Here is a 57671-nt window from a genome sequence, read left to right as displayed (position 1 = left end):
ATCTTAGAAAATTTTTTCCTTTTATCACCTTAACAACAAAATAAAGCTTTCATATGTATAATGTTTCAACTTTTTGAAGGCTAAATTAAACGTTTTCATATTTTATACAGCAAAAAAGCATCTCCAAAATGGTAGATGCTTGAAAAGCGTGTTTCGCCTATTGCATATACAAAACTTTCACAACTCAAATGTTCATGAACCAACTCAAAAATTATAAATTAAAGTCTTAACAACTACTTTTTCTAATTTTTCTAACAATCGTTCATTTTCTTTGCCCAATATTCTTAATTCAAACGCATTCACAAAAAATTGGCTAAAAGGAGGCTATACAAAAGCTCTTCGAATTCATTCGAATGTATAAGAATGGTTAATCAACACACCTGGCATTTTAACTTTGTTTTTCTGTAATGAAGGATTTTGCTATGGCTTTTCCTATTATGGCAATTGTACGATTCAATTCTTCTTCTGTATTATCAATTCCACCTAGTTCGATTAAAATCATTTCTTTTGTTAAATCCTGATTATAGCGTCCATCTACATTGTCACCACTTTTAGATATAACTCCTCTAGAAATCTTTGGAACAATTTCATTCATAGAAGCAGATAGACTTTCTGCATAAGCAGTATTCCATCTATAATTTTTATGCTCTGCGCCAACGACAATTGCAATACGTGCATATGATTCATTGTTATGTGTGATCGTTGTCGCATTTCTCTTAGCAGAATCACGATGCAAATCAATGACTAAATCATAAGATTGCTCTTCTAAACGTTTTGTTAAATAAGGACGAACGACGTTGTAAGCATCTGGAAAAAGTTTTTTCTGAAGTTTTAATTCCTTCATCACATCAACATCTAAAACGTCCGTTTGTATACCGTTCATACTAAAATGCTTAGAAATCGTATCTTTTAAATTAAAAATATTTGTTTTTTCATCATAAACGGCCGCTTTCCCGCTAACAACTTTCACCATTGGTTGATATGCTTCCTGTGAATGCGTAAATACTAACAATACTTTAAATGGATCTTTTGTCTGCTCGTTTGTTTGCTCTTGCTCTTTTGTCTGCTCCAGTGCACTTTGTTCGGGTAAATTAGTAGCGGCAAACACGACTTGTTTATCCTCTGGTTCTTTAATCGGAGTCGATGCTTGCTTGTTGAACGGAAGTTGCCCAGCAATGACAGGTAATACGAAGAAGAACAATAATAAACCAAATGACCACTGTAGTTTTTTTAGCAAAGTCACACCCTCCTCCCCTTATCGTATGGAGGGGAGGTGTCTTTTAGAACGAAAAAAATTATAGATTATTTGCCCATTTCATAAGCATAGATGACACGAGTTTTGCATAATTATCTATCCAATAATCAGCTTCCTTTGGCGTAACCATCAGCTGTGTATGTGAGCCTGCAAAAGTCTCTGCAAACAATTGCTGACGCTCTTCTTTGGACCATGTAGCCCATTCACCAAAAATCGGTTTTACTAAAGACATATCAAGTTCTTTATTTATATCTGGTTGCCAAGACGACAATGACAATTTTGATGAAGGTTTACTCCGTTCTGCCACTCTTGCAGCTATAGAACGTAGCATTAACTCTACAGCATCTGCAATTAATACAGGTGCATCAACTACCGTTGGGATTCCAATTGCGGTAACAGGAATGCCAAGCATCTCATATGAAATTTCCTTACGCTTATTTCCTACGCCTGAACCCGGATGTATTCCTGTATTCGTTAATTGAATTGTTTTACATAAGCGATCACTAGCTCTTGTTGCTAATGCATCTACGACAATAATTAATTTCGGCTGTAGTCGCTCTGCCAATGCCGCTACAAATTCACCAGTTTCATATCCTGTTTGTCCTGTTACACCAGGCGCATACATGACGAATTTTTCATCAATTACATCTAAACTATGCAAATGATCAATGAGATATGGTCCTATAGCATCTGGTGTAATGGTACGATTTCCTAGACCAATAATTAAAATTTTGTCATCTTCTTCCCATGACATGGATTCATGCATTTTTTTAAAATTCACAAGTAATTCTTTTTCAAGCTGTTCAAACCCATCTTTATCATCAAGCGTCAACGTAGGTACGGAAAGTGTAATGTACTGCCCTTCCTTCTTACCAATTTGCTTCTCACCTTCTGCATTAACGAGCACATCAGTGATTTTTATCCGACCAGCACTCCAATCTTCAATTTGAATACCACTCGATTCTTTAAGTGTATCTTTTTGCTCTTTTGTTTGATGTAAAACAACTTCTTCAGACTCATCAATTAAATCCGTACGTTGCCAATTTAAATTTTGCATACAGTTCACCTCAACAATAGTTTGTTCAAACTGTCAAGTAAATATTCTTTGCATTTATCTATTGCAATTTGGTCAAGCGTTTGTTAAAATGATTTTTGTTGTATTGACACAAGAAATCAATGAGAAGTTATCATCTCGTACCTAATTTAGGAGGTGAAAGATATGCCAAACATTAAATCTGCGATTAAACGCGTAAAAGTTAACGAAAAAGCTAACGCTGCTAACTCTCAAGCTAAATCTGCAATGCGTTCTACAGTGAAAAAAGCTGAAAACGCTGTTGCTGCTAATGCTGAAAACGCACAAGACCTTTTACAAGCAGCTTACAAATCTTTAGATAAAGCAGCTTCAAAAGGACTTATCCACAAAAACGCGGCGGCTCGTAAAAAGTCTCGCCTTGCTAAAAAAGCGTAATTGTTATAAAGGATCAGTATACTCTATTCGGAGTAGCTGGTCTTTTTTATTTTTATAGATAAACATTGTTGCTGTCGCTTCACTTTCGCACAGATAAACATTGTTGCTGTCGCTTCACTTTCGCACAGATAAACATTGCTGCTGTCGCTTCGTTAGCACTTCGCTTTCTTACATATTGCATTCCGGTTTTGAATTGTGCTTGCCAAATGATGACGATAAAGAGCTGCCCATATTGCTTTGGACAGCTCCACCAATGGATCTTTTATAGTCTTAAAGTTGACGCAGTAAAAAGAGTTCTAAATAACGCTCACGATTGCCCCCTGCTGTTTTCAGCTGTAAATCGACCTCTGCTAGCCGATACAATGCCTTCAATAAGCTTTCCTCTGATGGACGATTACGCTGCTCTACCATCAGCTTGACACGATAAGGATGTATTTTTAAATTTTTTGCAATTTGCTGTGGGTGATAGCCCTTTTTTAATAGATAAAATACATTGGACATCGTACGTACATTTGATGCAAGCAATCCAACAAGCATGATGGGCTCTTGCTTTTGACGTAGTAAATCGTGATAAATAGACAATGCCCCTACTGAGTCATTCGCAAAGTAAGCATTTAACATTTTAAAGGCATCCTGCTCTAACGTTTTTGCCACTAAATCCTCGACTAACGTAGCAGTAATTTCTCCGCCATCTCCTAAATAAAGAGTTAGCTTCTCAATTTCCATTTGCAACTGTAACATATTCGGGCCAACCATTGCGACAAGCTGCTCAATCGCATGTTGCGTTATGCTGTTACCTTCTACTTTGACTAGACTTTGAATCCACACAGCTAAGTCCTGCTCCTTTGGTGTTTCGGTTTGGACTAATAACGCATGTTCCTTCATCATCTTTGTCACTTTTTTACGTTCATCCAATTTCTCATAAGGTGCGATAAAAACTGTTACTGAAAAATCGGAAGGGTTTGCAAGCCATGTCTCTAAGCGCTTTACATCATGGTCAATTTTTTCTTTTCCCTTTTCAGTTGCCTTTAAAAAGGATGCGTTTTTGGCAATGATAAGCTTTCGCTCAGAGAAAAAAGGAATTGTATCTGCTTCATCCATAACGACATCTACTGGCATTTCATCTAAATCAAATGTTGTCATTTCTATCTCTTCTTCAGGCCCTATTGCCTCTTTTAAACGTTTTACTGTTTCATCTATAAAATAGCTTTCCTCACCAACGAGTATATAAACTGGTGAGAGCTCCCCCTTTTTGATTTTGTTCCAAACCGTTGAAATCATAATTTTCCCTCCATCTAGCAATACTACTAGTATACATGATTTGAATTCCTTTGTGACTTTGACCGAATTGTGTCGATTCTTTGCCACACGACGAATTCTCCTTTTCGATATAGCTTTTATGAAAATGATGTCTTATAATAAATAACAGAACTGGAGGGATAGCAATGAATCCATTTGAAGGAAAAAACATACAATGCAGACGTAATGACGCAATCGACTCTGCAGTTGGCTTCATTATACCATTTAGTGTGTTTACACTTATGTTTATCATCGCAATGATAGTAGAATTCGTAGCTAGATAATTGATCGTAATGTACGAAGGAAAAGACCTTGCTCATTTTTGGACAAGGTCTTTTTCCTTTTGTACAGACCAACTATTTCCGCGAATTCGCACTTCAATAGTCCCATCTACTCCAGTTGTTAAAGTAGATAAATTTCGACTCGTAAAACGCTCGACTACTTCATCATGTGGATGATGATAGCGATTATTGAACCCAGCGCTAAAAATGGTTAATTCAGGCCGTAACAGCTCTACAAATGGCTCAATACTAGATGTTTTACTGCCATGATGTCCAGCCTTCAACAACGTCATACCCGCTAATTGCGTGTTGTAAAGATGGATAAGCTCCTGTTCACCATGCTCCTCTAAGTCACCAGTTAACAATGCTCGAAATGCCCCCTGTTGCATATATAAAACAATTGAATCATCATTCCCCTCATAATCGGTGTCACGGGGCCATAAATAATGAAAGCTAGTATTTCCTATACGCCAAGTCGTCCCATGCATCTTTTCTTTTACTGGAACCTTTTGCTTTTTGGCTTCCATCAGTAAATCCCGCATTGCAGGCTTTTCCATTGAACCAGGAGTGAGATGAATTTCATGCATGTTAATCTCTTGCAAAACCTCTTCAGCTCCCTCTACGTGATCGGCATCCGCATGAGTGGCGATAAAGATGTCAATGTCTCGTATCCCTTTTCCCTTTAAAAACGGTACAACAACTTGTTTCCCAACCTCATATGGGCTTTCTGACGTCTTCCAAATATCCTGCTCAAAGCGCAGTAAGCCGCCTGAATCAATAACATATACAGCCCTTCTAAACGGTAATTCAATAACGGTACAATCACCCTGTCCAACGTTTAAAAATGTAAGTTTTGTTTCATTAAAAAGCATCGGTGAAAGATGAATACATAATGCAGGAATGACAATCACAACTGCAAATTTACCATAATGCTTTATCTCGATAAAATAGAAGCCTGCTAATACACTTATCAACGCCACACAAACGAGCCATATAGCAGGTTTTCCTGGCGACCACAGTTGAAACGGCAATTCCTGGAGATATAAAATGAATTTCGTAAGCCAAACACGGAGCGGCTCGTACACTACAAATAAAATTTTTGCTACCGGCATCGATAAAAACGTTACAACAAGCATTACAATATTTGTAGGTAAAATAACAAAGGAAAACAGTGGCACGAAAATAATATTTGCTAAAAATGAAGAAATAGAAATTTCATAAAAATGATGGAGTAATAATGGATAAACAAGAAGCTGGCACACAAATGTAATGAAAAATGAACGGATCAACCAGTTCGTGGATAGGCTTAAAATGATACCTGAATAGACAAGACTAACCGTCGCTAAATATGACAATTGAAAGCCAATCTGATAAATGACACCTGGTTCAAGTAGGACAAAGCAAAGAAAGCTAATTGCTAGGGCATCATCAATCGATATTTGCCACCTAGCGTAACGCATTAGCATGATTAATTCTACGACAGATACTGCACGCCATACGGAAGGAGCACCACCAGCTATCACCCCATAGATAGGTAAAATGATGAGTAAAACTAAGGTCGCCATTTCCTTTCGTACGCCTATACGTAGAAGACCTTCAAAAAACAACCATGAGACAAGCGCCACATGCAGACCAGAGATAGCAAATAGATGTGTGATGCCAAGCTTTTGATAGGCTCGTTGAAGCTCCTGATCGACCTGATCCTGTGATCCTATTAGAAGTGCTTGTGCCTCAGCAACTAGTGACTCCGGGAATGTTGTTTCAATATGTTTTTTCATAGAGTGTCTCTGTTTAGCAAGAAACGAAAGAATGGATTTTTTCTCTTCTATAAAGGTCCAGCTTGAAACTTCAAATATTCCTCTAGCACCTTTACTTATCAAATATTTTTCCATAGAGAACGCATACGTATGTGCAGGTGGAGGTGGTGCTATAAGTTCTCCTTGAACTAGATAGGTCCTGCCTGTTAATGAAGTAGTTTCATAAAAGCTTTTCTCTTCTTCTGATGAAAATGTATAGACAACATACAGCTTCTCACCTGTTTCAGTTTTTACAAAGCCTCTAAGCTTTTGACCATTTATTTTATATTCACTCGACCAAGTTATTTGGAATGTTGACGGTAGAGGGGAAGGTTCCGTCAATTGAAATGTAACGATGAAGAAATAGGAAAGAAATCCACTAACGATAACAAGAGCTGAAATTAATCGTGTTTCACCTTTCAAATTAAGCCATAATGCGAAAAGCAGAAGAATAGCGAGTAGCCAAGCTGACTTGTGTGCCGCTATTGCAGCAACAAGTACAGCTAGTGCTACGTAAATCCATTTATGCTTTAAAGCTTTTTGCCAAATAATGCGCTCACCTTCTGTTCATATGGGCGCAATTTTTCTGCAGGCATACCACTCTCACGAAGCTCGTTTAGCATGTCTATGTACAAGGCTAATTTTTCGTCGCTTAAAAAGTCGATTTTACGTTCATCAAACGGAACGTGTACAACCTCTACACCTGCTTTTTCAAATAATTCTTGGGCATAAGGGTTATTTTTATAATCGGTAGCGTAATACACGCGTTCAATACCTGCTTGAATAATAGATTTCGTACATGGCAGACACGGGAAATGTGTAACATATAAGTCTGCACCTTTTGTAGGCGTACCATATTTAGCACATTGTAGCAGTGCATTCATCTCAGCATGCACTGTACGCACACAATGGTTATCAACAACATAGCAGCCTTTTTCAATACAATGTTCATCACCTGTAATTGAACCGTTATAGCCACCTGCAATAATTCGCTTATCTCTAACGACAGTTGCTCCTACTGCCAGTCTTGTACATGTGCTACGTAATGCGAGTAAATGGCTTTGCGCCATGAAAAATTGATCCCAAGTAATTCGCTCCATATGACTACCTCCAAAAATTGATTAACAAACTGTGCCTTAATTGCAACAGTCACTTTTCTACTACAGTGTAGCCCTTTTTGAAAAGAGTCGTCAATATCTCATCACTTGCTGTCATTAATTAACTGTAATGAAATCCTTCAACTTCTCAAACGTTTTTTCGCCAATACCACTCACTTTTTTTAAGTCCTCAATTGTTTTAAAGCTACCATTCTCCTCACGATAGGAAATAATGCTTTGAGCCTTTGATGGACCAATACCTGATAAGGTCGTAAGTGTTGCTTCATCTGCTTTATTTAAATTGACCTTTTGTTCTTTCATACCATTGTCACCTTGTGATGTTCCACTAGTAGGCATCGTCAAAATATTAGAGGTAATTTCGTCTAGTTTTTCACCCTTTATAGGAATGTAAATAACCATCTCATCCTGAACTTTTTGCGCATGATTAATGAGTTGCGTATCAGCATCCTGAGTATAACCACCCGCTAGCTGTACCGCATCTATTATTCGTTGGTCAGTCTGTAGCTCATAGACACCTGGATACATAACAGCACCCTTTATATCAACAAATACCTGCTGTATGACCGCTTCATCCACAGGTTCTTTCGTTTCATGTTGTTCAATAGGTTGGATTGTTTCGATGAGCTCTTCTTGGGGAGGTGAAGAGTCAGAACTCGAAAAAAAGAAGTAACAAAGTCCACCGATTACAAGTATGCTGGGGAGCAACATACTTTTTTTGTACTTTTGCCATAAAGATTGGATCATCGATAACATCCTTTCCTGCAAAAGGCAATCATATGGAGTCTATTTCATCTTACAATACCATTCATGCGTTGAAAAGATAAATTATTTATAGAAAGCGCTATATCAAATAATGAAAGCCCATCACCATAACGTGGGGTTGATTTCCATTCCGACTGAGCGCTTTGCTGGGGGCGTCCGATGAGCCGCTTTTGTTGTTGCTGCCGCTTCGCTTTCGCACAGAAAACATCCGCTGCGCTCCAGGGTCTCATCTGTGACCCAAGGAGTCGCCCAGTCTAATAACACCTTGATCATTTTCATATAGATAGCTATTTTCTAAAATTAAAAACGGTGCGTGTTGCTGAATCCCGATTACTCGTTTTTTCAATTGCGGTGTAATAAAGGTTAAGCCATGCTCTAGCTGCAATGTTTGAACGTACGCAGGAAAATTACCGTTTTCAGCAAAATCACTATATGTTTTTGGGCGATAATAAAATTCAGCGTCTAACTCCTCTGCTTCAATCGTCCATTCCACTTCTGGACAATCAAAAATAACACGTAGTGCCATTCCATTCGCTGTTTTTCTGAGCTCATCGTAAATATAAAACTGCTCTGGTTCTACCTGACCTACCTCACTTATTTAAACGTCAGAGAAATAATTGATTTTGCAGTAAAACCTCCTGCCATATCAAATGTTAATTCCACTTGAGTAGCATTACGGCGAATACTAACTATTGTTGCATCATGAAGACTTTGCTCAAAGACCTCTCTCTCCTTTGGTTTCATATAAGCTAACGTTTTCTGCTTTTCCTCATATGCCGCATTGAGAAGGCACAAGAGTATAATGTGCTATACTCTTATTAAGAGTATGACTACGCAAAAATGATGAGGTGAAGGCATGAAATTAGCTTGGAACGCTCAAAAAACCAAACGAAAGATGTTAAAGGAAAAGAGAAAGAACAAGAGCGAGAAGAGAAAATTTCAGACGAAGATATTGACTTGGATCGAACAGAGAAAAATTATGATTTAGTTCAATCGGATTGGCGTTATTATATTTCGAAAAATGATTGTAAAGGAGTTAAAAATTAATGGATGAACTACAAAATTTAATATCAGATAAACTACAAGTCTTGATACCAGATTATTTACAAAACTTACTACCATTTGATGTTATTATTTTATTAATAAGTACACTTATCAAATTTTTAATTTATGGAGTTATTTTTATAGTTTTGTTGTTTACTTTAGGGTTTATTATAGATTTTTTGAAGAAAGACAAATATGTTTTTAAAGGTTATCTTCGTACGTTGGCTAACACTATAGGTGGCGGAGAAGAATTTGTTTGTAATTATTGGGTTTGGCAACGAAATAAAAAGAAATATTATGGGTCAAATTTCAAAAAAAAATATGGAGTTTTACCATATTCGAGAAGAGCTAGGAATAAAAAATATACACGTTCTATAATTCCTTTTAGAAAAGAATTGTATGTTGTTGTTAGATAAGATAAGAGAAGGTTTTTATGCTCGATTTTGGTCGAGCATTTGGGCGATTAGCCCAAAAAAAACAGCTCACTGGTTAGTTTACCAGCAAGCTGTTTTACTATTTCATCGCACGGATAAAAATGCGTTCACTTTCATATTCAGGGCCTTCATCTGTGAAATCTGCTGTTACTTCTACATGTTTAAAGCCAATTTCCTGAAGCCATGCCATATATTGCTCAATTGAGAATGTGCGTTGGTTATGCTCCTCGTCGAAGCGTTCATACAGATCACTCTCAGCATCACGCACATAAAACGTCATTTGGTGGATAACGGAATGTTCAAAATCGCCAGGCTCCGTATGCCATACATAGCTAATATCACCATCGTCATACGTAAACGGTCCGTCTAAAAATATATCATTCATTTTAAATAATGAATGCACGTCAAAAAACAGTTGGCCTCCATCTCGTAAAGCCCCATAAATACGTTCTAGTGTTGAATAAACAGCTTTTTCGTCCACTACATAATTCAGTGAATCAATAGCAATCGTTACAACGTCAAGCGCCTCAAAGCCCTCTAATTCATCCATCGACATACAATAGAGAGGCACATGTAATCCTGCGTCTGCAAAGCGCTCTGCGGCAATGGAGAGCATACTTTCAGATAAATCAATCCCACTCACCTTGTAACCTGCCTGCGCAAACAACAGGCTAAGCACACCTGTACCGCAGCCGATATCTAAAAGATTCGGGTATTGACTGCTCGGTGCATGCTGCAAAACCCATTCCACATAAAGATTGTAAGGGATATCGGTTTGCAGCTCATCATACACGTGCGCAAATTGCTCGTAACTACTCACACTTAAGCCTCTGGCATGTCTAGTTGCGGTGCATCGCCCCATAGACGTTCTAAATTATAATAAGCACGTTCATCTTTATGGAATACATGTGCTACAACATCTCCAAGATCCACAAGAACCCAGCGTGCTCCATCGAAGCCTTCTACACGACGAATTTCATAGCCCTCTTTTACTGCTACCTCTTGTAATTCACGAGCGATTGCTTGCACTTGGCGGTCAGAATTACCATGAGCAATAATAAAGTAATCTGCTAAAAGTGAAATGCCTTGCATATTTAAAACGACAATATCCTCACCATGTTTGTCGTCAATTGCTTTGTAAGCTGATTGTAATAAAGTTGAAGTCATCCTTCACTGTCCTCTCTTTTCATCATATCGTTATAACATTCTATTGATAATGGATAAATTGGTTGTTTTGTATCAATTAAAAATACCAATGTATGGCGCACACAAGCACTCATCGCTTTATCCAAATTTTTCTTTACTTTTTTTCGTAGACGATCAACACCATCAAATTTACGATTAGGTTCAATCATATCTGCAACAAAAATAATTTTTTCTAAACGGCTCATGCCCGCGCGTCCTGTTGTATGAAAACGAATAGAATTTAACATATCCTCATCTGTAATGCCAAATTCGCTTTCTGCAATATATGCACCTACTGGACCATGCAGTAATTCACTACCCCAGCCAATAAGGCGAGCATCTAATTTTTCATCACGGACGATTTTCTCCATCCATTCGATATCTGCATATTTCGCAATATCGTGAAGGATGGCAGCTATCTCAGCCTTTTTTTCATCCTCACCATATAATGTTGCTAGCTCAATGGCTGTTTCCATTACACCAATGGTATGAATATAGCGCTTCTCAGGCATGCGTGGCTTAATCGCCGCCAAGTACTGTTCGCGTTCCATATAGACCTTCCTCTCGTATGAACGTCTCTACCGTTTCTGGCAGTAAAAAAGTAACCGTTCCTCCAGTGGCAAGGCGTTCACGAATCAGTGTGGACGACAAATCGATTTGGGGAGCTTCCACCATTAGTATAGGATACTCTGTTAGGGCCTCTGTTCCTGGACGCTTTACTCCTACAAATTGCACAAGCTTCACTAATTCATCAATACAGTACCATGTGTGAAGCGAATCAATCATGTCGCCGCCAATGATAAAGTAAAATTTCACATTAGGTTCTCTTATACACAACGAAGTAAGTGTCTTATATGAATAGGATACGCCACCCTTCTCTACCTCATACGACTCCACAGAAAAATGCGGATATGGACTTATTGCACGCTTTACCATTTCAAGGCGCTCCACATCACTGGCATCATGACGTGCAAACTTATGTGGTGGTAACGCATTTGGCATAAAGCGAACTTCATCTAAATCCAATGCATGCAGTACTTCATTAGCCATCATTAAGTGTCCATTATGTGGTGGATTAAATGTGCCTCCCAGTAAACCGACCTTTTTCATCGTCTCACCTTATTTCGTTGCTTTTGGTAATACAATCTTTTTATGATTGCGTGATTCTTTATATAAAACAACTGTCAGTCCAATTAATTGCACAAGCTCTGCATGAGCACCCTTTGCAAGTGCTTCTGCAACTTCATGCTTGTCCTCCTCACAGTTATCTAAAATACGTACTTTAATCAGCTCTCGTACTTCCAATGCTTCACGAATTTGTTTTGTCATTTCGTCATTAACGCCGCCTTTTCCTACTTGGAAAATTGGTGTTAGATTGTGTGCTTCTGCACGTAAAAAACGTTTTTGTTTACCTGTTAACATAAAAATTAATATCCTCCTAATTGCGCTTTCAGTTGCGCAATCATTGAATTTGTATTTGGGTATTCACCAAGCCAGTGCTCAAAAGCAATAGCCCCTTGATGAACGAACATTCCAAGACCCGTAACGACGGTTGCTCCTTTTTCCTCAGCCGCTTTTAAAAAAGGCGTCATTAATGGATTATACACAATATCGGCCACAATTGCGCCTTTTGCAAGTCGTTCTAGTGAAAATGGCATTGAAAAATTGCCCGTAGCAAGTCCAGCCGATGTCATTTGCACTAAAATGCCGAAATCAGCTAATGTTTCCTCAGCCTCTGCTAAAGAAATAGCATGACCTATACCCATTTCATCGACAATTGCTTGGGCATTTGCCACTGTGCGATTGGCAATGGTTAAATTCGTGTAACCTTGCTGTTGCATAGCAAAGGCAATACCGCGAGCAGCACCGCCTGCACCAATAAGAAGGACTGGCTTATCCTTATGAGACTTACCAACCGCTTCTTCTAGCGAGCGCACAAAACCAATACCGTCTGTATTGTATCCTTTTAATTTACCTTCTTTTGTTCGGACAACCGTATTGACAGCTCCCATTTTTTCTGCCAACTCATCTAGCTCATCTAAATAAGGAATGATCGCTGTTTTATGTGGGATTGTAATGTTCCAGCCACTTGCACCTAATGTTTTTAGGCCAGCAACCGCTGACTCCATATTTTCAGAAGATACATGCACTGGAATATACGTCGCATCTATCGTCAGTTCCTCAAACCAAGCATTGTGCATTGCTGGGGATTTTGAATGTTCAATCGGATCACCAATAACCGCAAACCATTTCTTCATTTCCTAGTCCCTCTTCTCTACTTGTACATCCTAAATTAGTGATGGGCGAATTGAAACTTGTACACCTTTTGGCGCAAAAGCTGCTACAACTACATTTGCATGCTGCACAGTAATCCATCCAAGACCAGAGAAGACAACGTCTGTTTTCGCTTCTTTGATGGAGAACTCATGACGCACTAATGGCGGTAGCTGGTCTATAAAGTCTGCAGTTGGAGGTGCAAGTAATTCACCCTTATGCTCTGCATACAATGCATCTGCCTTCTCAAGCTTTGTGCGGTGAATTGGTAAGTCATTGGCCACATGCACCGTAAATGCCGAACGATCACCTTGTATAAAGTCAAAACGAGCAAGAGCACCGATAAATAAAGTTTGTCCCGCATTTTGTTGGTAAACTTTCGGCTTTATTTCTTTTTTAGGCATAATATATTTTAATTCACTAGCGTCAATATGGTGTGCCATCTGATGATGATTAATAATCCCTGGTGTATCATATAATGCACTGCCATCATCTAATGGAATTTCAATCATATCCAAAGTTGTACCCGGGAAATGAGAAGTTGTAATAACCTCACCTTCACCTGTTGCCTGCTTGATAATACGATTAATGAACGTGGATTTCCCAACATTTGTACAACCTACAACGTAAACATTTTGTCCATTACGATACTCGTCAACGGCTTCCATCGCTTCAGTCATTCCTTTACCTTTATGGGCACTCACTAAAAGTACATCGACAGGTTGTAGACCAAGAGCCTTCGCTTCACGTTTTAGCCAATTAATCACTTTTTTCGGTTTCACAGATTTCGGTAATAAATCGGCTTTATTCGCGATTAATAATACAGGATTTTTCCCAACGAAGCGGTGAAGTCCTGGTAACCAGCTCCCATTGAAGTCAAAAATATCAACAATTTTTACGATTAAGCCTTGCTGTGTTCCAAGACCGTTTAATATGCGTAAAAAGTCGTCATCTGTTAATGACACTGGTTGAATTTCATTATAGTTTTTCAAACGGAAGCAACGTTGGCAAATGACCACGTCTTTTTCTAATGATGATTGGGGTGCATACCCAACTGCTGTTTTATCTTCTGTTTGAATTGTTGTACCACAGCCAATACAATTTGGCATTTCGTTCATTCTTTTTCCTCCCAAGTAATGATTCCTTTTCGTTTTAAATCATTGAACACGCGACGTTCAATGAATCGATTGAATTTTGTTACGAGCCCATCTGATTGTGCAACTGGTTTTACTAGTACTGTGTGCAAGCCTAAGCGATTTGCACCCATTACATCCGTTAGTAGTTGGTCTCCTACCATTACTACTTCCTGTGGACGTAGCCCTAATTGAATAACTGCATTATAAAAGGCATTACGAAGTGGCTTTTTAGCCTTATGAATATACGGAATATCTAGTGGCTCGGCAAAATGCTTGACACGTGCTTCATTATTATTCGACGCAATAATAACACGAATGCCTGATTCTTTCATAATGCGAAGCCAAATAATAAGCTCTTCCGTTGCATCTGCACGGTCCCATTCCACAAGCGTATTATCTAAATCCGTAATGATTCCTTTAATGCCTATGTCTTGAAGTTTTTCCGGTGTAATTTCAAAAATGCTCGTTACAAATTCATCTGGTAATAAAAAATTATACAAAATAGTGACCCCTAATCTAAATGTATTATTCGACCATTATAGCATATTTGCAAAGGCTTCACCCATTCGAATTGGGCTTCCTTGCACAACATTATCGGTAAATTCTATTGCATCCTTTTCAAATAGCATAACTACTGTTGAGCCGAATGAAAAATATCCGATTTCTTCACCCTTACGCCACTGTGTTGTGGTATTAGTGAGTACGATAGAGTTTACAAAGGTAGCACCAACTTTAATAAACGCTACCTGCTGATTTTTAACCACTTTCAGCTCCGTTACTGAACGATAATTGTGTGAAATTGGTTTTCTACCGTATGTAAGACCTAGCTGATTAACGGGATAGGATTTTTGCCCAAGCGTATATTGTCTTAGCACTCGCCCATCAATTGGGCTATGAATACGGTGATAATCTGCAGGACTCAAGTAAAACACAATAAAATGTCCATCTGCATATTGTGCAGCACGTTCTGTATTGCCAAGTAAATCTTGTAATGCATAAGGCTTACCCTTTACAAGAAACGTCATATCCCATTCGATACGTCCAAATGACTCTATTTTCGCATCCACTGGACTTACATAGGTAGTGGTATTTTGTTCAATTGGACGTGCATCTTCTAAAAGCTCTCTTGTGAAAAAATCATGTAAACTTGAAAATTGTTGTTGTTTTTTTGAAACCTCTTCAAGTTTAATATCGTATACCTTCATGTAACTAGGAATAATACGTTTACTCCACTTTGCTTTTGCAATAGTTTGCAAAAGCTGGGAGGATTGCTTGCCATTTGTTAATTCAATCAAGCGTTGATATAGTTTTTCTTTCATAAAACAAAACCCCTATCGATTAATTTAGACTGTCAATTTTTTCGCATTCGAAGTATAATGGTAAAATATCTTAAGTGTAAAGGAGTGATCCCCCTTGTTTTTTTATCACAAGTTGGTGGATACCACGGTTAAGAAAATGAAATCGCAAACAGCAAACTTCATTACAATCAGTAATATGTCCTTTGGTGGCGCGGCCATTATGGCTACACTACATGAATATTATAGCTACAGTGTCTTGTTTATCTTTATTGCTGCCCTTCTTGATCGCTATGATGGAAAGGTAGCTAGAGCACTCGGACAAGTGTCTGATCTAGGTAAACAATTAGACTCTATGAGTGATATTATATCATTTGGTGTGGCACCTGCATTATTAATGTATGAAGTTGTCTTAGTCGACTTTGGTTTTGTCGGCATGATGATGACAGTACTGTACATCGTCTGCGGTGCAATGAGATTAGCTCGCTTCAATATTAGTGAAGCAAACGGTTATTTCACAGGGTTACCAATTACTGCGGCAGGTACGCTTATAACTTTAACGTATTTTGCCTCTAATACGTTCCACCCGGCATTTTATCTTTTCCTTTTCCCAATACTAGCATTACTAATGATTAGTACAATCACGTTAAAAAAAGTGTAACAGCGCATTTGCTGTTGCACTTTTTTTCATTTAACGCAGTTTCTTAACATATACTGTCGAAAAATGGGGAAAGGATGAAATCATTCAATGAGCGGAATTTTTACATCTATGTTGCAGTTATGGCTTGAGATCCCAGCGTTACTTGGCTATTTAAAGGGGCAAACTTTCCATAAACCCTTTTCAAAAGAAGAGGAAGCTGCTTGTATTGAACGATTTTTAGGCGGTGATGAGCAAGCGCGTCTTGATCTAATTGAGCGTAATATGAGGCTCGTTGCACACGTTGTGAAAAAATTCCACCCAAAACATGAACAACTTGATGATTATATTTCCATCGGTACTATTGGTCTTATGAAAGCTGTAGAAAGTTATACGCCTGACAAAAAAACCCGTCTTGCCACTTATGCTGCCCGTTGTATCGAAAATGAAATTTTAATGCATTTGCGTACTCAGAAAAAAGTGCAAAAAGATGTTTCCTTATTTGAGCCAATCGGTACAGATAAAGATGGTAATGCCCTACAAATCCGAGATCTATTACAATGCGATGAAGAGAGTGCAACAGAAAAACTTGAACATAAAGAGCATGTTGCACAACTATACCATTATTTGCATATGCTTGATGCTCGTGAGCTAGAAATCGTTACCCTTCGCTATGGTTTAAACCAACAGGATGCACTTACGCAAAAGGAAATCGCTGCACGTTTAAATATTTCTCGTAGTTATGTATCTCGCATTGAAAAGCGAGCGCTTATTAAACTCTATCAATTATATAAAAGAGATCAAAAGTCTATTGAATAATATACTGTAAATTGATAATTGTAAAATTTCAATAAATCCATTAGATTAATCGGCAATTAATCTTGTATTTTTTTGATTATCACCATAACATGTGGTTGATTTCCGTTCCGATTGAGCGCTTTCCTGGAGGGGCTGATGAGCCACTTTGCGCGAAAGCGAAGCGTCAGCGGCAGATGGTTTTTGCACTTTTGGTAATGAGCCAATCCTTAGAAAGTTAGCGAAACTAATTAAACTGCAAAAAAGCTCCCTTGCGATATTGAATGTCGCAAGAGAGCTTTTTCCTCAATGAAATTCTACAGATTCTGAAAGTTCTGCTGAAATAAGTGTACCTAGTAACGTCGTAATAATGACTACACCTGCTGTTAAAAATAGCACCCGGAATGCCTCCCATCCAAATATGAAGAGATTTAATTAACAACAGTTTAGCATTGGTGAGACTTTCAAACTGTGATTTTTCTCACACTACAGACCACTCATTTTGACCATTCTGTGTACTTTATCCCACATTAACGGGCAATAAAAATACGATTGGTGAAAACTAATAATCAGCGGGGCGATAAAAAACTCCCCCTCTGATTAAAGTTTAACTTTATAACGTTTCAATAGCTTTTAGTACTATTTGTGTCGAATGCTTTGCAGCTACTGGCAAAAACTCATCGAAACTGATATTCGATTCTTTTCCAGCAATATCTGATAAAGCACGAATAACAACAAACGGAGTATCAAATTGATAGCAAACTTGTGCAACAGCTGCAGCTTCCATCTCTACAGCCTTCATTTGTGGGAAATGGCGACGAGCAGCTTCTACACGAATAGGATCATTCATAAAAGCATCGCCTGAGCAAATTAAACCAACACCGTACTGGTGCTCTCCAACTGCCTTTACTGCCTCTTCAGCCACTTTCATAAGTTTTTCATCTGATTTGTAAGCTGCTGGCATACCAGCCATCTGACCAATTTCATAACCGAAAATCGTTACATCTACATCATGATGACGGACTTCATCTGAAATAACGACTGCGCCTACTTCAAGAGTCTCATCATAGCCCCCGGCAGAGCCCGTATTAATGACTACATCAGGCTTGAATTCATGTAATAGAATAGTAGTTGACATTGCAGCATTCACTTTACCAATACCACTTTTTAATAAAACTACCTCTTTCCCTTCATAAGTTCCAGTTGTATATTCACTGCCTGCTATTGTTGTGCTTTTTGCATGATCTAATGATGCTCGTAAAAGCTCTACTTCTTCTTCCATTGCGCCGATTACTGCAATTTTCATATCTCTGTTAATTCCCTTCTTTATTAGCTCTATTAAAAATAAACAAACGAGTTATTTTCGTCAATAGGCGCCATTTAATGTATTTAGTTGCTCAAGTTGAACTGGTAGCCAACCTTCATTGTCGACCCATTCCATGCTAACACGATACATTTTTGTCTTATCATTCGTTGAGACTGTTGCAATAGCCGAATTAGCACTACCGTTATTACCTATACGCCAGACAATCATCTGATCCTTTTCGATACCTGTAACGGCTGTAACTGTTGCGACCTTTTCAGCCCAGTCTACTGATTTATCATCGTAAGAAGACACATGCTGGCCTGTTTGTGTTGTAGGTGTAGGCTCCCAACTTTTATTTGTTATGACCTTGTCAACAATTGGGTTGTCTGAAGTAGTTTCAGTAGTAGCGTCCTGTTCAGATGTTTGAGTTTCTTCTGTGGGCTCTTCCTTTGCAGGTTTTTCCTCTTGAGCTGCAACATCATTATTTTGCTCTTTAGAAGGCTCTTCCTTCACATCTTCTTTGTCGTTCTTCTGCTCCTGTATTGGCTCGTCTTTCTCAGCTTTTCCTGCATCATCCTGCCATTTAAACACGTATGTTGCTGTTATAATAATTAATATCACGACAATACCAATTAAAACATTCAATAGTTTATCTAGCTTTTTATTATGAGATGGCTGCAAATGACGACTGCTTCGAGTTTGTCGTTCACTCATGAAGTCTCCCCCTCTCTAGCCAATATTCTATCAAGTTCAACAGTACTTGCAAAATAATTGTGCTCATATATTTTTTCATAGAGAAAAATAAAGACATCTCGACGTATTTTCCAAAGATTTTTGGATCATCACCAAAACGTGTGGTTGATTTCCGCTCCGACTGGGCGCTTTGTAGCTGCTGTCGCTAATCCCCAAGGAGTCACCCAGCCGTAACGAAAATCAACCTATTTACATAGTATACGTTTTAGCAAATGTCATCCACAACTTTCGATAAAGAACCATTTTTTACCATTTGCGTGAAAATTTAAACGGAATATGGATTCAAGAATCAATTTCTCCTTGGCGTAATTGCTGTTGTCGCTTCGCTTTCGCACAGATAAACCCTGTTGTTGCTGTCGCTTCGCTTTCGCACAGATAAACCCTGTTGTTGCTGTCGCTTCGCTTTCGCACAGATAAACCCTGTTGTTGCTGTCGCTACAAAAAAACATTTGCGGATGAAGAAAAAGCAGCTAGCTCTCTTTTAAAAGATAAGCTAACTGCTTGTACAAAAAATTATTTTATTGAAATAATTTTAACTTTCATTTCGCCACCAGGTGTTTGTACGACAACCTCTTCGCCTTCAGCACGACCTAGCAAGCCTTTAGCAATTGGTGATTCATTAGAAATGCGGAATTCCATTGGATCTGCCTCAGCCGAACCAACAATCGTGTAAGATTCCTCTTCTGTTGATGGTTTTCCATTAATAATTTCTACAAATGTAACCGTTTTCCCTAGTGATACCGCACTGTTGTCCGTTTCATCCTCAGAAATAATAACTGCGTTACGAATCATTGATTTTAATGTAGAAATTCGACCTTCCAGAAAGGCTTGTTCTTCTTTTGCCGAATCATACTCAGCGTTCTCAGAAAGATCCCCGAAATCACGAGCGATTTTAATACGTTCTACGATTTCCTTACGTGTTTCTGTTTCTAATTTTACTAATTCTTCTTCTAATTTTCTCTTACCTTCAGCTGTCATTGGGAACTGTTTTTCGTTTGCCAAAGTTCTTCACTCCTTATTTTCGTCAATATAAAAACATAAAACTCGATTAAATGCCTAGTAGGGTACATTTAATCGAATTTTATTATTTTTAAACGTTTTCAAATTACTCTTTGACCTAATAGTATGCATGCCTTTCCGAAATATGCACAGATACGCATGTAAATATTGTCAATACCACTCTATCTTATTACAATACGTTGTCGGTTTCAAGAATAGTTTTAATTTTCGTTACCATCAAATCAATTGCAACCTCATTATCCCCACCCTCAGGAATAATAATATCAGCATAACGTTTCGTCGGCTCAATAAATAAATTATGCATTGGACGTACTGCTGTTAAATATTGTTCGATTACAGAATCTGTTGTACGCCCACGCTCTTTTATATCACGCATTATACGACGAATAATACGTATATCTGAGTCCGTATCTACAAATAATTTAATGTCCATTAAATCACGTAAATCTGCATCCTCTAACACTAAAATACCTTCTAATATAATAACATCTACAGGTTCAACATGAATAACTTCTTGTGCTCTTGTATGTTGTACATAATCATACACAGGCTTGTTAATTGGTTGACGTAGCAATAATTTTTTTATGTGCTCAATTAACAAATCATTATCAAACGCTAACGGATGGTCATAGTTTGTACCTAAACGCTCCTCAAACGTTAAATGACTTTGATCTTTATAGTAAAAATCTTGTTCAATTACAACTACTGAATGGTCACGGAAAACATCATAAATGGCATTGGTCACACTTGTTTTTCCCGAGCATGAGCCACCAGCGATTCCGATGACGACTGGACGCTTCGCTGCCATTAATTATTCTCCTTTCGCATCATGTTATGCGGTTTTAATGGTGTGTCGCATTTAAATTTAATAATTTGTAGTGGATGACGAGCAGCATCTAAGCTATTGCCATCCTCATCCCAAATTTCACCCATTGTAAAACGGAAATTTTCGATTTCTGGCCCAAAGAATTCTACCTCATCGCCAGGTTTAAAATAGTTACGTTGTTGCATTGTAACCATTTTCGTTTCTGGGTCATGCTCTAAAATTAGTCCAGCAAACTCATAAGTCGTTTTACGGCCATGTACACCAAACATTTGCTCCTCGTAACCAGGTGCATCGTGGAAGAATGCTTCAGCAGTATCACGGTTAGCACATTTGTCTAATTCCTCGAGCCACTCACGTTTAATTTTGAAATTGTCAGGGTCAGCACAATAAGCATCAATCACTTTACGGTACACTGAAACAACTGTAGCAACATAGTGAATTGATTTCATACGACCTTCTACTTTTAATGAATCAATACCAAGTTCAATCATATGTGGAATTGCTTCAATTAGCTTTAAGTCTTTCGGACTCATCGCAAAAGATGCGTGATTATCATCGAAAAGTGCCTTTTCTTCGCCATCTTCTACCTCGTATAAATCATAGTCCCAGCGACAAGATTGACAGCAACCCCCACGGTTAGAATCACGAGCAGTCATGTGATTCGAAAGTACACAGCGACCAGAATAAGCGATACACATCGCTCCATGAACGAATGCTTCAATTTCAATATCGACTTTTTCCTTCATAAGCTGCATTTCTTCGCCGCCTACTTCACGAGCTAATACTACACGATGTAAGCCTTCTTCTTTCCAATACTGTACAGCCTTCCAGTTTGATAAAGATTGCTGTGTAGAAAGGTGAATTTCAAGCTTTGGTGCAGCAGTACGGCATGTTTCGATGATAAGAGGGTCCGCTACAATAATGCCTGTAACACCCGCAGATTCAATATCTTTTAAATACTGCTCTAAGCCGTCCATATTTTCATTGTGGGCGAAAATATTTGTAGTAACATAGATTTTGGCACCGTATTTATTGGCGAATTCAACACCCTCACGCATTTCTTCAATTGAGAAGTTATCTGCGTTTGAACGTAGGCCGAACTCTTGTCCACCAATAAATACCGCATCCGCACCGTAATGAACTGCTACTTTTAATTTTTCTAGACTACCTGCAGGGGCAAGTAGCTCTGGTTTTTTTGTAATGACACGTTTACCGTCTACAATCTCACGGATTTTGTCATTTTGTTGTAATGCTAATGCCATGTTCTTGCCACCTCCTAGTAAACTGTTTCCTTGAAGATAAAGCCAGTATCAAGAGGTCTGATGGCAGGCTGAATTTCTTCAATTTTTGCTAATAAATCATCTTTAATATCTTCATACGCATCTTCTGATTCGTCAAAATATGTGTCGATTGCTTGACGATAAGCTTCTGTTACTGTGGCCACATATTCTGGTGTTTGAAGTACACCCTCAATTTTCAATGCATCAATGCCACCTTCGAATAATTCGCCTAGCTCATCAATAGTGCACATATCGTTTGGACTGAAAATATGCGTACCATTAACATCCTCATAAATTGGATATTTATTATTACGTTCATCATCATGAAGGAACATATTACGATTTTCCTTACGATTCTCAATTTCCATTACTTTATCCTGATATAAGAAATAATGGCCTAGTAATGGACGTTTTGATTGGAACATACATGTCATCCCATGTACTTGAACCTCAATCTCTACTTCCGCGCTTTCTTTAATTTCTAGCACTTCATCTAAAGAAAGTTCACGAGCAAGTATTGCGCGAGTTGCTCCTCTTTTTCCCCAATAATTTGCCGTAAACCAGTTCGTTGCAGTTGTTTCAGGATTCCAGTGTAACGGTATTGTTACACCTTGCTCACGACGAATGATTAATACTGCTGGATCACCGTAAATTAAACGGTCAACGCCAATACGTTGCATTTCTTTTAAATATTCGGCAAGCGCATCCAATTTTTCATTATGGAATAGCGCATTTACCGCAACATACACCTTTTTACCCGCTGCATGAATCAGCTTTGTAGCTTCTTCTACTTCACTAACAGAAAAGTCTCCTGCTAGTCGAAGACCAAATTGTTGTTCACCAATGACAAAAGCATCTGCTCCAGCATGTAAAAGTACTTTTACATGGTCCACTGATTGCGGTGTAACAAGCAATTCCGGTTTTTTCATAATAGTCACCTCTTCAAACATAGTAATAAGCCGTCACCGACTGGTAAAAATGCACTTGTATAATCTGGGTGCTGCATAATCCATTCAGTGAAGTTTTTTAAATTGCGAATCATTGTACGCTTGCGACGCGGTACATCCTTTAAATCCAAATCTGATAAGCCATGCATATACATATTATCGATATATAGAACTCCGCCAGATTTTACAAGAGGCGCGTACTTTTCAAAAAAGCGTTGATATTGCCCCTTTGCAGCATCGATAAAAACTGCATCGAATGTTGTATGGATTGCCTCATCTTTTACCTCTAAGGCGTCTCCTTCAATGACGGTAATACGATTTGATACTGTAGAACGTTCAATATAAGCCTTCGCTCTCGCAACACGCTCTGTATCACGCTCGATTGTAACGATATGCACATTTGGTAAAGCCTCTGCCATTCTTATTGCAGAATAACCAATTGCTGTCCCAATCTCTAAAATTTTTGACGGATTTTGAATACGTAGCAGTTGATTCAAAGCATCAATGCCTGCAAGCTGCATAATCGGTACATGATTCTCCTCCGCAAATGCTTCCATTTCTAAAAGCAAATCATTACGTGGTTGAATAAATGATTGTATATATGCATCTGATAATTCCATTGTTAAATCCACCCTCATTTAAAAGGCAACGAGCAATCTCTCGTTGTCTGTACTTCATCATTTAGCAACAAAAAGAAAAAGACCAAACGTGATGTCTTGGTACTTCGTCATACAAAAATGAGCAATTGTTTTTGTATAAGCTCATAACAATTGCCACCACGTATATTATCCCGCATTAACGGACTGATTGAATTTATTCCATGCGGATTGATCAAAAATCACAACTTATAATAGCACGAAAATAGAAGGAAAGCTATTTTTCTTTCCTTCTATCCACATTATTGTTATTTATTTTTTCTATTTTAAAGACATTACTCTGACTTGCGCAAATATTTTTCTACTTTTTGTAAATGTTCATCATATGTTTTCGAGAAGTGGTTGACACCCTCTTTATCCGCTAAGAAGAATAGGTAATCTGTTTTACTTGGATTTAGCGATGCTTCAATCGAAGTTTTTCCAGCACCTGCAATAGGACCTGGTGGTAAGCCTTTATTTTTATAAGTATTATAGACATTATCTACTTCTAAATCTTCATATAGTACACGATCTTTATGGGAACCAAGCGCATATAAAACAGTTGGGTCTGTTTGTAGTGGCATCCCTTGATCCATACGATTATAGAATACGCTCGCTATCGTTTCTCGATCTGTTTGGGCAGTAGCTTCTTCTTCCAATAATGAAGCAAATGTTAATAATTGATGCACAGACATTTTCTTTTCAGCTAGAACATCGCTGTAATTCTTCACAATCTTGTCCATAGCCCCCACCATTTCATCTACAATCGATTCTAATGAAGGTTTTTCTTCAAAGTAAGAATAAGTTGCAGGGAATAAATAGCCCTCTAAATCATAGCGAATATTATCGGCTAAAACCGCATCTGTCACAAGCTCAGGGTAGTTAGCCTTCATTTGTTGAACAAATGTATCGCTTGTTACTAAGTCCATAAATTCCTTTTCAGTGTATGGCGTTTTCTTTTCAACAATATTACCAATTTGTTCAAGCGTTAAACCTTCTGGAATCGTCATCGTAAAGACTGGCTTACGGTATACCTTCCCAGTTTTTAAACTTTCTATTAGCTCATCAAATGTCATTGCCTGAGTTAAATCATAATCCCCTGCTTGGAATTTTGATTCATTTTTAAATTTGGCATAGTATTTAAAAACACGAGAATCTTTAATAATGCCTTCTTTCTCTAGTAAAGTCGAAATAGAGCCTAAACTTGAACCAATTGGTACTTCAACTGCTATTGTTTTAGTCGCATCCGGATCTATTGGTTTTAAGGCACTCTTCACATAATTATAGCCTAGTAAACCGACAATCCCTAATATTAGAACAAAAGCAATTGTAACAATAGCAACGATTTTTCTCACAATTTTTACCTCGGATTTTCTTTCTTGCATTTTTGAAAACATTTCTTGTTTTTTTGAACCGTTATTCACGGGTTTCCCCCCTATCACTTCATTATCATACTAGAAATCAACTTTCACGACAAACAGAAATAGATAATTCAGTAGAAAAAGCACACAGAAAAAACAGGTTACGACAAAAGAAAAAATATAGTTAATATGAAGCAATAAATAAAAGTTGATTTTCACAGGGTTAATTAACAAGCTGAAACCAAAATAGTTTTATGGCTTCAATGGAAATATAAAAATCCAGGTAAAATTAATGAGAGTTTGATTATGGAAAGCTCGCCATGGAGAAAACAAAAATCTACCAACTATTTTGTTAAGATTATTTTCCCACATTAACGGTCAGAAAACTTATTATCTCAATATAAAGTGATAACGTGTCACTTATTTCAGACTATAATTGAAAAGATTCTTGTTTGATATCGACTAGTAACCCCTTTGCAAGCTGTGAGATAACCACATCATCTGTCGGAGGATTGAAGCGGCTATATCTCTAGCTAATTGTTCTTGTGCTAATAACATTTCATAAAGAGAAATTTCCTCGCCGCCATATTTTTTTCAATTTTAAAATGCTCAAACGGAAATCCTCCGCTCTCATCATATTTAGTAGCTGTCTTGTCAATTTGTTGGGCCAATTCACGAGTATCCTGGACTAGCTGTTGCTCACGTTCGTTACGAGTATAAACATCACTCAGCTCTGAGGCACCTTGCTTTTAGTAAATCTATTTTGTGGTTTTTATAGCCCTAAATATTCTCTTAGTGTTGAACCTATATACTCTTTCCGATAAATGCCACGTTCTTGTAAAATTGGCACAACGTTGTTCACAAAGTCCTCAAAATCACGTGGTAATATTTGTAATATCCTCAACTGTATAATCACTTTCCTTTGCTTGTGCAGCCTGCCAACAAACCTATCTCAATACACTGACCAGTAGTCCACATAATGTCATCATCTTATTCCATTCTTTATAAATAAGCTTACTTGGTTTAATTAAAACAAATCTTATCTACTTACTCACAATTGGTCAATACTTCATTTTCCACACCATCCCTAACCATCTAAAAATCCTGATAAAACACTTCGTAAAAAAATGTTTTTTTCTCGAAAGTTCATTACATTCAATCGAAAATACACAAATTCCATTTACAGATAGCATACTTTTACATATTAATACCCACTTACATAAAAAAACTCTGAGTAGCTTTATTAAGCACTCAGAGTTTTTGTTACAAATCATTTAATACATCTTCAACAAATGCCCATTCTTCATCTGTTTCAATGGGTAATAATTCTTCAATTGTTCCGTCATTTCCAGGTACGTATTGGGCAGCAAAAATATCTCGTTCCTCTATCGGTTCGTCCGTTGACAGAACATATAGTACATAGGATTTGCCAAACTGTTCTGACGAAAATGTATGAATGACCTCACAAACCTGATCTGATCCATCCTCATCTGTTACTGTAATTAGCTGCGGCTCCTCCTGAAACTCGTCTAGAAGTGTTAGGACTACCTCATTAATCATTTCCCATTCTGCCTCAGTTTCAACAGGCTGTAAATTTGTCATTTCTCCATTGTTATCATCGTAATCAAATGTCATAGCAGAAATGTCTCCAGGAATTTCGTTACCATCTTCGTCAATTAACGAAAACAATACATATGATTTCTCCTCTGCATCGAAGGTAAAGACCACACGGCATTTTTGCTCCTTGCCATCCTCTCCAACTATAAGAAACTCTTGTGTTTCTTCACTCATTTAATCTCCTCCTTAATTAGGCTAAATTATGTTTCAAACTTTGATACGAGTCATTTTTTGGGTGACACAAAAATCTCACCTTTAATTCATTGGATTCGCCATAGTCTCACATAACCTCACAGCTTATGGCTCATCACCATAACGTGTGGTTGATTTCCGTTCCGACTGGGCGCTTTGTAGCTGACGCTTCGCTTTCGCACAGATAAAACAATTGTAGCTGACGCTTCGCTTTCGCACAGATAAAACAATTGTAGCTGACGCTTCGCTTTCGCACAGAGCAAAGCTTCCTGGGGGCGTCCGATGAGCCGCTTGGGGCAACAAGTGTTTTTTTGTGCGAAAGCGTAGTGCAAACGTAGCGGCAACGACACGATGTTGGTCACAAAGGCGTTATCACAGGACGTGATGGTCTTAGCCTTCGTTCCTCTATTGCTGATCCCCAAGGAATCGTCCAGTCGTAACGAAGATCAACTAATATACAGAGCATATATTTTTAAAAATGTCATCCACAACTTTTAGTGATGAGCCAGCTTTATTCTTTCAAAAGTAAAAAAGGAACAAGGAGTGCTTGTTGCCATCCTTGTTCCACACTTTTAAAGATTACGATTAGTCCTCGTTTTCATCCTCTAAAGCGTTTAATACGTCTTCTACCATATCCCACTCTGCTTCTGTTTCGATTGGTGTTAACTCACCATCTTCACCATTTTCAGATGGTACAAATGAAGATACGAAGATTTCTACAGAACCATCTGCATCTTCTTCTGCACCTACCATAGAGTAAAATACGTATGATTTACCAAATTCAGCCGATTCATGTACGTGAATCACTTCACAAAGCTGTTCGTTTCCGTTCTCGTCAATCACTGTAATGTGTTGTACATGTAATTCTTCTTCATGGTTGTGCTCGTGTGCCATGTGCTTGTCACCTCATCAATTAATTTTTGCTATCTAAATAGCCTTGTAAAATCATCACAGCAGCCATTTTATCAATGACTTGCTTACGCTTTTTGCGACTTACGTCCGCATCGATTAGCATACGCTCTGCAGCCATCGTTGTTAAACGTTCATCCCAAAGCTTGACCGGTAATGAAAATGTATCTTCTAAAAGCTTTTTATAGTCTTCAGAAGCCTCTCCACGCGGTCCCACCGTATTATTCATGTTTTTCGGGTATCCTACAACAAATTCTGTTATAACATATTCCTTTACTAGCTCGGCTATACGGTCAATTCCGAACTCGCCGTTTGCTTCATCAATTTTTACGGTTTCAATACCTTGGGCCGTCCACCCTAGAGCATCACTAACGGCAACGCCTACGGTTTTTGACCCAACGTCTAATCCCATAATTCTCATTTCTAGCCCTCGTTATTCTTTTTAATATAAAATTTAACAAGCTCTTCTAGAATTTCATCACGCTCAAGCTTGCGAATTAAATTACGAGCATCCTGATGGCGAGGAATATACGCCGGATCACCAGAAAGTAAATAACCGACAATCTGATTGATAGGATTATATCCCTTTTCCTCTAAAGAAGAATGTACTTTCAACATTACCTGCTTGACTTCCTGTTCCATTGATTCTTCTGGAAAATTAAATTTCATCGTTTGATCAAATGAACTCATGACCAGCACCTCGCTTTCAGAAATAAGGAGATGTGCAAAAAGCTCATCTCCAATTTCTCTTTATTATAACATGATTTGGCGTATTATTTAAATGGATTTAACATAATCATACACAGAAAGTAGTGCTTCATCAAGTTTTGATGCATCTTTTGCACCTGCCATCGCCATATCTGGACGACCGCCACCTTTACCAGCACATGCTTCTGCTACCATTTTTACGATATTTCCTGCATGGTAATTGCCACCAACTAAATCTTTTGTGACACCCGCACATAGCATAACCTTATCGCCATCGACAGCACCAAGAACGATAACAGCTTTAGGCATTTTAGCTTTTAAGTCATCCATCATTTGGCGCAGTTGATTATTATCCTTCGCCTCAACTTTGGTAGAAAGAACTGTTACATCACCAAAAGTTTGCGCTGCATCCACAATAGCACCCGCTTGTGCATTTGCGATTTTTTGAGATAATGCCTCATTTTCACGTTGTAATTCTTTGTAGTCAGCTTGTAACGCATGTACTTTTGTCACAATATCTTTTGGATTTGCTTTTAATAAAGCTGCTGCATCGTTTAATAACGCTTCTTCTTCTTTTACTGTTTCATATGCAACTTTACCTGTAACGGCCTCAATACGGCGAGTACCTGCACCGATACCACCTTCTGAAACAATTTTGAAGAAGCCAATTTCAGAAGAACGTTTTACGTGAATACCACCGCAAAGCTCAATAGAGTAGTCACCAATTGAAACAACGCGAACAACATCACCATATTTCTCACCGAATAATGCCATTGCACCCATAGCTTTTGCTTCATCGATGCCCTTTTCTTCAATCACAACCTCTATATCATCCCACACTTTTTCATTTACGATACGTTCAATTTGCTGTAATTCCTCTTTTGTCACTTGACCGAAGTGAGAAAAGTCGAAGCGTAAACGATCAGGTCCTACATATGAACCTGCTTGGTTAACATGATCACCTAGTACATCTTTTAATGCACGTTGCATAATATGTGTTGCTGTATGGTTTTTAATAATTAAATTACGTTCATCACGGTTAACTACTGCTTTCACCGCATCTTCAACATGCATTTCGCCAGATTCTACAAGTACTGTATGAAGCGGCTGACCATTTGGTGCTTTTTGTACATCTTTTACAATGGCAGTAAAGCTATCATTAGCAATAACACCGCTATCCGCAATTTGACCACCCATTTCAGCATAGAATGGTGTTTTAGCTAAAATAACTAGTGCTTCTTGACCTTCAGATGCTACTTTTGTTACTTGACCATTAACAATCATCGCCGCAATTTCTGTGTCTACAGATAATGCATCAAAGCCTACAAATTCACTTGCAACCGTCAAGTTTGCTAACACTTCACTTTGTACTTGCATAGAGTCCACATCTTGACGAGCTGCACGTGCGCGTTCACGTTGTTCTTCCATTGCTGCTTCAAAGCCTTCATGGTCTACCTTCATGCCTACTTCTTCCGCATACTCTTCTGTTAATTCGATTGGGAAACCGTAAGTATCATATAAACGGAACGCATCTGCACCTGGAATATAGTCATGGCCAGCTGCTTTTTGAGCCTCTACTACTTCGTTAAAGATAGCAAGACCACCGTCTAATGTTTCATGGAAGCGAATTTCTTCATTTTTAATAACACGTTGGATAAACTCACATTTTTCCGTTACTTCTGGGTAGAAATCATTCATAATTTCACCAACAGTTGGTACTAATTCAAACATAAATGGCTTTTCAATACCGATTTGTTTTGCATAGCGCACAGCTCGACGTAGTAAACGACGTAATACATAACCACGACCTTCATTTGAAGGAAGAGCACCATCACCAATGGCAAACGCCACTGTACGGATATGGTCCGCGATAACTTTAAATGGTGTGTTGATATCTTCTTCTGAACCGAAGATTTCACTTAGCGCTACTTCACCTGGAAGTTTATATTTGCGATTTGCTAACTGCTCGATTTTTTCAATAATAGGCATGAATAAATCAGTATCAAAGTTCGTTGGAACATTTTGAACAACTGATACGATACGCTCTAGACCCATACCAGTATCAATATTTTGCTTTGGTAGCGGTGTATATGTGCCATCAGGATTATGGTTGAATTGAGAGAACACTAAGTTCCAAATTTCAAGATAGCGTTCATTTTCACCACCTGGATACATCTCTGGATCATTTTCATCTGAACCGTATTCTTCCCCACGGTCATAAAAAATTTCTGAGTTAGGACCAGATGGACCTTCACCAATATCCCAGAAGTTCCCCTCTAGTCGGATTAAACGCTCTTCAGGAATACCAATTTCGTTATGCCAAACGTCATACGCTTCTTGATCTTCAGGATGGATAGTAATAGATAAAAGCTCCGGATCAAAGCCCATCCATTTTTTATTTGTTAAGAATTCCCATGCAAAATGAATAGCTTCTTTTTTAAAGTAATCCCCAATTGAGAAGTTACCAAGCATTTCAAAAAACGTATGGTGTCGAGCCGTTTTACCTACGTTTTCAATATCATTTGTACGAATTGATTTTTGAGCATTTGTAATACGTGGATTGTCAGGAATGATACGACCATCGAAATATGGTTTAAGTGTTGCAACACCTGAGTTAATCCAAAGTAATGATGGGTCATTGATTGGCACAAGCGGTGCTGATGGCTCATGATGATGACCTTTTTCTTTAAAGAATTCTAAATACATGCGGCGAATTTCTACTGCTTTCATATGAAAAGTTCCTCCCAATATGTTTTGTAAAATCACGATATGAATCCGCAAATCAACATAAAAAAAGCCCCCATCCCAATAAAGGGACGAGGACTTGTGATTTTCTCGCGGTACCACCCTAGTTGTAAGTAAAAGTATACTTACCTCTTTAGCACTTGTAACGTAAGTGAACGGCAGGGATTAACTGCACTCTGGAGTAGCTTTCGGTATTTGCTATTGTGAGGATTTTTTCAGCCAAGAAATCCCTTTCTTTTACACGCACAAATACGTACTTGTTCCATCATTGTTTTTACTATTTTCTAACGAGCATTATAAAAAAAATATTTTCTTCTGTCAATTGGTACTATAATTGCTAATCGTAACAAAGCTCATTTGAGTTCGTCATTTAAGTGTTTATAGAATAGTAGATTTTCTTCTTCAATTACTGAAAAATTCTTATTGTGACGTATCATATTAAAGTATTCGTTTACTTCAACATTAGAATTTATTCTATTAAAATGGTATAAGTCATTCCACTATGCTATCGAGAAAAATAATTTTTTTTGTAAAAAACGAAGGTAGACAAACCAGTCAACAAGACCATTACGACCATTACTACCCAAAATGCATTTGATGTATTTTGATATGGTAGCGGCACATTCATCCCATAAATGCTGGCAATTAACATCGGCACCGACAATATGATTGTAAATGAAGCGAGTAATTTGAGTACTTGGCTTACGTTGTTTTGAATTACGTTACCATATGCATCCATAATATTATTTAAATTAACTTGATTGATTTCCGTCACTTCATACGCTTGATCTATCTCAATAAGCACGTCGTCTAAAATATTTGCATCGTCTTCATCTAATATGATATTGCTCCCCTGTAATGTTTTTTGCATAGTAAATTTCATCTGTTTTAGTGATGTTACCATATATATAAGACTTTCATTCAAGTATAGTAATGTGTACAACTCACTATTACGATATGACTTGGCAAGTTCCCTTTCTGCTAAAGAGACTTCCCGTTCAATAGTAGCTAAAATATCAATATACGCCCGCGCAGTTATACTTAATATATTTAAGGTGTTGCGCGTTTTCATGTGTGTCTCAAAAAGAGTCATCTCGCCATTAAACAGATCTTTCATGAAAGGTAGCTCTTCTCTACATATCGTAATCATATGATGTTCAGTGTGAACGATACCCATAGGAATTGTTCGATATTTCACGTCTTGAGAAGAGCTCTCAACATCTATTCGATCATAAGGAATATGAATAACAATCAAGACAGCCCCGTCACGTTCTTCAATTCGCGGGCGTTCTTCTATATCGAGTGAATCGGTTAAAAAATCGCTTGGAATAGCAAGAGCTGCCATCACATGTTCAATTTCACTGGATGTTGGTGCTTCGAGATGAAGCCAACTGTTATAACCAATATTTGATGTTTGCTCAAACTTACCTTCAGAATTACTTTTGTATATTAAAAGCATTTTGATACACTTCCTTTCTTATATACAGTGTAAAAAATATTAAAAACGTAAAAATTTTGTTTTGTAAAATACGTAGACAAGACCTCCACTAATGCCTGCCATGAGCCCAATAATCACCGTAAACATGAATGGTTGATCTTCATAAGGCAATGGAACGTTCATTGCGAAAATACTCCCCATAATAGTTGGAATCATCAGGACAATAGTAATGGTAGTTAGTATTTTCAAAACGCTATTTAGGTTATTATGAGTGATTGCCGCGTACGCATCCATTAGATTACTTAAACTAAGACTACGCATTTCCGTTACTTCCGCTGCTTGTTCAAGGTCTACTAGCGCATTATGCAGCATTTTCTCATCTTCTTCATATAGTTTTATATCTTGCCCTTTGGAAAGGTGTAAAAATACATTGTGCATAGCTCTCAAAGATGTTGAAAAATATACTAAACTTTTATTGATATTAATCAAGCCGAATAGCTCGCGGTTGTTATGTGATTCTTTCAATTCTTGTTGTAATCGTCCAACTTGTACTTTTATTCGCTTGAGAAAATCAAGATACGACTGGGCAATTGCTTCAAAAAGTAGCAATGTTATTCGAGTCTTCATATGCGTTTGAAATGTTCCATACTTCCCTGAAAATATATCTCTACATATTGGATTGTCTTTTTTTGTAACAATCACCAAATGATCTTTCACATGGATAATGCCGATTGGTATCGTCCGATAAGGAATTTCTTCGTACAAACGTTCCTCATTCATCGCCACAGGAGAATTGAGAATGATGACCATTGACGAATCATCCTTTTCAATCCGAGGTCGCTCATTGATGTCTAAGGAATCGCGAATAAAATCTTTTGGAATATTAAGTTTATTTGAAACTTGAGAAATTTCGGTATCTGTCGGATCCACAAGATAAAGCAACGTGTTGTGGACAATGTTAGATACCAGTTGTAATTGACCTGATGAATTACTTTGGTATATCGTAAGCATCTTTTTTCCTCACTTTCTCTTTTAAAATAGCTTTGTTTTGTAAAATATCCATCCTGTCAACAAGCTAATGACTGTGGAGATGGACATAAGGACTGCTAATGCGTATTCTTCATCCTGCTTTGGTAATGGGAAATTCATCCCATATATCGTTGCGACCATCGTCGGAAACGTCAAGATAATCGTAAAAGCAGTTAAAACTTTCACTACGACACTAAGGTTAATTTCAATTGCAGCAGAATAAGCGTCCATTAAATTACTTAAATTTTCGTTGTAAATTTGTGATGTATCGAATGCTTGCTGCATCTCATTAAAAGTAGCTTGCATCCGTTTTTCATCTTCTTCGTTCATCTCCAAGTTCAGCACTCTTGACAATTTTTTCAGCATCACAAGATTGACTTTTAGCGCCTTTGAGAAATAAACAAGACTTTTATTTATATTGAGCAAAGTATACACTTCACTGTTTTTTATCGATTTTTGTATTATTTTTTCAGATACAATAACTTTTTGATCAATATCATCAAGGCAATGTAAATAGTAACGGGCCGAAACAAGCAATAGCTGTAAAATATAAGATGCGCTCATATTGGGGTAAATATCCTTAACAAGAATATTGCTAAATTCCTGTAAAATAGGATGATTGACGCGACAAATTATAACAATTACATCATTTGTTTGAATAATACCAATCGGAATTGTCCTATATGGTATAACTTCACCATTTGGCATTTTTATTGGCACATTGACAATCATCAAAAAATCATTCCCATTTTTTTCTACACGTGATCGTTCATCAATATCGAGGGAGTCACTGATAAAGTCAATTGGTACTCCAAGGTGACTAACAACGTACTGAATCTCCTCTTCTGATGGTTCCGTGAGATATACACAGCTACCCTGAACGATCTTGGACTGTTCTTGCAGTAGCCCTTCTCCGCCACTTTTATAGATTTTAAGCATCGAATCGTCCTCCTAATCTGTTGAATTAAAACAGATCTTAGTTTTTTACTCCTACTATCTCCATCGGTCATACTTGGACTCTCCATCTTGACCCCCTCCTTTCTGAAAGTGAACTCTTATTCTCTTGCTAAAAGGGCAATGTGTAATAAGATTCTTTTTTGGAAACTAAAAAACCCTCTAGGAGTCCTAGAGGGTATAAAAAAGTGCACAAAAAATAAAGCAGCACAAAAAAGCACTTTCGATTCCCCCTAGTCGAGTTTTAGCACACCGTAAAGAAATGGAATCATCTCTTAGCCACCTTATGAAAAGCCTTAATCCGGCAGTTCCTGTTCTACCCATGGGTATCTTTCGATATTTCTGGGCAGTGGCCTATGTTTGTATAGGAGCCTCACCTAACGAGGTAATATTTAATTTCCTCGCCATCGTAATCCCTATTTTTAAATTTGTCAAGAGTATATTAATATTCCCAAAGTACTTTTTATTACAAATTTCTGTTTAAAACAAGCGGTGAATGGAGGAGTCTTCACTTTAAAATTTGCTGTAGTTTACAAAAAAAATTTTAATCAAGACAGATAAAAAACATTCGTAATTTATATTTATACTCTGTTTTAAACCACTTTCTCTATTCCATTCAGTTGTTCAAGTGAAGAAGTGATGAGAAACTTTTACGCTGTTAACCTAGCGACTCACATATCACCAAAAGGATATATTTTAGAGGCTCTTCACCAAAATATGTACTTAACTGCACATTCCCCGCGGGCGTGTCCTCCCTCTCGCCTCCATGCGTTTTCATAACCTACTTTTTTAATCAAGAGCAGAGTTTAGTCTTGACCCTTTTTAGATTAACAAAAATTTTTTAATCTTATATCGAGGCATTGAAACTAAGTAAATCAACTGTATTTTTTGTTCAGCTAAAGCAATTCGAATCCAAGAAACATACGTATTATGAAAAGAACTTAACAGCTTTAGATTGTTACAGAGGCTATTGATTATCATAAATAGTGATTGCACAAATCTGTTTATTCACTTCAACCCCATAATTTGATTTGAGGTTGAAAGACATGCCTTTGTAAGCATAAAAATAAGGCTCATCACCAAAAATTAGAAATAACATTTGTTAAAACGTATGTCATTTGTATAAGTAGATTGGAATAGAGGCTGGGCGACTCATTGGGGATCACAGCGTCACAAATGAGTACCTGGAGCGAGGGCAGTAGAGGAACGTGGGCTAAAAGCATCCCTGTGATAACGTCTTCGTGACCAACATCCTGCTACTGACGCTTTGCTTTCGCTACTAAAACATTTGCTGAATGAAGATAAACTATTTCCCTGATACAGTTTTAAGATTTTAACTTTCAGAAAAATAAATAATTGGTTGTTGACAATAAAAATTATTCAGAGTACAATTCACCTGAAAACAATAAGTCCTCGTTAGGTGAGGCTCCTATGCAAACATAGGCCACTGCCCAGAAATATCGAAAGATGCCCATGGGTAGAACAGGAACTGCCGGATTAAGGCTTTTCATAGCTAAGAGATGATTCCATTTCTTTACGGTGTATAGTGCTAAAACTCGACTAGGGGGAATCGAAAGTGCTTTTTTGTGTTTTTTTGTTTTTTTTGCGCGCTTTTCACCCCCTCTAAATCGTTAGAGGGTTTTTTTATTTTATTTGACTTAAAAGGGGGAAACATGTGATGGATAGTTATTCGATATGGCAATTCATATTTTTAAATAATTCAAATACGGCAAAAGGCAGAGTTTTTGTGTTCAGTCCGCACATGTCCCTTTCATTAATAATCTGATTATTAATTTACATTAAATTAGAAATATTAAGATAGGTTTATTGATGTGTACTTCGAACAAGATACATTCTAAGCAAGAAGCTCCCTTTTTTATGGGAGCTTTTTTATCTGTGCGAAAGCAAAGCGGCAGCTACAAATGTTTTCTGTAGCGAAAGCGAAGCGACAGCTACAAGTGTTTTCTGTAGCGAAAGCGAAGCGACAGCTACAAGTGTTTTCTGTAGCGAAAGCGAAGCGGCAGCTACAAGTGTTTTCTGTAGCGAAAGCGAAGCGGCAGCTACAAGTGTTTTCTGTAGCGAAAGCGAAGCGACAGCTACAAGTGTTTTCTGTAGCGAAAGCGAAGCGACAGCTACAAGTGTTTTCTGTAGCGAAAGCGAAGCGACAGCTACAAGTGTTTTCTGTAGCGAAAGCGAAGCGACAGCTACAAGTGTTTTCTGTAGCGAAAGCGAAGCGACAGCTACAAGTGTTTTCTGTAGCGAAAGCGAAGCGACAGCTACAAGTGTTTTCTGTAGCGAAAGCGAAGCGACAGCTACAAGTGTTTTCTGTAGCGAAAGCGAAGCGACAGCTACAAGTGTTTTCTGTAGCGAAAGCGAAGCGACAGCTACAAGTGTTTTCTGTAGCGAAAGCGAAGCGACAGCTACAAGTGTTTTCTGTAGCGAAAGCGAAGCGACAGCTACAAGTGTTTTCTGTAGCGAAAGCGAAGCGACAGCTACAAGTGTTTTCTGTAGCGAAAGCGAAGCGACAGCTACAAGTGTTTTCTGTAGCGAAAGCGAAGCGACAGCTACAAGTGTTTTCTGTAGCGAAAGCGAAGCGACAGCTACAAGTGTTTTCTGTAGCGAAAGCGAAGCGACAGCTACAAGTGTTTTCTGTAGCGAAAGCGAAGCGACAGCTACAAGTGTTTTCTGTAGCGAAAGCGAAGCGACAGCTACAAGTGTTTTCTGTAGCGAAAGCGAAGCGACAGCTACAATTACGCCAAGGCGAAATTGATATTATTTTTTTATTTTAGTGGCATTCTACAAACAGAAGTGAAGACATTGAAGAGGTGATCGATAATGATAGTGACAATGACAGTAGAAATGATAATCAAGCTAAGTATGGCTTTACTATTCGGATTATTGATTGGGATTGACAGACAGATTAAACAAAAACAACTTGGCCTAAGACCTAGTATGGTCATTTGTATTGCTAGTTGTTTACTAACAATCGTCTCCATAGAAGCATTCGGAAAATTCGGAGGTGCAAATCATCCGAATATGGATCCAATGCGACTTGCCGCTCAAATTGTAAGTGGGGTTGGTTTCATTGGTGCTGGCGTTATTTTACGAAGAAGTAACGAGGTTATTTCCGGCCTTACTTCCGCTGCGCTAATCTGGTCAGCTTCTGCCCTTGGAATTACTATTGGGGCGGGGTTTTATCTAGAAGCAACATGTGCTGTAATCCTCTTGATGGGGGCTGTCAACATTGTCCCTTTTCTCATTAAAACTTTAGGTCTATCAACTCTCAATCGCCAGGAAATCTCATTAAAGATTATAGTGGAATCTAATTATCGTATGACTGAATTAATTAAAATGATTGAGCATAGAGGACAAAATGAACTATCTAAAAAAATAGAGTATAAAATTCGGCATTTTAAGCTCAAAGATATTGATAATGATCACCAATTAATTGACTTAGTTCTTTCCGTACCAGAAGATCAATATACGACGGAAATTTATTATTATGTCAAAAAGATTGATCACGTTCTTAGTGTCGAAATTGAGGATTTGTAATAGAGAGGAGCATCTAAAATGATTAGACTAAATCAATATAAATATAAAGAAGAGTACACATACTACATGTTGCAATCTTTAAAAGATGGAAAAAAAGATTCTTTTCGAAAGGATTTTCTAGATTTACACCCTATGGATCAAGCAACATTTTTTATCGAACTCAGTGAGGAAAGACGCTTCAAAATTTATTCTTTTTTAACTCCTTGTGAATTTGGAGAAATTTTTAGTGAGCTAGAACCATCCTTGCAGAAAAAATGCATTATAGAACTTGACCGTCCGTTTGCAGTGGAGATGTTAAATGATTTACCTCCAGATGACGCTACAGATTTTTTTGGACTACTATCATATAAAGAAGCTGACTTTTATTTAGAACGGATGGAAAAAGATGAAGCCGATGATATTAAACAATTGCTTAAATACAAAAAAGGAACAATCGGATCCTTGATGACAACAGACGTAGTAACAGTTGCAAAAGATGACTCAGTAATCGATGTTTTTGAGCGCCTAAAGCATAACGAAGTAGATGCCGAAACTTTTTACTACTTATATGTTACAGATTCAAATAAACAATTACTTGGAGTCGTATCATTACGAGAGCTAATTATTTCTGCTCCAGAATGTCGAATGGTTGAAATTATGAACGCTGGAATCATTTCAGTGTCTGCCGATACAAACCAATCCGAGGTAATCCAAATCATACGCAAGTATGCTCTTTTAGCAGTCCCTGTAGTAACAGAGAACTATGAACTCCTTGGAATCGTTACTTTTGATGATGTGCTGTCTTATCTATAAGGATACTAACATTTCTTATGGAATTGATATTTTTTACTGTAAATCATGCTCAAAGCGAAGTAACTGTTTAGACTAGTTTAAACAGTTACTTCTTCAAAATTAATTATTATTTTTCCAGGTGTGTTGATTAACCATTTTTATCCATCTCGATTAATTAGAAGGCTCTGATTTCCGCTACGGGCTACTCGCTTTCCCGCGGAAGCTTTGCTCTGCGACGAAAGCGAAGCGACAGGAGCACTCGAGTAGCCCTACGCTACAATCAGTTAAAATGGACATATATTAGCAAAGTATCAACAAAAAAATCCTTCTATCACTCAATAATAAACCTATATTTTCCTAATCAACATGCTTATTATTTTTTAAAAAACTTTCTACTCTATTAACTAATTCTTCTCTATTATAAGTTTTATAAAGTGCAGTGGCTAAACGGACTGGGTCACCAAAGAAAAAGCGCTCATACAGTGTTTGTCGTGTACCAAAGTTACTCATCGTTAAATCCCAGGCTAAACGGAATTTTTTGACGCGCTCCTCTCCACCATCCTGAAAAGACTGTAAATAATGCTCAAGGTCACCGTCATCCGCTGCAAAGGCTTTTTCATTTGGAATGGACATTAATCCACTTGCGCCAAGTAGTTGGATAATTTCTGTAAAGGTCGGATACACTTTAGGGAAAATCTGAATAGCTACTTGTACGGTCGCATGGTCGGGTCTTATAAAACCAAAAGCATCTTTTTTTGCTTCTATTTCAGACTTTAACAGTAAGGCCTTCATCGTTTCTAATGTCACGATAATATCAACAACTTTTTGCTGCACATGTTGGTATTCGCCGATATTGATCGTATTTACAATTGACTGTACAACACCTAAGACAAATTCTGTTTTGACAATTTGACGTGTAAGAACTTGATGTAAACCATATGTTTGAAAACCACTTACGTTCAAAAAGTTATTAGCAACTTCCACATTCTCATAATAAAAGACGCGTTCCCACGGTACTACAACATTATCAAATACAACGATTGCATCCATTTCCTCGTAACGACTACTTAATGGATAATCAAAAACCGATTCCCCTCCGACAAATGATTGTCTACATAAAAACTTTAAACCTTTTGTATTACTTGGTATTGAGAAAGCAAAGCCTTTTCCTTCATCATAACCATTTGTTGATATAACAAGGAGTTCATCTGTAATTCCTCCCTGTGTCGCTAGTAATCTCGCCCCTTTAATTACTAACCCCTCACTCGTTTTATCTACAATTTTAGCAGCAATTGTAACATCTTCATCTTCAAAATAAAATTTTTGACGGTTTACTTGTGGCTCGATAAATGTATGTGTCATAGTCAAATCGTTCTCACGAGCATACTCATAAAATTTTAATAAATGCTGCGGGAAGCAATTTTTCTTATCTTTCAAATATTCCGCAACCGATGCTAGTGCCATTAGTGTCGTATTCATGTAATCTGGACTTCTCCCCATAAGGCCATGAGTGGATAATGCCCATTCTCGTGTTGCATTACGTCTTTTCACGAGATCGTCAACTGTCTTCGCTTGAAGGAAAGACATACCTACGCGCTTATTACTCGTTGGTGACACATATGTCATCCTCTCAAGCAATGCCTTTTCATTTTGTAAATCAAAAAGCCTTGCCTGACTCTGCATAACTCCCTTAAATGCTGGATGCTCCGACACCTTGCCTGTGACAACTTCCCCATCAATCGAAATATATGTTTGTAAAGCGTCAATACGGTCAATATATTGCTTTCCTGTAATTACTGGCATGCAATCACCCCTAAACGTTACAAATTGTTTTTATACTCATTTAGTATATGAAACCCCCTAATATTCGGTTCCTATTTAGACAACTGTATTATATCAAACCTCCAAATCACCTAAACTGTACTACTTTATAAATACAGCTAAAAACCCACCTTTATTGTACAATTTTTCAGTTACTTTAGATAAAAACGGTTTCAATTAGCGCTTTTTATACAAGTTCAATTTTGCGTCACATTCACAAAAAAGTCATCTCCGACTAGTACAGAGTTGCTAGATTTTTTATATATGCAGGTGTAAGATAACTTCGTAACCAAAGCAAATACATCTTTTTATTAAAGGAGAATATATATGAATCATCAAATCATCTCGTACGTAGCGAAAATGGAAGCTGCTTTAATGAATAAAATGGAGGATCATAATGAAGAAAATCTTTTATTTTCTATTGCTTCAGATATGATTGCCAAAGAAAAAGATCAATTTAAAAATGTTTGCCAAGCATATGAAGTAGTGAAACATCACTTAGTTGGTCTCCACTAAATTCAAACGTTTAGCAAAAAGTCGCATCTATAGACACGGCTTTTTTCATGCTGTTGAAAAACTATTGTGTCATTAAAAAAAGTATGGCTCTTCGGCAAAACGAGGGGATGATTTCCATTCCGACCGAGCGCTTTCCTTGGGGTGTCCGATGAGCCGCTTCACTTAGCATATATCTTCTGGCATGTTACTTTAATTTATAGTGATAAAACGAAACTTCAGCAATGTTTTATCTGTGCGAAAGCAAAGCGACAGCAACAACAAATGTTTTTTGTGCGAAAGCGAAGCGGCAGCAACAACAATGTTTATCTGCGCGAAAGCGAAGCGGCAGCAACAACAATGTTTATCTAAAGCGAAGCGGCAGCAACAACAATGTTTATCTGCGCGAAAGCGAAGCGGCAGCAACAACAATGTTTATCTGCGCGAAAACGAAGTGTCAGCGGCAACAATGTTTATCTGCGCGAAAACGAAGTGTCAGCGGCAAAGGAAGCGGCTCGACGCTCGCCACAGGAAAGCGAGTAGCCTGGAACGGAAATCCCCCTCATTAAAGCGCCACAACATTCACAAAGATTTCTTGACCATTTTGTTTTTCAACACTATGCAAAAAAACCCGATCAATTCGAATTGATCGGGTAAAGTTTTTGTTGCACATATGGTAGAACCATCTTTTGGAATTGTTCAAATGTTGTTTTTTGATTACTGGACAAGCGTTAATAATATGCGTTCCACTTTATTCACATCATAAAAAAAATTTAATCATCTAAATAATCATACGGTGAGACACCATCCATTCCAATCAATGGATGGATATATGGCTCCGTTTCTACCGTTAACTTGAAATCAATTGATGTTTTTTCTTTCTGTAAATCCTCGTTCATTGGAACCGTTTCTACTTCTGCAACTTCCTCTACCACATTCATTGGATTGAGCCTTGCACGTAAAGACGTAAAGCGCTGTAAATCATCCGTACGCTGTAAGCCATCTGCTAACACATCCGGCTCACCACATAAAATCAAGAAATTTTTTGCACGCGTAATACCTGTATATAACAAATTACGACGTAACATTTTAGAATAGCCACGTACAACCGGCATTATAACTGTTTGGAACTCAGAGCCTTGCGATTTATGAATTGAACAACAGTAGGCAAGTGTCAATTGATTGAGTTCACTACGCTGATAAGTTACTTCAATACCGTCGAATGACACAACAAGCAAATCTTGTTTCTCAATTGTTTCCTTTGCCTTAATAATACTGATTACCTCACCCATATCACCATTAAAAACATTGCTCTCTGGTTGATTAACAAGCTGTAAAACTTTATCCTTTATGCGATATGTGACATCACCAAAGACGAGCTCTTTTCTAGTACCAGTATCGTTTGGATTAATAAGATCCTGAATCATTTTATTTAAATTGTCTATTCCTGCGGGACCTTTGTACATTGGTGCTAACACTTGGATATTACGAATTTCTTGACCTTTGGCAACCGCACTTTTCACAACTTGTGTGACAACGTTTGCTACCTGATCTGAAGAGGCTTTAATAAATGAACGGTCCGTCGTTTTTAACGTTAGGTCATTTGTGATATTACCACGTTTAATTTGATGAGCAAGTTCAATAATCGTTGAGCCCTCTGCTTGCCGATATACATCTGTTAATTCAACAGTAGGTATTTGCCCGGAAGCCAACAAATCCTTTAACACCTGTCCTGGTCCTACCGGTGGAAGCTGATCTTGATCGCCAACAAATACAACTTGAACATCCTCATGCAAGGATTTTAATAATTGATGCGCGAGCCAAGTATCAACCATCGACATTTCGTCTACAATAATGAGTTTCCCTGTAACCTCACGCTCAGTTTCTTCCTCTTTCTCCTGGCCAGTAAAGCCTAGCAGTCGATGAATTGTCATTGCTGGAAGTTCTGTTGATTCCGATAAACGCTTGGCAGCACGTCCTGTTGGAGCACATAAAATAATCGGAAAGGGCTCTTCTTTTTGTGCGTATTCCTTCGGGTTTAATGATAGTCCGTGTAGCTTTGCATACACTTCTACTACACCCCGAACAACAGTTGTTTTACCAGTACCAGGTCCACCAGTTAAAATCATAACGGCTGAGTTTAAGGCCTGTTCAATAGCATTCGCTTGTGTTTCGGCATATGCGACATTAAGCATTTCTTCAGTTTCACCAATCGTTTTGCGTATTTCGTCCTTGCTAAAATGCTCAGCCTTATTGTTACGTTCGATTAAAGCTACTATTTTTGATGCAATTCCGACTTCTGAGAAATATAGAGATGGTAAATATAATCTCGTTTCTTCCCCACAAATTTTATTTTCCTCACGCAATTCGATGCAAGCTTTAGAAATGGTCTCAAAAGGAATTTCCTCTCGTTGGCTTTGCTCAAGCATATCTTTTACTAGCGGTAAAACATGTTCTGCATCTAAATATACATGCCCGTCCGATAAAGCTGCTATATTCAGAGTATGTAAAATCGCCGCCTTAATACGGTCTGGATGATTACCAGTAATCCCTAATTTTGAACCTAACTCATCCGCACGAAAGAAACCTACACCCTCAACATCTTCAATAAGGCGGTATGGATTTTCAGTTAATAATTCAATTGCCTCTGTCCGATATGTTTGATAAATTTTCATGCCGAGCTGTGGTCCAAAACCCCATTCATTAAGTTGAATCATCACTCGTTCTAAGCCTAGATTTTGTTCAATCGTACGATGGATAACTTCTTTTTTTTCAGCAGATAAGCGTGGTACAACATCAAGCACATTTGGGTCCTCTAAAATAAGACGCAAAGCATTTGCCCCTAGCTTCTCTACAATTGTTTCAGCCGTTTTTTTCCCGATTCCAACAAATAAATCGCTCGATAAGTAGTGTATAATTCCTTGCTCTGTAGCTGGCACTTCTTTTGTAAACGTCTCAATTTGAAATTGCACACCATATTTTGGATGTTGTTTCAATAAACCTGTAAAACGATATTGCTCATCCATCTGTAACGGCGGAAAGTATCCAACAACTATTATTTCTTTATCCTCATACTGTAAGTTGGTCTCTTGAATTTTCACACGAACTATCGAATACATATTTTGTGCATTATGGAAGATAGAGACGATTGGACGCCCGAGTATAAAAAATTTATTTAGTTCAAATAAATCAAGATTATCTGCCATTTTCGGTTCGTCCTTTCCCGTTCATTTCAATCATTATATTTTACCACACCCAAACTTGAAAAATCGTTTAAAAAGAGAATTCACTAAATTCTTTAACATTATTTTGACAAATGACATTTCACGTCTATTATCAACCTTTCCATGCTATGATAGAGAAGAATTTGTTGCGCGGAAGGATTGTGAAGCTATTGGAATTTAGACCTTGCATCGATTTACACGATGGCAAAGTAAAACAAATTGTAGGCAGCACATTGGGGCATACAGATCAAGAGGTCATCGAAAACTTTATTTCAAATCATGACTCTAGCTATTATGCAAAAATGTTTGCCAAAGATCAATTAACAGGTGGTCACGTCATTATGCTTGGTGATGGAAACGAAGAAGCCGCATTAGCAGCACTAGCGGCATACCCTCTAGGTTTGCAGGTTGGTGGCGGCATCACCACAGAAAATGCAAAAAAGTATATTGATGCGGGTGCATCCCATGTTATTGTCACATCATTTATATTCTATGATGGTAAGCTCAATTTAGATCGACTAAAAAAATTAGTACAGATTATCGGTAAACAGCATCTTGTCATCGATTTAAGCTGCCGTATGCGCGATGGGAAATGGTTTGTTGTTACTGATAAATGGACAAAGTTTAGTGATTTCGAAGTAAATGCTGAATCCATTGCCTATATCGAAAATTTCTGTGATGAACTACTCATTCACGCTGTTGACGTAGAAGGAAAAAAAGGCGGTATGCAGGAAAGCTTAGTGCGTGATTTAGCCGCTTGGACAACAAATCCAACAACATATGCTGGTGGAATCCGTTCTCTAGACGACTTAGAGAAATTTAAAAAAATAGCAAATGGTAAGCTTCATGTTACAATTGGTAGCGCTCTTTCAATTTTTGGTGGAGATTTACCATATTCAGACGCGGTGAAGTATTGCAAAAAAGGCGGGGTATTGTGAAGTTAATATATAAGGATTATGTTTTTCCTTTTCAAGAAACAAATTTAGAACGCATTATTGATGGTAAATATTTCAAGGTAAATACAAAAGATAATTCTCTTTCGTTGCACGTGCAGCTAGATAATGAACAAATGCTGCTTGAGTTTTCGAAATCATTAAAGGCAACATGCGGTTTCCTACGTGACCAAGAAACAGAGCCTTATATTGGCATTTATATCGATTTACAAATATTCGTGGATGAATTTAATAAACGATACAACTTAAATGCTGAAATTATCGTTTAATTACTAAGGGGACTAAACACCCCTTTTTTTTATTTTCATATCAAGAATACTATACTTAGTGTCAGAGCACATATTTCTATTTAGTAGTTATTTTTGTTAAGCTAATAGTAGTGAGAAAATTGATTGGAGTGGAGGCTGCGCGACTCCTTGGGATTAGCGATAGAGGAACGCGAGTGAAGCGGCTCATCGGCGCCCCCAGGAAGCTCTGCGCGAAAGCGAAGCGTCAGCAACAATGTTTTATCTGTGCGAAAGCGAAGCGACAGCAACAATGTTTTATCTGTGCGAAAGCGAAGCGACAGCAACAACAAATGTTTTCTGTAGCGAAAGCATAGCGACAGCTACAATTGTTTTATCTGTGCGAAAGCGAAGCGACAGCAACAAAGCGCTCAGTCGGAATGGAAATCAACCACACGTTATGGTGATGATCCATAAATTTAGTTATTAGTAGTCCGCTTATTAATTAGAAGAAAGGATTTAATGAAGTATGAAAAATGAACTCGAAGCAACCACTTTAAAAACCCTACAAACAGAGTTAACTCGCTTCTTTTTAGCGTATAAATTTGCTTTACATGAAATCGAAACGAAAATAAATATTTTACAAGAAGAGTTTAAATTAATTCATGAATATAACCCAATAGAACATGTATCAACTCGAGTAAAATCACCAAAAAGTATATTGATGAAGATCAAAAAAAAGAACCTCGAGCCATCTATCGAAGCAATTCGTGAAAGCATTCGTGATATTGCAGGTGTGCGAATCACATGCTCCTTTGTAGAAGATATATATAAAGTGAGTGCGATGCTACAAGCACAACATGATATAGAAGTTATAGATGTAAAGGATTATATTGCATATCCAAAAGAAAATGGCTATCAAAGCTTGCATCTTATTATTAAGATTCCAATTTTTATGTCTGATCGTATGGAGAAGGTGTATACCGAAATTCAAATTCGTACAATTGCAATGGATTTCTGGGCAAGCCTTGAACATAAAATCTATTACAAATATAACAAGGAAGTACCTGAACATATCCGTTTTGAATTGAAGGAGGCTGCCATTCAAGCAGCTGAACTGGATCGAAAGATGGAACGACTAAATAAAGAAATAAATATTTTAAAAGCGAACGAAGCAGATTCGGCAATATTAGATCCAACCCCTATTGCGAATTTAGCACAATATTTATCTCAGCTACCATTTTATTATCCTTCTAAGGATGAACAAGACTAAAATAAATTTAAAAAGGATGCCGAAGTAAGTTGAAGGCACTGAAAAAGTCGATTTGCCACAAAAAATGTGATGCAAATCGACTTTTTTGAGTTTCTAAATCCAACAAAAGACAGATTTATAATATAAAAAAATGAATTTCTTTAGTTTTTCAGTGCCCTCAAGTAAGTTTCGGCATCCTTTTAGTATTTTAGTTAAATCGCTGTGCAATCATATCGTAAATATAACGCGCTTGGTCGTATTCTGGCTGTAATGTAAAGGCCTGTTTCAGATGGTACATAGCATCTTCTGTTTGTTCAGTGGATACTGCATAAAGTACACCTAAATTATAATGTGCATCTGCATTATTCCAATCCTGTTCAATTAAGTAATCTAATTCCTTCTTACCATCTTCAAACATTTCTAAAGCACATAGCACAATTGCATATGCCAGACGAATTTGATTATCCTCTGGGGCAAGTTCTGCCGCTCGTTGTAAATATGGCAGTGCAAGCTTCGGATTTTCCATTCGCTCAAAGCATTTGCCCATCATATAATAAACATCCGCGCCTTCAATTTTATGCTTTAATGCTTGCTCATAAAGCTTTACTGCCTCTGCGTATCGTTCTGCATTAAAATATAAATTTGCTAAGCCATAATAAGCAGTTGCTGCTGTTTCATCAACAGTGATTGCTTTTTGAAAGAAACGCTCTGCACGTTCAGTATCCTCTAAGACCGCTAAGAGATTTCCAAAATTCACATAACCAATTGCGTTTTCAGGTTCTTCTTCAATTGCTTGTGTAAAAAGTTGTGCAGCATCCTCGTAGCGCTTTTCTTGAAATGCTTGAATGCCCTGCTCGTTAAAATTCATTATTTTTGTTCACCTCTATGTAGCGAAAGACTGCCTAAATTCTATACGCCTCATTCAGGAAAGGCAGTATAAGCAGTCTTTTCGCGTTTTATCCTACATATGTTAGTTTTTCATTATTTTTAAAGACTTCGTCGATTGTACCGCCACCTAAACATTCTTCACCATCATATAATACAACAGCTTGTCCAGGTGTGATTGCACGAACTGGTTCAGCAAACGTAATATGTGTACGTCCATCCGCTAAAATTTCTACTTCCACCGGTGTATCCGTTTGACGATAGCGGAATTTTGCAGTGCATGAAAATTTCCCGGGCAATTTTTTTGTCGAAGTATAGTTCATTTTCACAGCAGTCAATGACGTAGAGTACAGTGAATCGTTATGGAAACCTTGTCCAACAAGTAACACATTACGTTCCAAATCTTTCCCTAGTACGAACCAAGGTTCACCGTCGCCACCAATTCCAAGACCATGACGTTGACCAAGTGTATAGTACATTAATCCGTCATGTTTGCCCATTACGACTCCATCCATCGTCTCCATATTACCAGGTTGAGCTGGTAAATATTGACTTAAAAATTCTTTGAAATTACGCTCTCCAATGAAGCAAATTCCTGTTGAATCCTTTTTCTTCGCTGTAGCCAACCCAGCTTCCTCCGCAATTTTACGGACTTCCTTTTTCTCAATATGTCCAATTGGGAACATTACATGCGACAATTGTTCCTGCGATAATTGGTTTAAGAAATACGTTTGATCTTTATTATTGTCAATGCCTCGAAGCATTTTAACTTCGCCATCTCCACTACGATCAACTCGAGCATAGTGACCTGTCGCTAAATAATCAGCTCCAAGATCCATCGCATGCTCTAAAAACGCTTTAAATTTAATTTCCTTATTACACATAACATCAGGATTTGGAGTGCGTCCTGCTTTATATTCTTCTAAAAAGTATGTGAAAACCTTATCCCAATATTGCTTTTCAAAATTTACTGCATAGTACGGAATCCCGATTTGATTACATACTTTAATAACATCATCGTAGTCTTCTGTAGCTGTACAAACGCCATTTTCGTCTGTATCATCCCAGTTCTTCATAAATATCCCGATTACTTCATATCCTTGTTGCTTTAGTAAATATGCAGCAACCGAAGAATCTACCCCACCAGACATGCCGACAACAACACGAATTTGTGAGGGGTCGCGTGTTTCTTTCATTATGGTCACCTTTTCTTTTCATCAAATTCCTTTATAACCCGTTACAGTTTTTAGCAAATTATTTTTTCGCTAGTCTTTTGACAATCGCTGCTGTTTTTTCAGCCGCATGTTGTACATCATTTTCCGTTAAATCTTGACCGAAGCTAAAGCGGATTGAGTTACGTAATTCCTCTGCCCCTTGTCCAAACATCGCAACTAAAACATGAGATGGATCAATGGAGCCAGCAGTGCACGCAGAACCACTTGATACGCAAATACCTGCCATATCAAGATTCACTAGAAATGACTCTACTTCCATACTAGAAAAACTTACATTTAAAACGTGTGGAAGCGTATGTTCTAAATCTCCATTCACATGAAATGCTAGTTTTTCCTGCATGAAAACATCAAGCATAATTTGCTTAAAGCGATTGTATAGTGCACGCTTCTCTTCGCGCAATTCATTTGCAATTTGCACCGCAGTCGCAAAACCAATCACTGCAGGCACATTTTCAGTACCTGCACGACGTTTTTTCTCGTGTGCTCCCCCTAATGCATAACTAGTGAATGGTGTTCCTGCTTTTTGATAAAGGAAGCCAATCCCCTTAGGACCATTAATTTTATGTGCGGAAACACTTAGTAAATCAACTTGTAAATCAGCAACATTAATTGCCTCTAATCCATATACCTGAACAGCATCGGTATGGAAAATAGCCTTATGTTCACGCAACAAGTCACCAATTTCAGCAATCGGTTGAATCGTACCAACTTCATTATTGCCGTACATAATCGTTACTAAAATTGTATCCTCACGTAATGCATTTCGCACGTCTTCTACAGAAACACGTCCGTTTTCATCAACCGGCAAATATGTCACATCAAAGCCATCTCGCTCAAGCTTTTCACAAGTATGTAACACCGCGTGATGTTCAATTTGAGTGGTAATTATATGCTTCCCTTCCGCAGCACGTGCATATACAGTACCAAAAATAGCCGTATTATCCGCCTCGGTTCCGCCACTTGTTATAATAATTTCCCCAGGTTGAGCACCAATTGATTTGGCTAATATTTCACGTGCATCATCTAAATATTTGCGCGCCTCTCGACCTGCCCCATGAATACTTGATGCATTTCCATAAACCTGTTGCATTGCTGTAGTCATAGCGTCTATTACTTTGTCATTCATTGGCGAAGACGCTGCATGATCGAGATAAATATATGAATTCATGTTGAAAACTCCTTTGTACGAAAAGCGCTAAAGATCCGTATCCCTGCCACAGGGTATGGCACGACATTGCGTCGACTTAGGGAGCGGTACTTTAGCCTAAACATATTAAATATAGAACATATAGCCTTCCGCTACATTTTCCTCAGTATATTGCGCTAAATCCTCGATTGACGTTGTATCCAATACATTTTTCACAGCATCGCGAATGCGAAGCCACAACTCTCGCTGAGGTGCTTCTTCATTTTCAATTCCTTCTACTGGCTGAATTGGACCCTCTAACACACTAATAACATTAGCCGCTGAAATTTCACTTGGTGGATTCGCTAGCATGTACCCACCATATGCACCGCGTACACTTTTAACTAAGCCTGAATTACGTAGTGGTGATACCAATTGCTCTAAGTATGCTTCAGAAAGTTCTTTTTCAGCAGCAATTTTTCGTAGTGGAATAGGTCCTTCTCCATAATGCTTTGCTAATTCAATCATAATCGTTAGCCCATAACGGCCCTTTGTAGAAATTTTCATTTTATCACCCTCTAATAGTCTAGTCGAAAATACTACCAACAGTATATCATAATCTCCTCTTGAAGAACTCGGAAATACTCTTGGAAGGTTATGATATACTATTAATTACGCCTTATTATAGTTAGGCAAAATACTATTAACGCTTCATTTTAACGCAAAAAAACATTTAGCAATCAAAAATCATTGAAAACTGTTGAAAGGGGGAATTTTTTAAATGCATAATGAACCACTCGCTTATCGCATGCGTCCATTAACCCTTGATGAAATTGTAGGACACCAAGATTTTATCGGTCCTACTACCGCTCTTTATAAAATGATTCAAAATGAACATATTCCATCCATGCTACTATACGGTGAGCCAGGTATTGGCAAAACGTCAATAGCGAATGCCGTAGCAGGAAGCTCGAAGCTTCCCTTCTTCGCACTTAATGCTACTCGCGCTGGTAAAAAAGACGTTGAGGATATTGTACAGGAAGCTCGAATCTCGGGGAAAGTCCTACTTTTTTTAGATGAAATTCATCGTTTCAATAAATTACAGCAGGATACTTTGTTGCCACATGTTGAAAATGGCTCAATCATATTAATTGGGGCTACGACGGAAAATCCGTATCATGATGTAAATCCCGCTATCCGCTCACGTTGTGGAGAAATATATCAACTAAAACGTTTAACGAAAGAAAATTTAATCGAGCTTATTAGAAAAGCACTTTCTGATGAAAAACGCGGGCTAGGTAAACATCATTTTGCATTAACAGACGATCAAATTGCTCAAATTGCTGGAGCAGCTAATGGTGATGCGCGGAAGGCATTGACTTTGCTTGAATCGATTTATTATGCAAGTGATGAAGTTGACGGTCAAACAATTGCAGCTGATCATATCATTGAGCATCTTATCGGAAGAATCGGTGTTTATGGTGATAAAAAAGGGTCGCATTTTTATAATTTGCTATCTGCGTTGCAAAAATCTGTTCGTGGAAGTGATACGAATGCAGCATTGTATTATTTAGCACATTTATTGGAAACAGGTGATTTAGTAGCTGTCAGCAGGCGCTTACTTGTTATGGCTTATGAGGATATAGGCCTTGCCAATCCTGATGTAGGGCCGCATATGCTTGCAGCCGTACAAGCAGCAGAGCGTTTAGGCTTACCTGAGGCGCGTATTCCTCTTGCAAGTGCTGTCATTGAAATGTGCCTTGCATCCAAATCCAATTCTGCAATTGCAGCCATCGATGCAGCAATTGCCAGCATTCACGAAGGAAAAACAGGCGATATCCCACATCATTTACGCGATGCTCATTATGAAGGGGCAAAAGATTTAGGTCATACAGGCTATCAATATCCCCATAACAGCCCGATTGGAACATTTGGTGGCTGGGTAGACCAGCAATATTTACCCGATGAGCTTGTGGGCACAGAATTTTACAAGCCTGTCATTGCAGGTGAAGAAAAACGAATGGCAGGAATCTACGAAAAGCTTAAATCATTTCATAAGGATGAAAAGTAATATCGCTATATGACTAGGATACCGAAAAACATATTATAAGATTATTTATGAAAATAAGGCACTTCAACTAAAACCAGGAGCACCTTATTTTTAGGTCTCTTCACCGTGCTACACATTCTACTCATAAGAGACGATTTCCGCGAGCGAAATATGAGCGTCATCTTCGCTCATATTTCGCTTCATGTGCTTTCATAGATTATCTCTTAATGTTCAACGATTTATATCTCTTCGATTTAATTAATTTCCCAAAGAAACAGGATTGACAGCTAGGCAATCATCCTGTAAAGGTTACTTTATTTGTTGTATAGCGCTTATTGTAAAATAGGTTCAATGTATCTTCCACATTTCTCAACGATGGTAATTTATTCGTTTCTTTCTCCTCTTTTTCATTTTCTTTATCATGTAAATAATTAATAAAATTGTAGGTTTGATAGAGTAGACTAGCAAACTCCTGTGAATTCTCCCTTACTTCAAAGCGAATTGCTTTTACAGCAACTGCTTGGCCAATCGATTGCTCCCTTGATGGAGAGGTTTGATCATCATCTACATTATCATCTGTAGTTCTGTATAATAATTTTAATGCCTCATAAACCTCTTTGTTATCACTAAATCGTTCCTTTATCCACTGCAAAACAAATTGTAATAGGACAACGGCATAAATAAGTGAAAGACGTTCATCTCCAAAAGATTTTTTCGACAAACGTTTAAAGTATTCCGCTTGTGTCACCTGCTCAAATATGATTAAACGAATTGGATACAGGAGCGCATGTCCACTGTTGATATATAATTTTTCTCGATCCTTATACATAGCCAACCAAAAATCCCTTACTAATGAAATAGATTTTCTTGTCGAGAGAGCTAATTGACATTGGATAAGCTCATTTTCAAGTGTTGGTTGTATAAGCCGCAGAAATAAAAGTTCCTCATCCTCACTCCCTAATAAGAGTGGTTTTTCTAAGTTCACCAAATCAATTTCAATACCGTTTATTAACATTGCACAGCCTCCTTCCTATAAATTCTTACAGCATTGATAAACCTAACACACAGATTTTCAATTTTTTAACTATATTTCGACAAAAATCTATAAATACCTTTTAAGCAAAAAGTCCTTTTTTTATTTCCGTACAATAAAATTTTGACACTATTACGACAGCCATTCCACAATAATCTATTAACATTAACAAAAAAATCTGCAAAACTTTACGAAGTGGAAGCCCAATCATTCCCTCACAAAGCCGAGCGCTGTAAGGAATGGAGGCTAAACCGCATAAAGTAAGCAGATTTTAGATTGTTATTCTATTTTCTGAAAAGTGATGCTACATCACCCTTAGAAATTATTCATTATCAACAAATAGTTTAAATTGTTGCAAGCATTGTTTGACTGCGCCTTTTTGTTCAAGCACTGCATTTCGTAGTGATGCTATTTTCTCTTCATCTTCCACGACTTCACTATAAAGTGCGAAAATTGCCAATAATAATTGTTCATTCTCTTCTTGTTCAATGCTAGGTAAAGAAAAGGCAGCAATCGTTAATAATTGCTCAACTTTTTCAGGTGTTTTTTGTAATTCATTGGATGAATAATACATTGATTCCGCTAAAAAATAGCAGAGCTTTGCACTACAATCTATAAATAAATGCCAGTATGTATTGGCACCCGGTAATTCACCCGCTTTACTGTCAACATACTCTTTATAAAATGTAGTAACTTGTGTGTATAAAGGATTTAGTTCCCTCATAGCCTTTGGATAATTATTAGATGTATCCAAATAGTCAAATACAATTGTATTCATTTTCTCTTGAAGTTTTACAATATCTAAATGATCACGAATTACTTGAATTTCCACTTTACCACTCTCCCATGTTCTCATTTGTTTTTTAAACGTCATTCCTACTCACCTAAGCAGTCCTGTACATTCCAAACAAACTGATTTATTATCTATTGGAATTATTTAAATTATAGCAATAAACCAAATAAAGAAGTGAACACATGAACAAAATAAGGCAATTTCGTGAATTAATAGCATTTCGAGCACATAATGCGAACAATTTTGGTAAAATTATATCCTTTGTACATAATCATAAAATAAAGTTTGCTCTTTCGTCCGATCAACAATTTCTATAATACTTCCTTGCGCATATTTTTTTATTCTTTTCTGTGGTATATAAAAATAGGCATTGTTTGCAATTAACCACTCACTAAGCGTTAGCTCACTACCTGGCTGTTGATTTGTCAATATACGTTTATGTCGAAGTATATCCGCCATTTTGTAAAAGCCTTCTGATAGTTCGTAAGCAGAAACATCAAAATTAAAAATAGGGCTAACAACCTGTCCAATATCAAAAATGTGTATCGTTTGCCCTTCTTCATCAATAGCTAATTCTACTGTGCTTATTTCATCGAATAGATTTAAGCCCCTATATTCCATTTGATAGATTTGCTCCATTATAAAACGCCTCCTTTTATAGGTTTAATGTTAGAGAGTCATAATACGAAGCTTCTCCAATCGTTCCGGAACCTCTCTTTCTGACGTTCTATCCGTCACTTTGATGGTTCTGTTCTATCCGTCGTTTTATTTCTGCGAGCACAATGTGAAGCTTCCCAAACGTTCAATATGAATATCCTAGCAAATAACGCTCCCATTGTAACATAGAAAAAGCAGCTGTCTTAAAGTGAGACAGCTACTTCTATGCTCATTCTCATAACGGGCCTTCTAGAATTTCTTCGCTTTTTATTCTTATCGAGAAATTATTTGAGTTTATCGATAAATATTGTTAATTTATCGATGAAAGTTTTGAATTTATCGCCCAACTTTTTGAATTTATCGCCTAACTATTTAAGTTTATCGACATATCAGATTTCGCTAAGTTGTATTACCCTTGTACACGTGTAATTTTTACATCTTTTAAGATGGTATTCACTACCCAGCTTGCAGCAATTAAGCCTGCTACTGAAGGAACAAAAGCGTTGGAAGATGGAGGCATTTTTGCTTTACGGATGGCTGCATCTGGTTTTCCGACATGCTCCACAACATCTGGACGAACTACAATAGGACTCTCATCTGAGAATACAACCGTTACTCCTTTATGAATACCATCCTTCCGTAATTTCGTACGAATTACTTTTGCCAATGGGTCCGTATGCGTTTTAGAAATATCCGCAATTTTAAAACGAGTCGGATCCATTTTATTGGCTGCACCCATACTCGATATAATTGGAATATTGCGCTTTAGACATTCCTTCACAATATGAATTTTATACTTCACTGTGTCACTCGCATCAATAACATAATCTATGCCCTGCGCGAAAAATTCCTCATATGTTTCCTCGGTGTAAAACATATGCATATCAATTACTTCACATTCTTGATTAATATCAGCAATACGCTCTTTCATGACACCTGACTTTGATTTACCGACCGTTGAAAGATAGGCAACCAATTGACGATTTACATTTGTAATATCTACATTATCCTTATCTACTAAAATAATGCGGCCAATACCACTTCGTGCACATGCCTCAGCAGCAAATGAGCCTACACCGCCTACACCAAGAATGGCTACTGTTGTATTTTTTAATTTTTCGAGTCCCTCTGTTCCTATTGCGAGCTCGTTACGTGAAAATTGATGTAACATCCTTACACTCTCCATCTATCGAATTTTTTATCCCGCTCTAACGGGCAGTAACTTATCTGTACCGAAAGCGAAGCGCCAGGTACAAAACTTCCACCTTAAAATTCAGTGAAAGTAAAGAAGTTAGGTGGGAGATTAACTGCCCGTAAATACCTGAATGGTGAAGACTATAATCAGCGGGAGATGAAGCACCCCTACTGATTATAGTTTCACTTTATTAGTAAACCTAGTTATATACTAAGATAAAATCAAACCTATATTACATTTTATCATGATATTCTTCAAGTGAAAATTATAACTAGAAAAAAGAATTCCTCATCAAAATACTTTTTATATGTAAAAGTAAGTTTGGCCTGAATATAAAAGACTATGCATCCGCTCTACTTAAAGTAAAAAGAGCAATTGAAATAAGATTACTTCAATTGCCTTTAGTCCCGACGCTTTCATTAACTTCCTACCTGTTCATAATTTTTTAGAAAAGCTTCTACAAAATCTGAACCGAGCTGAACATTTATTTGCTTGAAAGCTGCTATTACTGCCCCACCTATTGGTTGTAAAACTGGTGTCAAAAATTGCAATGGTAGCTCATCAGCTTGTGTGAATTGCTGTAATTTAGGTATAAAGAAAGCTTCATTATTAAAGACGCCACCCACTAATACGACAGGTACGTTCCCTTGTTCCCAAGCCATATGAAAGTAACATGCTTTGATCGCTACATAATATTTCTTACAAGCATCTTCAATGATGCTAATGGCAGCATGATCTCCTTTTTCTGCTACATCAAAAACATATTTGCTTAACGGCGCCATTACTGTCCGAGGATGCTCCGCTCCATAAATACACTCTATTAATTGTGGTACATTTTCCACAGAAAAATAACGTAAAACAACGTCTGTTAAAGCTGTTGAGTCTCCTCTTCCATCATAGCTTTGAAAAATAGTTTTCAGCACTTGAACGCCTAAATCATAGCCACTTCCCTCATCATCAAAAAGATACCCCCAGCCCCCTACTCGATGAAAATGTTGCTCACTATCATAACCCATTGTGATAGCACCTGTCCCTGCAATTTGCACAATACCTGCCTTCCCAAGTGTGCCTGCGTAAAGTGCTATTAAGGCATCATTATCAACAAAAATAGCTACTGTTTTATCGACATATTGGCGTACTATTGATACTACAACTTCCTCTGCTTGTAGCTCCTTTACCCCGGCCATGCCAGCAAAACAACTATCTATGGCTGCAAATACTTGTGGATTTTGTTGTTGTAAATTCTGTAGTATATCGTGAATCGTTGACTTAAAATACTGAACATCCATTGCTGTTGGGTTACTACGATTAGTTACTACTTTGGCGTAAATATTGCCTTGCTCATCACAAATTACTGCAGACGTTTTCGTTCCACCACCGTCAATCGCTAATACATACATAACTATGCTCCTTTCATCTCCATCAATTTCGCATTGGTGTAATTGTAGCTGTCGCTTTGCTTTCGTTACAAAAAAACATTTGTTGCTTTCGCTCAGAAAACACTTGGAGCTGTCACTTTGCTTTCGCTCAGAAAACACTTGTTGCTGTCGCTTCGCTTTCGCTACAGAAAACACTTGCTGAATGAAGATAAAAAAGGGATTAAGCACTATCAGCTGATGGCTTAATCCCTTCTTCTGTAATCATTTCGTAAAGCTAAATGATGCCCATGGCTGAATCTGTGCTAATAAGAATTTTTCTTCTTCTACAACTCTCGCAACAACATTTGTTGATCCGACATTCGGCATTTCCTTTAAAACAATTTGTAGCTCACCTTTATAACGTACATCTAAATTATTATCGATTGTCACATCCCCAAATTTTAATGGGTAGATATCATGTGCAGGGAAGTCACCATTTTTATATTTCACACGAGATTGTGTACTACGGATTACATACTCAGAAACATCCC

Annotated in this window: 64 protein-coding genes, 2 riboswitches and 1 other annotated feature (1 of these 67 cut by a window edge); of the genes, 16 read left to right on the top strand and 48 right to left on the bottom strand. The window is 37.7% G+C overall.

Annotated features, from left to right (window positions below; translation table 11 throughout):
* Positions 1-388 precede the first annotated feature (388 nt).
* Both spoIIP and gpr read right to left on the bottom strand, forming a co-directional pair.
* Positions 389-1243 (bottom strand): stage II sporulation protein P, encoded by an 855-nt coding sequence (gene spoIIP / locus AN161_RS20865; RefSeq protein ID WP_241774615.1) that lies wholly within the window; start codon positions 1241-1243, stop codon positions 389-391.
* A 52-nt stretch (positions 1244-1295) separates the two neighbouring features.
* Positions 1296-2312 (bottom strand): GPR endopeptidase, encoded by a 1017-nt coding sequence (gene gpr, locus AN161_RS20860; protein ID WP_053596248.1) that lies wholly within the window; start codon positions 2310-2312, stop codon positions 1296-1298.
* Between the two features lie 162 nt (positions 2313-2474).
* On the opposite strand from gpr, the gene rpsT reads away from it, so the two are divergent.
* Positions 2475-2723: a 30S ribosomal protein S20 gene (rpsT, locus tag AN161_RS20855; protein WP_053596247.1), complete on the top strand. Its 249-nt coding sequence runs from the start codon at positions 2475-2477 to the stop codon at positions 2721-2723.
* 270 nt (positions 2724-2993) lie between these two features.
* Here rpsT and holA read toward each other — a convergent pair whose 3' ends face one another.
* Positions 2994-4004 (bottom strand): DNA polymerase III subunit delta, encoded by a 1011-nt coding sequence (holA, locus tag AN161_RS20850; protein ID WP_053596246.1) that lies wholly within the window; start codon positions 4002-4004, stop codon positions 2994-2996.
* Positions 4005-4168: 164 nt separating this feature from the next.
* Between holA and AN161_RS27780 the strand changes: the two genes are divergently transcribed.
* Positions 4169-4306, top strand: coding sequence for a YqzM family protein (locus AN161_RS27780; protein ID WP_075807307.1), 138 nt, complete (start codon positions 4169-4171; stop codon positions 4304-4306).
* Between the two features lie 32 nt (positions 4307-4338).
* Here AN161_RS27780 and AN161_RS20845 read toward each other — a convergent pair whose 3' ends face one another.
* From AN161_RS20845 to AN161_RS20825, 5 genes are all read right to left on the bottom strand, one after another.
* The gene (locus AN161_RS20845; RefSeq protein ID WP_241774614.1) at positions 4339-6522 is read right to left on the bottom strand and encodes a DNA internalization-related competence protein ComEC/Rec2; all 2184 of its coding nucleotides are present in this window, start codon (positions 6520-6522) and stop codon (positions 4339-4341) included.
* A gap of 107 nt (positions 6523-6629) precedes the next feature.
* The gene (locus tag AN161_RS20840) at positions 6630-7199 is read right to left on the bottom strand and encodes a ComE operon protein 2 (RefSeq protein WP_053596244.1); all 570 of its coding nucleotides are present in this window, start codon (positions 7197-7199) and stop codon (positions 6630-6632) included.
* A 114-nt stretch (positions 7200-7313) separates the two neighbouring features.
* Positions 7314-7961 (bottom strand): helix-hairpin-helix domain-containing protein, encoded by a 648-nt coding sequence (locus tag AN161_RS20835; RefSeq protein WP_053596243.1) that lies wholly within the window; start codon positions 7959-7961, stop codon positions 7314-7316.
* Between the two features lie 44 nt (positions 7962-8005).
* Positions 8006-8209 carry a hypothetical protein gene (locus tag AN161_RS20830; RefSeq protein ID WP_053596242.1) on the bottom strand — a complete coding sequence of 68 codons (204 nt, stop codon included), beginning with the start codon at positions 8207-8209 and terminating at the stop codon, positions 8006-8008.
* Positions 8206-8577, bottom strand: coding sequence for a DUF4085 family protein (locus AN161_RS20825; RefSeq protein ID WP_082340249.1), 372 nt, complete (start codon positions 8575-8577; stop codon positions 8206-8208). Before AN161_RS20825 ends, AN161_RS20830 begins: the two co-directional genes overlap by 4 nt.
* Before the next feature lie 269 nt (positions 8578-8846).
* Between AN161_RS20825 and AN161_RS20815 the strand changes: the two genes are divergently transcribed.
* Together AN161_RS20815 and AN161_RS20810 are read left to right on the top strand one after the other, a co-directional pair.
* Positions 8847-9026 carry a hypothetical protein gene (locus tag AN161_RS20815; RefSeq protein ID WP_053596239.1) on the top strand — a complete coding sequence of 60 codons (180 nt, stop codon included), beginning with the start codon at positions 8847-8849 and terminating at the stop codon, positions 9024-9026.
* On the top strand, positions 9026-9439 hold the full coding sequence (locus tag AN161_RS20810; protein ID WP_053596238.1) for a hypothetical protein: 414 nt from the start codon (positions 9026-9028) through the stop codon (positions 9437-9439). The genes AN161_RS20815 and AN161_RS20810 overlap by 1 nt, the downstream gene beginning before the upstream one ends.
* Before the next feature lie 97 nt (positions 9440-9536).
* Here the strand turns inward: AN161_RS20810 and AN161_RS20805 are convergent, their stop codons facing one another.
* The 9 genes from AN161_RS20805 to AN161_RS20765 are packed head-to-tail and all read right to left on the bottom strand — an operon-like array spanning position 9537 to position 15371.
* On the bottom strand, positions 9537-10277 hold the full coding sequence (locus tag AN161_RS20805; RefSeq protein ID WP_241774613.1) for a class I SAM-dependent methyltransferase: 741 nt from the start codon (positions 10275-10277) through the stop codon (positions 9537-9539).
* A 2-nt stretch (positions 10278-10279) separates the two neighbouring features.
* On the bottom strand, positions 10280-10624 hold the full coding sequence (gene rsfS, locus AN161_RS20800; protein WP_053596236.1) for a ribosome silencing factor: 345 nt from the start codon (positions 10622-10624) through the stop codon (positions 10280-10282).
* Positions 10621-11193, bottom strand: a complete 573-nt coding sequence (gene yqeK / locus AN161_RS20795) for a bis(5'-nucleosyl)-tetraphosphatase (symmetrical) YqeK (protein ID WP_053596235.1) — start codon at positions 11191-11193, stop codon at positions 10621-10623. The genes rsfS and yqeK overlap by 4 nt, the downstream gene beginning before the upstream one ends.
* Positions 11162-11752, bottom strand: coding sequence for a nicotinate-nucleotide adenylyltransferase (locus AN161_RS20790; protein ID WP_053596234.1), 591 nt, complete (start codon positions 11750-11752; stop codon positions 11162-11164). The genes yqeK and AN161_RS20790 overlap by 32 nt, the downstream gene beginning before the upstream one ends.
* Positions 11753-11761: 9 nt before the next feature.
* Positions 11762-12064: a ribosome assembly RNA-binding protein YhbY gene (yhbY, locus tag AN161_RS20785; protein ID WP_053596233.1), complete on the bottom strand. Its 303-nt coding sequence runs from the start codon at positions 12062-12064 to the stop codon at positions 11762-11764.
* Between the two features lie 5 nt (positions 12065-12069).
* Positions 12070-12900, bottom strand: coding sequence for a shikimate dehydrogenase (aroE, locus tag AN161_RS20780; RefSeq protein ID WP_053596232.1), 831 nt, complete (start codon positions 12898-12900; stop codon positions 12070-12072).
* Positions 12901-12930: 30 nt separating this feature from the next.
* Positions 12931-14034, bottom strand: coding sequence for a ribosome biogenesis GTPase YqeH (gene yqeH / locus AN161_RS20775; protein WP_053596231.1), 1104 nt, complete (start codon positions 14032-14034; stop codon positions 12931-12933).
* Positions 14031-14552, bottom strand: coding sequence for a YqeG family HAD IIIA-type phosphatase (locus tag AN161_RS20770; RefSeq protein WP_053596230.1), 522 nt, complete (start codon positions 14550-14552; stop codon positions 14031-14033). The genes yqeH and AN161_RS20770 overlap by 4 nt, the downstream gene beginning before the upstream one ends.
* A gap of 36 nt (positions 14553-14588) precedes the next feature.
* Positions 14589-15371, bottom strand: coding sequence for a phosphatidylserine decarboxylase (locus AN161_RS20765; RefSeq protein WP_053596229.1), 783 nt, complete (start codon positions 15369-15371; stop codon positions 14589-14591).
* Between the two features lie 136 nt (positions 15372-15507).
* Here AN161_RS20765 and pssA point away from each other — a divergent pair, with 136 nt between their 5' ends.
* Positions 15508-16008: a CDP-diacylglycerol--serine O-phosphatidyltransferase gene (gene pssA, locus AN161_RS20760; protein ID WP_053596264.1), complete on the top strand. Its 501-nt coding sequence runs from the start codon at positions 15508-15510 to the stop codon at positions 16006-16008.
* A gap of 87 nt (positions 16009-16095) precedes the next feature.
* The gene (sigK, locus tag AN161_RS20755) at positions 16096-16803 is read left to right on the top strand and encodes an RNA polymerase sporulation sigma factor SigK (protein WP_053596228.1); all 708 of its coding nucleotides are present in this window, start codon (positions 16096-16098) and stop codon (positions 16801-16803) included.
* 589 nt (positions 16804-17392) lie between these two features.
* Here the strand turns inward: sigK and mtnN are convergent.
* The 19 genes from mtnN to AN161_RS20675 form a co-directional block, all read right to left on the bottom strand.
* The gene (mtnN, locus tag AN161_RS20750) at positions 17393-18085 is read right to left on the bottom strand and encodes a 5'-methylthioadenosine/S-adenosylhomocysteine nucleosidase (RefSeq protein WP_053596227.1); all 693 of its coding nucleotides are present in this window, start codon (positions 18083-18085) and stop codon (positions 17393-17395) included.
* Between the two features lie 60 nt (positions 18086-18145).
* Positions 18146-18799 carry a YrrS family protein gene (locus tag AN161_RS20745; RefSeq protein ID WP_053596226.1) on the bottom strand — a complete coding sequence of 218 codons (654 nt, stop codon included), beginning with the start codon at positions 18797-18799 and terminating at the stop codon, positions 18146-18148.
* Positions 18800-19120: 321 nt separating this feature from the next.
* A complete protein-coding gene (locus AN161_RS31130) occupies positions 19121-19249 on the bottom strand; it encodes a hypothetical protein (RefSeq protein WP_277815965.1) in 129 nt (42 codons plus the stop codon).
* A 102-nt stretch (positions 19250-19351) separates the two neighbouring features.
* A complete protein-coding gene (gene greA / locus AN161_RS20740) occupies positions 19352-19840 on the bottom strand; it encodes a transcription elongation factor GreA (RefSeq protein ID WP_053596225.1) in 489 nt (162 codons plus the stop codon).
* A 187-nt stretch (positions 19841-20027) separates the two neighbouring features.
* Positions 20028-20666, bottom strand: a complete 639-nt coding sequence (gene udk, locus AN161_RS20735; protein ID WP_053596224.1) for a uridine kinase — start codon at positions 20664-20666, stop codon at positions 20028-20030.
* Complete coding sequence (locus tag AN161_RS20730) at positions 20666-21946, bottom strand: U32 family peptidase (protein ID WP_053596223.1); 1281 nt, start codon at positions 21944-21946, stop codon at positions 20666-20668. The genes udk and AN161_RS20730 overlap by 1 nt, the downstream gene beginning before the upstream one ends.
* Positions 21947-21960: 14 nt before the next feature.
* Positions 21961-22893: a peptidase U32 family protein gene (locus tag AN161_RS20725; RefSeq protein ID WP_053596222.1), complete on the bottom strand. Its 933-nt coding sequence runs from the start codon at positions 22891-22893 to the stop codon at positions 21961-21963.
* A 5-nt stretch (positions 22894-22898) separates the two neighbouring features.
* Complete coding sequence (locus AN161_RS20720) at positions 22899-23531, bottom strand: O-methyltransferase (protein ID WP_053596221.1); 633 nt, start codon at positions 23529-23531, stop codon at positions 22899-22901.
* 311 nt (positions 23532-23842) lie between these two features.
* Positions 23843-24970 (bottom strand): endolytic transglycosylase MltG, encoded by a 1128-nt coding sequence (gene mltG / locus AN161_RS20715; RefSeq protein ID WP_053596220.1) that lies wholly within the window; start codon positions 24968-24970, stop codon positions 23843-23845.
* Positions 24971-25679: 709 nt separating this feature from the next.
* Positions 25680-25811 carry a hypothetical protein gene (locus AN161_RS31125; RefSeq protein ID WP_277815967.1) on the bottom strand — a complete coding sequence of 44 codons (132 nt, stop codon included), beginning with the start codon at positions 25809-25811 and terminating at the stop codon, positions 25680-25682.
* Between the two features lie 359 nt (positions 25812-26170).
* A complete protein-coding gene (locus AN161_RS20710) occupies positions 26171-26698 on the bottom strand; it encodes a DUF1292 domain-containing protein (protein ID WP_053596219.1) in 528 nt (175 codons plus the stop codon).
* Between the two features lie 133 nt (positions 26699-26831).
* On the bottom strand, positions 26832-26972 hold the full coding sequence (locus AN161_RS29910; RefSeq protein WP_158003078.1) for a hypothetical protein: 141 nt from the start codon (positions 26970-26972) through the stop codon (positions 26832-26834).
* Positions 26973-27301: 329 nt separating this feature from the next.
* Positions 27302-27610, bottom strand: a complete 309-nt coding sequence (locus AN161_RS20705; protein WP_053596218.1) for a DUF1292 domain-containing protein — start codon at positions 27608-27610, stop codon at positions 27302-27304.
* A gap of 19 nt (positions 27611-27629) precedes the next feature.
* A complete protein-coding gene (gene ruvX, locus AN161_RS20700; protein ID WP_053596217.1) occupies positions 27630-28046 on the bottom strand; it encodes a Holliday junction resolvase RuvX in 417 nt (138 codons plus the stop codon).
* A 2-nt stretch (positions 28047-28048) separates the two neighbouring features.
* Positions 28049-28315, bottom strand: a complete 267-nt coding sequence (locus AN161_RS20695) for an IreB family regulatory phosphoprotein (RefSeq protein ID WP_024363117.1) — start codon at positions 28313-28315, stop codon at positions 28049-28051.
* 87 nt (positions 28316-28402) lie between these two features.
* Entirely contained in the window at positions 28403-31063 is a 2661-nt protein-coding gene (gene alaS, locus AN161_RS20690) for an alanine--tRNA ligase (protein WP_053596216.1), read from the bottom strand.
* Between the two features lie 79 nt (positions 31064-31142).
* Positions 31143-31356 (bottom strand) — a binding site (T-box leader).
* A 227-nt stretch (positions 31357-31583) separates the two neighbouring features.
* Positions 31584-32537: a magnesium transporter CorA family protein gene (locus tag AN161_RS20685; RefSeq protein WP_053596215.1), complete on the bottom strand. Its 954-nt coding sequence runs from the start codon at positions 32535-32537 to the stop codon at positions 31584-31586.
* Between the two features lie 39 nt (positions 32538-32576).
* Positions 32577-33527, bottom strand: coding sequence for a magnesium transporter CorA family protein (locus tag AN161_RS20680; RefSeq protein WP_053596214.1), 951 nt, complete (start codon positions 33525-33527; stop codon positions 32577-32579).
* A gap of 21 nt (positions 33528-33548) precedes the next feature.
* A complete protein-coding gene (locus AN161_RS20675) occupies positions 33549-34484 on the bottom strand; it encodes a magnesium transporter CorA family protein (RefSeq protein WP_053596213.1) in 936 nt (311 codons plus the stop codon).
* A gap of 238 nt (positions 34485-34722) precedes the next feature.
* Positions 34723-34891, bottom strand: a riboswitch (M-box (ykoK) riboswitch).
* Between the two features lie 1013 nt (positions 34892-35904).
* Positions 35905-36073: riboswitch (M-box (ykoK) riboswitch) on the top strand.
* Positions 36074-36421: 348 nt separating this feature from the next.
* On the opposite strand from AN161_RS20675, the gene AN161_RS20670 reads away from it, so the two are divergent.
* Genes AN161_RS20670 through AN161_RS20660 form a run of 3 tightly spaced genes read left to right on the top strand, consistent with a single transcriptional unit; the run spans position 36422 to position 38843 of the window.
* Positions 36422-37288 (top strand): hypothetical protein, encoded by an 867-nt coding sequence (locus AN161_RS20670; protein ID WP_053596212.1) that lies wholly within the window; start codon positions 36422-36424, stop codon positions 37286-37288.
* A gap of 58 nt (positions 37289-37346) precedes the next feature.
* A complete protein-coding gene (locus AN161_RS20665) occupies positions 37347-38051 on the top strand; it encodes an MgtC/SapB family protein (protein WP_053596263.1) in 705 nt (234 codons plus the stop codon).
* A gap of 18 nt (positions 38052-38069) precedes the next feature.
* Positions 38070-38843 carry a CBS domain-containing protein gene (locus AN161_RS20660; protein ID WP_053596211.1) on the top strand — a complete coding sequence of 258 codons (774 nt, stop codon included), beginning with the start codon at positions 38070-38072 and terminating at the stop codon, positions 38841-38843.
* Positions 38844-39179: 336 nt separating this feature from the next.
* Here AN161_RS20660 and hpaB read toward each other — a convergent pair whose 3' ends face one another.
* Positions 39180-40625: a 4-hydroxyphenylacetate 3-monooxygenase, oxygenase component gene (gene hpaB, locus AN161_RS20655; protein WP_053596210.1), complete on the bottom strand. Its 1446-nt coding sequence runs from the start codon at positions 40623-40625 to the stop codon at positions 39180-39182.
* A gap of 345 nt (positions 40626-40970) precedes the next feature.
* Between hpaB and AN161_RS20650 the strand changes: the two genes are divergently transcribed.
* Positions 40971-41159 (top strand): hypothetical protein, encoded by a 189-nt coding sequence (locus tag AN161_RS20650; protein WP_053596209.1) that lies wholly within the window; start codon positions 40971-40973, stop codon positions 41157-41159.
* Between the two features lie 221 nt (positions 41160-41380).
* Positions 41381-41704, top strand: coding sequence for a hypothetical protein (locus AN161_RS29035; protein WP_143114949.1), 324 nt, complete (start codon positions 41381-41383; stop codon positions 41702-41704).
* 204 nt (positions 41705-41908) lie between these two features.
* Here AN161_RS29035 and AN161_RS20640 read toward each other — a convergent pair whose 3' ends face one another.
* On the bottom strand, positions 41909-44341 hold the full coding sequence (locus AN161_RS20640) for an ATP-dependent RecD-like DNA helicase (protein ID WP_053596207.1): 2433 nt from the start codon (positions 44339-44341) through the stop codon (positions 41909-41911).
* Between the two features lie 188 nt (positions 44342-44529).
* Between AN161_RS20640 and hisA the strand changes: the two genes are divergently transcribed.
* From hisA to AN161_RS20625, 4 genes are all read left to right on the top strand, one after another.
* Positions 44530-45297 carry a phosphoribosylformimino-5-aminoimidazole carboxamide ribotide isomerase gene (gene hisA / locus AN161_RS20635; RefSeq protein ID WP_053596262.1) on the top strand — a complete coding sequence of 256 codons (768 nt, stop codon included), beginning with the start codon at positions 44530-44532 and terminating at the stop codon, positions 45295-45297.
* Positions 45294-45581, top strand: coding sequence for a hypothetical protein (locus tag AN161_RS20630; RefSeq protein ID WP_053596206.1), 288 nt, complete (start codon positions 45294-45296; stop codon positions 45579-45581). The genes hisA and AN161_RS20630 overlap by 4 nt, the downstream gene beginning before the upstream one ends.
* 232 nt (positions 45582-45813) lie before the next feature.
* A complete protein-coding gene (locus tag AN161_RS29030) occupies positions 45814-46026 on the top strand; it encodes a hypothetical protein (RefSeq protein WP_143114946.1) in 213 nt (70 codons plus the stop codon).
* Between the two features lie 39 nt (positions 46027-46065).
* Positions 46066-46809 carry a GTP pyrophosphokinase family protein gene (locus AN161_RS20625; RefSeq protein ID WP_053596205.1) on the top strand — a complete coding sequence of 248 codons (744 nt, stop codon included), beginning with the start codon at positions 46066-46068 and terminating at the stop codon, positions 46807-46809.
* Positions 46810-46996: 187 nt separating this feature from the next.
* On the opposite strand, the gene AN161_RS20620 is transcribed toward AN161_RS20625, so the two are convergent.
* From AN161_RS20620 to AN161_RS20605, 4 genes are all read right to left on the bottom strand, one after another.
* Positions 46997-47656 (bottom strand): tetratricopeptide repeat protein, encoded by a 660-nt coding sequence (locus AN161_RS20620; RefSeq protein ID WP_053596204.1) that lies wholly within the window; start codon positions 47654-47656, stop codon positions 46997-46999.
* A gap of 88 nt (positions 47657-47744) precedes the next feature.
* Complete coding sequence (mnmA, locus tag AN161_RS20615) at positions 47745-48869, bottom strand: tRNA 2-thiouridine(34) synthase MnmA (protein ID WP_053596203.1); 1125 nt, start codon at positions 48867-48869, stop codon at positions 47745-47747.
* A 58-nt stretch (positions 48870-48927) separates the two neighbouring features.
* A complete protein-coding gene (locus tag AN161_RS20610; protein WP_053596202.1) occupies positions 48928-50076 on the bottom strand; it encodes a cysteine desulfurase family protein in 1149 nt (382 codons plus the stop codon).
* Between the two features lie 105 nt (positions 50077-50181).
* Positions 50182-50601, bottom strand: a complete 420-nt coding sequence (locus AN161_RS20605) for an Rrf2 family transcriptional regulator (protein ID WP_053596201.1) — start codon at positions 50599-50601, stop codon at positions 50182-50184.
* 214 nt (positions 50602-50815) lie between these two features.
* Here AN161_RS20605 and AN161_RS20600 point away from each other — a divergent pair, with 214 nt between their 5' ends.
* The gene (locus tag AN161_RS20600) at positions 50816-52105 is read left to right on the top strand and encodes a replication-associated recombination protein A (RefSeq protein ID WP_053596200.1); all 1290 of its coding nucleotides are present in this window, start codon (positions 50816-50818) and stop codon (positions 52103-52105) included.
* Positions 52106-52379: 274 nt separating this feature from the next.
* Here the strand turns inward: AN161_RS20600 and AN161_RS20595 are convergent, their stop codons facing one another.
* The 6 genes from AN161_RS20595 to AN161_RS20570 all read right to left on the bottom strand — a co-directional run.
* A complete protein-coding gene (locus AN161_RS20595; protein ID WP_053596199.1) occupies positions 52380-53099 on the bottom strand; it encodes a hypothetical protein in 720 nt (239 codons plus the stop codon).
* 340 nt (positions 53100-53439) lie between these two features.
* Positions 53440-53991, bottom strand: coding sequence for a hypothetical protein (locus AN161_RS20590; RefSeq protein ID WP_241774612.1), 552 nt, complete (start codon positions 53989-53991; stop codon positions 53440-53442).
* Between the two features lie 171 nt (positions 53992-54162).
* Positions 54163-54549, bottom strand: a complete 387-nt coding sequence (locus tag AN161_RS20585; RefSeq protein WP_053596198.1) for a hypothetical protein — start codon at positions 54547-54549, stop codon at positions 54163-54165.
* Positions 54550-54976: 427 nt separating this feature from the next.
* Positions 54977-55738: a tRNA threonylcarbamoyladenosine dehydratase gene (locus AN161_RS20580; protein ID WP_053596197.1), complete on the bottom strand. Its 762-nt coding sequence runs from the start codon at positions 55736-55738 to the stop codon at positions 54977-54979.
* A gap of 443 nt (positions 55739-56181) precedes the next feature.
* The gene (locus AN161_RS20575; RefSeq protein ID WP_241774611.1) at positions 56182-57369 is read right to left on the bottom strand and encodes a BadF/BadG/BcrA/BcrD ATPase family protein; all 1188 of its coding nucleotides are present in this window, start codon (positions 57367-57369) and stop codon (positions 56182-56184) included.
* Between the two features lie 33 nt (positions 57370-57402).
* Positions 57403-57671: the end of a MupG family TIM beta-alpha barrel fold protein gene (locus AN161_RS20570; RefSeq protein WP_053596196.1), read on the bottom strand. The gene runs 814 nt beyond the window's last position; 269 of the gene's 1083 nt are visible here — the last part of the coding sequence; its start codon lies off the right edge, out of view — the gene reads right to left on this strand; the stop codon is at positions 57403-57405.

This window comes from Lysinibacillus sp. FJAT-14222 (assembly GCF_001278875.1).
Classification (GTDB): Bacteria; Bacillota; Bacilli; order Bacillales_A; family Planococcaceae; genus Lysinibacillus; species Lysinibacillus agricola.
Note: the sequence above shows the minus strand (reverse complement) of the source record. Positions and strands in the feature narration are given on the sequence as shown.

Coding starts and splice junctions, on each gene's coding strand:
- rsfS (WP_053596236.1), bottom strand. CDS start 10,624: ATGACTTCAACTTTATTACAATCAGCTTACAAAGCAATTGACGACAAA.
- AN161_RS20730 (WP_053596223.1), bottom strand. CDS start 21,946: ATGGCATTAGCATTACAACAAAATGACAAAATCCGTGAGATTGTAGAC.
- AN161_RS20600 (WP_053596200.1), top strand. CDS start 50,816: ATGCATAATGAACCACTCGCTTATCGCATGCGTCCATTAACCCTTGAT.
- AN161_RS20610 (WP_053596202.1), bottom strand. CDS start 50,076: ATGAATTCATATATTTATCTCGATCATGCAGCGTCTTCGCCAATGAAT.
- AN161_RS20660 (WP_053596211.1), top strand. CDS start 38,070: ATGATTAGACTAAATCAATATAAATATAAAGAAGAGTACACATACTAC.
- yqeH (WP_053596231.1), bottom strand. CDS start 14,034: ATGAACGAAATGCCAAATTGTATTGGCTGTGGTACAACAATTCAAACA.
- AN161_RS20675 (WP_053596213.1), bottom strand. CDS start 34,484: ATGCTTAAAATCTATAAAAGTGGCGGAGAAGGGCTACTGCAAGAACAG.
- AN161_RS20745 (WP_053596226.1), bottom strand. CDS start 18,799: ATGAGTGAACGACAAACTCGAAGCAGTCGTCATTTGCAGCCATCTCAT.
- AN161_RS29030 (WP_143114946.1), top strand. CDS start 45,814: ATGTTTTATCTGTGCGAAAGCGAAGCGACAGCAACAATGTTTTATCTG.
- AN161_RS20650 (WP_053596209.1), top strand. CDS start 40,971: ATGAATCATCAAATCATCTCGTACGTAGCGAAAATGGAAGCTGCTTTA.
- mnmA (WP_053596203.1), bottom strand. CDS start 48,869: ATGAAAGAAACACGCGACCCCTCACAAATTCGTGTTGTTGTCGGCATG.
- AN161_RS20625 (WP_053596205.1), top strand. CDS start 46,066: ATGAAAAATGAACTCGAAGCAACCACTTTAAAAACCCTACAAACAGAG.
- rpsT (WP_053596247.1), top strand. CDS start 2,475: ATGCCAAACATTAAATCTGCGATTAAACGCGTAAAAGTTAACGAAAAA.
- sigK (WP_053596228.1), top strand. CDS start 16,096: ATGAGCGGAATTTTTACATCTATGTTGCAGTTATGGCTTGAGATCCCA.
- AN161_RS20685 (WP_053596215.1), bottom strand. CDS start 32,537: ATGCTTTTAATATACAAAAGTAATTCTGAAGGTAAGTTTGAGCAAACA.
- AN161_RS20720 (WP_053596221.1), bottom strand. CDS start 23,531: ATGGAATTATCAGATGCATATATACAATCATTTATTCAACCACGTAAT.
- gpr (WP_053596248.1), bottom strand. CDS start 2,312: ATGCAAAATTTAAATTGGCAACGTACGGATTTAATTGATGAGTCTGAA.
- AN161_RS20790 (WP_053596234.1), bottom strand. CDS start 11,752: ATGAAAAAGGTCGGTTTACTGGGAGGCACATTTAATCCACCACATAAT.
- AN161_RS20810 (WP_053596238.1), top strand. CDS start 9,026: ATGGATGAACTACAAAATTTAATATCAGATAAACTACAAGTCTTGATA.
- AN161_RS27780 (WP_075807307.1), top strand. CDS start 4,169: ATGAATCCATTTGAAGGAAAAAACATACAATGCAGACGTAATGACGCA.
- AN161_RS20695 (WP_024363117.1), bottom strand. CDS start 28,315: ATGAGTTCATTTGATCAAACGATGAAATTTAATTTTCCAGAAGAATCA.
- AN161_RS20585 (WP_053596198.1), bottom strand. CDS start 54,549: ATGGAGCAAATCTATCAAATGGAATATAGGGGCTTAAATCTATTCGAT.
- AN161_RS20680 (WP_053596214.1), bottom strand. CDS start 33,527: ATGCTTACGATATACCAAAGTAATTCATCAGGTCAATTACAACTGGTA.
- AN161_RS20605 (WP_053596201.1), bottom strand. CDS start 50,601: ATGAAAATTTCTACAAAGGGCCGTTATGGGCTAACGATTATGATTGAA.
- aroE (WP_053596232.1), bottom strand. CDS start 12,900: ATGAAGAAATGGTTTGCGGTTATTGGTGATCCGATTGAACATTCAAAA.
- AN161_RS20835 (WP_053596243.1), bottom strand. CDS start 7,961: ATGATCCAATCTTTATGGCAAAAGTACAAAAAAAGTATGTTGCTCCCC.
- AN161_RS20840 (WP_053596244.1), bottom strand. CDS start 7,199: ATGGAGCGAATTACTTGGGATCAATTTTTCATGGCGCAAAGCCATTTA.
- ruvX (WP_053596217.1), bottom strand. CDS start 28,046: ATGAGAATTATGGGATTAGACGTTGGGTCAAAAACCGTAGGCGTTGCC.
- hpaB (WP_053596210.1), bottom strand. CDS start 40,625: ATGCCAGTAATTACAGGAAAGCAATATATTGACCGTATTGACGCTTTA.
- holA (WP_053596246.1), bottom strand. CDS start 4,004: ATGATTTCAACGGTTTGGAACAAAATCAAAAAGGGGGAGCTCTCACCA.
- AN161_RS29035 (WP_143114949.1), top strand. CDS start 41,381: ATGTTTTATCTGTGCGAAAGCAAAGCGACAGCAACAACAAATGTTTTT.
- AN161_RS20595 (WP_053596199.1), bottom strand. CDS start 53,099: ATGTTAATAAACGGTATTGAAATTGATTTGGTGAACTTAGAAAAACCA.
- AN161_RS20640 (WP_053596207.1), bottom strand. CDS start 44,341: ATGGCAGATAATCTTGATTTATTTGAACTAAATAAATTTTTTATACTC.
- AN161_RS20765 (WP_053596229.1), bottom strand. CDS start 15,371: ATGAAAGAAAAACTATATCAACGCTTGATTGAATTAACAAATGGCAAG.
- AN161_RS20830 (WP_053596242.1), bottom strand. CDS start 8,209: ATGAGACCCTGGAGCGCAGCGGATGTTTTCTGTGCGAAAGCGAAGCGG.
- AN161_RS20620 (WP_053596204.1), bottom strand. CDS start 47,656: ATGAATTTTAACGAGCAGGGCATTCAAGCATTTCAAGAAAAGCGCTAC.
- AN161_RS20665 (WP_053596263.1), top strand. CDS start 37,347: ATGACAGTAGAAATGATAATCAAGCTAAGTATGGCTTTACTATTCGGA.
- AN161_RS20670 (WP_053596212.1), top strand. CDS start 36,422: ATGTTTTCTGTAGCGAAAGCGAAGCGACAGCTACAAGTGTTTTCTGTA.
- alaS (WP_053596216.1), bottom strand. CDS start 31,063: ATGAAAGCAGTAGAAATTCGCCGCATGTATTTAGAATTCTTTAAAGAA.
- yhbY (WP_053596233.1), bottom strand. CDS start 12,064: ATGTTAACAGGTAAACAAAAACGTTTTTTACGTGCAGAAGCACACAAT.
- AN161_RS20725 (WP_053596222.1), bottom strand. CDS start 22,893: ATGAAAAAACCGGAATTGCTTGTTACACCGCAATCAGTGGACCATGTA.
- udk (WP_053596224.1), bottom strand. CDS start 20,666: ATGGCAGCGAAGCGTCCAGTCGTCATCGGAATCGCTGGTGGCTCATGC.
- mtnN (WP_053596227.1), bottom strand. CDS start 18,085: ATGAAAATTGCAGTAATCGGCGCAATGGAAGAAGAAGTAGAGCTTTTA.
- AN161_RS20580 (WP_053596197.1), bottom strand. CDS start 55,738: ATGTTACATCAATTTTCACGTAACGAGCTCGCAATAGGAACAGAGGGA.
- AN161_RS20705 (WP_053596218.1), bottom strand. CDS start 27,610: ATGGCACACGAGCACAACCATGAAGAAGAATTACATGTACAACACATT.
- yqeK (WP_053596235.1), bottom strand. CDS start 11,193: ATGGAACGCGAACAGTACTTGGCGGCGATTAAGCCACGCATGCCTGAG.
- pssA (WP_053596264.1), top strand. CDS start 15,508: ATGAAATCGCAAACAGCAAACTTCATTACAATCAGTAATATGTCCTTT.
- AN161_RS20710 (WP_053596219.1), bottom strand. CDS start 26,698: ATGAGTGAAGAAACACAAGAGTTTCTTATAGTTGGAGAGGATGGCAAG.
- AN161_RS20590 (WP_241774612.1), bottom strand. CDS start 53,991: ATGACGTTTAAAAAACAAATGAGAACATGGGAGAGTGGTAAAGTGGAA.